Source organism: Photobacterium sp. 53610 (assembly GCF_036409375.1).
GTDB lineage: Bacteria > Pseudomonadota > Gammaproteobacteria > Enterobacterales > Vibrionaceae > Photobacterium.
In genome coordinates, this window is record NZ_JAXOFS010000006.1 from 169606 (window position 1) to 212195 (window position 42590).

Below are 42590 nucleotides of genomic sequence, written 5' to 3' on the forward strand. Positions count from 1 at the left end.
GAGTACAAACAGGCTGCCAAGGGCAAACAGCCAGACCTCAGGGAACTCGACCGTGAACCAGCTTTTGGCATAGTTGATCAGCAGTGCCCCCGCAACGGCACCATACAGTGTGGCGCGTCCGCCCACGGCAACCCAGACGATGATTTCGATTGAATTAAGCGGTGCAAACTCGCCCGGATTGATAATGCCCGCCTGCGGGACATACAGTGCTCCGGCAATGCCGGCCAGCGCGGCCGAGATCACAAACACCGCCAGTTTGGCATGTTCGACCGGGTAGCCCAGAAAACGGGCCCGGGATTCAGCGTCCCGCACGGCGATGATCAGGCTGCCAAGTCGGCTGGTGATGATAGCGCGGCAGAGCAGATAACTCAGGCTCAATGTGAGCACGGACGCAACAAACAGCGCCATCCGGGTTGCGTCGGCCTGTAAATCAAAGCCGAGTAAGTCTTTGAAGTCCGTCAGGCCATTGTTGCCGCCAAAGCCCATTTCATTGCGGAAGAAGGCCAGCATCAGAGCAAACGTCAGGGCCTGTGTCATGATCGACAGATAAACTCCTGAGACCCGCGAGCGAAACGCCAGCCAGCCGAAAACATAGGCCAGCAGGCCGGGTACCAGAACAATCATCAGGCAGGTGAAGCCGAAATGATCGAATCCGTGCCAGAACCAGGGCAGTTCATGCCAGTTGAGAAAGACCATGAAATCAGGCAACTCTGGGTTGCCATACACACCGCGATCGCCAATCTGACGCATCAGGTACATGCCCATGGCGTAGCCGCCCAGTGCAAAGAAAGCACCGTGTCCCAGGCTGAGGATCCCCAGATAACCCCAGATGAGATCGACCGCCAGTGCGAGCAGCGCATAGCAAAGATATTTCCCGAGCAGGGAAACCGTGTAGGTTTCCAGATGAAGCGGATGCCCCTGAGGCACCAGCAGATTGAGGACAGGCACGACCATGGCGGCAGCCAGCAAAATGCTCAGAAGCACCTGCCCGCCACGATCCTGCCGGAGAATTGAAGTCAGCATTATGAATCCTTTTGTTAACTCTCGACAGCGCGTCCCCGTTGCGGAAAGAGGCCGCGCGGACGTTTCTGGATGAAGAGAATGATGAAAATCAGCACCAGGATTTTGGCCAGTACGGCACCGGCCCAGGGCTCAAGGACTTTGTTGAAGATCCCAAGGCTCAGCCCGGCCACCAGGGTGCCCCAAAGGTTCCCCACGCCGCCAAAGACCACCACCATGAAGGAATCAATGATGTAGCTCTGGCCCATGTTCGGTCCCACGTTGGTGAGCTGAGACAGCGCGACGCCGGCAATACCTGCGATACCGGCGCCTAAGCCGAAGGTCATGGCGTCGACCCGTTCAGAGCGAACGCCCATTGCCCGTGCCATGGCGCGGTTTTGCGAAACGGCCCGGACCTGCAAACCCAGCGCAGTTTTTTTCAGCACGAGCAGGAGGAGGGTAAAAATCAGAAGGCTGAACCCGATGATGATCAGACGGTTCCAGGTCAGGCTGAGCATGGGCGTGATTTCCAGCATGCCTTGCATGAAATCAGGCGTTGCGACAGAACGGTTCAGCGGTGAAAAAATACTGCGGACCGCTTGCTGTAAGATCAGGCTGATCCCAAATGTTGCGAGCAGGGTTTCCAGCGGCCGGCCGTACAGAAAACGGATCACACTCCGTTCAATCGCGACGCCGACCAGTCCGGAGACCATGAAAGCAGCCGGAATCGCCAGCAGGAGTGCAGTACCGGGTTGCGATGGCATCAGCTGCTGCATCACATAGGTAGTATAAGCCCCCAGCATGATCAGCTCGCCGTGCGCCATATTGATCACGCCCATGACGCCAAAGGTGATTGCCAGCCCGATCCCGGCCAGCACCAGGACTGATCCCAGACTCAGCCCGAAATACAGGGTTTCGATGCTGCTGTACAATCGCTGGCGCTGCTCATAGTCGCTTAGTGCCTGCCTGATTTGCTGACGGATGTCGGGATCATCTGTTGTCGGCATGGCCTGCTGTAAACTGAGCTGAGCCGCCGGATGTCCCGCATCGTTCAGGACTTGGATCAGCGTCAGAATCTGTGATTTGTTTTCGGCAGTCACCGGCGTCTGAATATGCTGATGAAACTCACCGATAGCAATGGCCGTCTCTAAGGCACTGTGATTTGCCGGGTCCGTTTCTGTCTCAAGCTGATGCTGCAGGGCTGCAATCAGATCAGGCTCCGTTTTTCCTGTCAGTGCTTTCACTGCCTTCAGGCGGACAGACGGATCCGCTGCGCTGATGTCCAGCGTCGACAGCCGTCTTTGAATCAGGGTTCGCAGGCTGTTGTTGATCGTGACTTTTTTGTAATCCTGTTTGTGTGCTGAGTGCGGAGGCACGGCTCCTTCAGTGTTGAAGGTCAGAATGGCGTCACCCTGAAGTAACACTAAAGTGCCTGTCCCTTTCTGATAGGCGAGCTCCCGGTCCAGCAGTCCTTGCAGAATCGGTTTGGTTTGCGGGTGATGTGCGGATATCAGCCATTCAATGGCTGCCGCTTTCTGCGCAAAGTTACGCTGCGCAAAACTGCGCTCAACATCCTCAAAGCTGTTCACCTCACTGGCGTGTGCTGAGGCGAACAGGCAGAGCAGGCACAACAGGGTGAAACATTTCTGAAAGCATGTCCGCAGAGTCAGTTGTCGCCTGTGCTGTTGCTGTCTGATCATCATTGTCGTCCGTAGGAGGGAAAAGTTACTGCTGGTCCTGAGATCAGAACCAGCAGGGGATATCAGGCCGGTTTATTCTTTGCTGCCTGCACATTTACCCGTCACGACATTGAAGCTGCCGCACGACATCGGTTTTTCCCAACTGGCGAACAGATCTTTGGATCCCGGCAGAAAATCTGACCAGGCGTCTCCGGCGACCACGTCTTTGGTTTCCCACACGGTCACAAACTGGCCGTCATCCTGAATTTCGCCAATCAGGACAGGTTTGGTGATGTGGTGGTTTGGCATCATGGTCGCGTAGCCGCCGGTCAGGTTGGGGACCGTCACCCCGATGATGGCATCCTGAACGGCATCAGCATCTGTGGTACCTGCTTTTTCGACGGCTTTGACCCACATGTTGAATCCCAGATAATGGGCTTCCATCGGATCGTTTGTGACGCGTTTGTCATCTTTGATGAATTTGTGCCACTGTTCAACGAAGTGATGATTCTGCTCGGTGTCGACGCTCATGAAGTAATTCCAGGCGGCCAGGTGACCGACCAGCGCTGAAGTATCCATCCCGGACAGTTCTTCTTCACCGACGGAGAAAGCGACGACAGGAATCTCTGAAGCTTTCACGCCCTGAGCCGCCAGCTCTTTATAAAACGGCACGTTCGCATCACCGTTGATCGTTGAAACGACCGCGGTTTTCTTTCCAGCCCCGCCGAATTTCTTGATGTCAGAAACAATGGACTGCCAGTCGGAATAGCCGAACGGGGTGTAGTTCACCATGATGTCAGTATCGGCGACCCCTTTGCTTTTGAGATAAGCCGTCAGAATTTTATTGGTTGTGCGCGGGTAGACGTAATCGGTCCCTGCCAGCACCCAGCGTTTGACGCCCATGTCATTCATCAGATAATCGACGGCAGGAATTGCCTGTTGGTTCGGGGCAGCACCGGTATAAAACACATTTTTCGACGACTCTTCCCCTTCGTACTGCACCGGGTAAAACAGCAGGCTGTCGAGTTCTTCAAATACGGGCAGGACAGATTTACGGGAAACTGACGTCCAGCAGCCAAACACGACATCCACCTTGTCTTTTTCAATCAGTTCTCTTGCTTTTTCTGCAAATAACGGCCAGTTCGACGCAGGATCGACGACAACAGGCTCCAGCTTTTTACCCAGGATGCCTCCTTTTTTGTTTTGCTCGTCGATCAGCATCAGCATGGTGTCTTTTAAGGTGGTTTCGCTGATTGCCATGGTGCCGGAGAGGGAGTGGAGAATGCCGATTTTAATCGTCTCGGCGGCTAAGGCGTTGAATGAAAACATCATTGTGGCTGCGAGGGCCGCCCATTTCAGTGTCACTGCTTTTTGGACCATGAGGTTGCTCCTTATTGTGTTGTTTGTTTTCACAGAAGCAAGGGGCAGGCCAGATGTAAGGTGTGGTTAGATTTTAAATTTATTGATTGAAAAACAATGTGTTATGCGATCGTTCTTTCATGGAGGTGCAGAGAAAACCTGAGTCACGTTCATTTTTAGTGCAGGATGGGTGAAATGCGCGCTGATTTGGTGAGGTCGATCCGAGAAAGCGGGACAGACATTTCAGTGGCATGTCTGCCCCCGTGAGGCGGTTGTCCCGGTCAGACGGTGACGACGCGCTTCACTCCGGTAACGGAATAAACTCCGTTTCATCACCGGGCACCAGGGGAAAACGTTGATGACGCCAGTCTTCTTTGGCCTGTTCAATGCGTTCTTTCCGGCTGGAGACGAAGTTCCATTCAATGAATCGCGGGCCGATATTTTCACCGCCGATGATGGCGATCCGGGAGGGCTCGGTTGCCTCGATTTCAACGCCTTCCTGAGGTGAAAGGATGGCCATGCAGTGTTCGGGTAAATCGGTGTCTTTGGCTTTTAAGTGGCCTTGTGCAACATAGACGGCACGTTCATCGGCCATGGGGAGCGTCAGGCGCTGGCCGGGCTCGAGTGCTGCCTCAACATACAGGGTTTCCGCAAAGGTTTTGACCGGGGAAGTGACGCCGAATGCCGTTCCCATCATGACTCGGACCGGGATGCCTTGAACGTTCAGGGCAGGAATGTTGTCGTCTGGGTAATGATAAAACGCAGGTTCACATTCTTCGGCTTCAACGGGCAGTGCCAGCCAGAGCTGGAGACCATGCTGATTGTGAGCGACCGAAGTGACTTCATACCGTTCCCGTTCGGAATGCACAATGCCCTGACCGCACACCATGAGGTTGATATCGCCGGGTTTGATGGGTTGTAGGTTGCCCAGAGAGTCCCGATGCAGAATTTCGCCTTCAAACAGATAAGTAACGGTGGCGATGCCAATGTGTGGGTGAGGGCGCACGTTAATGCCTTCGCCCGCAGGGAAGTGTGCCGGGCCCATATGATCGAAGAAGATCCAGGGGCCGACCATTTTTTGTCTGGCGGTTGGCAGCAGGCGACGGACTGAAAATCCGCCCAAATCTTTATCTTTGGGGGTCAGAACAAGCTGAATGGCGCCGCAGGCATCTATGGCGTCACAAGGTTGTTCCACGTCTTTCAATGCATTACTCATGAGCTTCTTCCATGTAACGGTTTGTCATTAAGTATGGAAGAACACAAGAATTTCGCGAGGGATACAAATCAGGCGCCAGTGATGGCGCCTCTTGTCTCTTTTGTATTTTACCGGCTGGAAGGGATCAGGCGGCGTACAGTGAATGGTTTTCCGCCTTGTTCAGAAATGTTGATGGCTAAAGTGTGCGCGTGTTCGCGATGCGCGTAGACGAATACACGACCGTCAGCTTTCGTTTTGTAGGCTGATTTCTGACTTGGAACTGTCACATCAATATTAGCCTGTGGGACACCATTTTTCTCAACGAAAACCCAGGCACCACCTCGCATTGGTGTGACTTCAACAGATAAGGTGTTCGTTAAATCTGCAAAGGCTGAAGCGGAAAATGTGAACGTACCAGCTAGTAGTGCAGCGATGAATGTTTTCATGATTCTAACTCCTTCAGGGAAAAATTTTTTGTTCTCGAAAAGCATGTAGAGATATTAATCGTGATCTGAGTCACTATCCATAGCGATTTGTTGCTCATGTCATTCTAAAAAACTGAACAACTGAATTTCAGGTTTTTGTATGCATCTCTGAACGTAAGCTTCTGATATGATTCCGGTTGCGATAGATATCGAAAGGACAGGCAGAAGGACAGGTAAATGATGGATATCAGGGAAGATCATCAGATCGGATTAAGAAAAGCGGGTGAGCAGGATATGCCGTTCTTGCTATTACTGCGTGAACTGACGATGACACGGTACCTTGAGAAAGCGGGAGAACCGACGGATCAAGCGTCTTTTCTCAGTCGTATTCAATATCAATTCGATGCGGCTCAGATCATTGAAGTGAATGGTCAGGATGCCGGGTTGTTTAAGGCGTTTCATCAGCCGGAGCAACGACAGTGGTATCTGAGCCAGATTCAGATTCATCCTCAATTTCAGAATCTCAGTATCGGCAAAAAGCTGATTGGTGATTTGATCACGCGGGCCTTTGCAAATCATGAGTCTGTGGCGCTCAGTGTCCTGAAAGGCAATCCGGCGAAGCGGTTGTATGAAAAACTTGGTTTTCGTTGTATCAGCGAGTCTGAAACGGAGTTCAACATGGTGTGTCAGCCGGAGCGTCAGGGAGATCACGCGTGAAGATTCAAGCAGTGACACGAGAGCAGGCCCCTGAATTACTGCCAATTTTTCAGGAACTGGAGACGTATTATTTTGGTGATGCAGCAGCATCCCGCAATGACATTGAAGCTTATCTGACAGGCTCCCTGTTTGCACCGCATTCTGGTGTCAGGGTGATTGCGGCATATCTGCAGGGAAACGTGGTCGGTTTTGCCACTTACTCTATTTTGTATCCGGCTCCTAAGCTTTCGGGTCAGATGTTTATGAAAGATCTTTTTGTGTCGGCCAGTGCCAGAGGCCAGAAAGTAGGGCAGGCGCTGATGCGGTATTTAGCCCGGGAGGCACTGGAGAAGGGATGTCGTCGGCTGGACTGGACCGCAGAAACTACGAATCCATCTGCTGGGCAGTTTTACCGGGCCATTGGTGCGTCGCTGATTCAGGAAAAAGAATATTACCGGTTTGCTGAAGATGCGCTTGAGGCATTTGCATCAGGCCGTGAATCTGAACGTATTGTTCATCAAGCTGATCAATCAGTTGTTCATCAGGGAAGTGAAGCCAAATGAAGATAATCCGCAGCCATGAATTTCAGGCCGACAGGGCATGGGGAGCGATGGACATCGCCAATATGAATGGGATCACAACCCGGTTGCATTGGACGGATCAGCCCTACAAATGGCACGTTAATGACGGTGAAGAAGTGTTCGTCGTGCTCGATGGACAGGTCGAGATGTATTACCGGGAACACGGGGCAGAGCAGTCGGTTTTGCTGAACGTGGGTGACATTTTCTATGCCTCTGTGGGTACCGAGCACGTTGCACACCCGCTAGGGGAGGCGCGGGTTCTGGTCATTGAAACTGCTGGCAGCGTTTAATGGAAGAATGAAAAAGGCGCCGCAGGTCAGGGGAGTGACCGTGCGGCGCCAAGGTGAAAGCACGAAGATTTTACGGTTTTAGTTCAGGGTGTCAGAACGCGCTTGCCGCACTTGCATAAACCTCAACATTCGCCGTTTCGCCTTCATTGCTCAGCATCAGATGGACATAACCTGCCTGTTCTGCGGTGATTTCAATGAATTCACGGTTTCCGGTGTAAGTTGATGCAACGTCGTACTTCTCTGCGGTAGGCCAGTGAGCGCTGGCCGCGTATAAGCTCACATTGCTGTTGGATGCATCTGTGCCGGTTGCTTCCTGAGTCGGGTTGACCCAGACCCGCAGTGTCTGGCCGGCTTGTGGCACATAAAATGCCAGATAGCGCTGTTCGGAAACACGGACAGCCTGTGGTTTGTCCGCTTCAAGAACGATGGGCGTTAAATCATCCGCAGGTTTGGAATCGTGATGATCATAGCCCTGATCCAGTGCCGCAATGTCTGCTGCAGCCTTCAGCGTGACAGAACGGAATGCTTCACGACCCGTCACACTCAGGTAATAGCGTCCGGGTTTGATGTAGCCGTTGGCTTCCGGCGTAAACGCCAGTGTTTCGTTGCTGCCACGTTGAAAATCGGTGAAGTCGAAATCATAGTAATGGGCGATTCGGCCATAACTGGCGTAGAGGTCGGCATCGCCATCGCCTGTGATTGACAGTGAGAATTCACGGGTATTAGCCGGAATGTCGACATAGTACAAGTGTTCGCTGTAGGCTTCGCCAGCCAGTGTCATCGGTTGATCGAAGGTCAGTGATGTGACTTCATCCGGATTTGGCTGAGGTTCCGGCTGAGGGTCTGGCGTCGGCTCGCCCGGCTCATTCCCGGTGGATTCAACGGTCAGCAGCCAGTCCCGGAATTCTGCTGAATAAGCACTTCCCAGTCTTTTCGCTGTGTCTGTCCATTGTGAATACTGACCTTGCCGTCCATAGGACAAGAGGGTATTCACTTCATCCGGGTGGTTCTCCATCAGAAACCGTACGGCCAGATAACCCCAGCGATAAATGCGGTTCAGATCATGATCATAGGTGGTTGCCAGCACTTCAGACAGGGTGTAGGTCTGCTCGCGGGCCAGTTCAACCGCTGCGGTATAGCCTTGTTTATAATGCATATACTCGGCAAAACCTTCCAGCCACCAGACGGTGTGTCCCGGACTCAGTACGTCGTTAAAATCGCCGTACAGATTGAAGCGGCCATCCAGATAATGCACGTATTCGTGCTCCAGATTTAAAATACTGTAGCCTTCTGCATATTCATTGCGATAGGCCACGAAGCGCGCCTGATTATCCGGGTTTGCCGGATTTCCTTCCAGATACTGACCGCCATTATTGGTGCTATTACCGAACAGGAAGTTAGAGAAACTGACATAGTCGGCATTGTTATCGAAAACCACCACTTCAACGCGGTTGTTGAGATCATCCGCAACGGGCTGGTCACCGCTGTTAACTACCTGATGAAAATCAGCTTCTTTGCCGGAAAGCACGTCACACACGTCAGCCGCCTGCGCCTGAGTCATCTTCTGAGCGCGGACAATCGCCGGGCCGTTACACTCATAACGAAATGGCATGACACGGACTTCGAGCTGAGCTTTGGCATTTTTCAGTCCCAGTGCTTCTGCTTTATCGGGCGCAAAATAATTGATCATTTCTGCAATCCCGACCCACATTTTGTCGCTCTTGCCGCCTAACGGATAGTGTTCCAGCAGGGACTCCAGAATGGAAAGTACTTGTTTGCGGGTCGATTCGTGCGGTGTCACCAGTAACCGGCCCATTTCACGTGCCGTGTTGCTCACGATGAAATCGGCATCGGTGCCCAGCGCCCATTCGTTATCCAGAATAAACTGGTGCAGTTGTTCCAGATATTCAGGGTGCTTTGCCAGATCGTCATAAAACGGGTCGAGGCTGATATGACCGCTCATGGCGCGGAACAGGTTGTTGAGCGCATCGACAAATTGCAGATCCTTCGCGGTTTCTGCGTTGAAGTGATTGAGCAGCTGTAACTGACTGGCCATGGTCAGCGGTAACTGACGGATATTATCGACCATGATGGTCATACTTTTCAGTGCAGCGACCTGCTCGCGGCCGCTTTGCGTGGCGCCGGGGGAGGTGAGAAATGCATTGATTGTATTTGCCAGAGCGACATCAAGCGCATCGGAAAAATCACCATACTGCGCTTTGTGTGCGTAGCGGACGTAGTAGGCCGCACGAACGAATTCACCCAGATTCTCAATGACAACGGCCTGCTGCTTTTCCCCCTGGTATTGGTTGATGTGCAGCATCAGCTGTTGCTGGATTTGGTGAATGCTGTTTTCGCTGAAAAGCGAATTCAGCGTTTCTGCCGGTGCAGAAAACCAGGCGTTTCGGCAATCGATATCAGCTTTCTCGATCTCAGTGACAGGGGAAGGTGAAGCAGAGAGTGCATCGATTTCACAAAACGGTGCAGCTGCCGCGGTATTCGAGTACAAACCCGCAGCAATTAACAGCGTCAGCGCAGATCGCTGAAAACCGGAGTGAATGTGTTTCATTAGATAACCCTTTGATTTTGATGGAACAGGAAATGGCGTTATACCAATCAGATATCAAAATGCATTGGGTTGAATATGAAATTCAGAGGTCAGTTCACAAATAAACAAAAGCGTATATAAGTAATGAAAGAAAGTAGCCCGATGTTTCACCGGGCTATTGTGGCAATAGATCATTATAATTCGTCGATGACGTGCAACATTCGGTATTCATCAAAGGCAAACTGATCCGTCATGCCGCTGATATAGTCCTGAATTAACCGAATGCGGAAATACAGTTCCCAGCATTGAGGGTCACATGCCAGGGGGAGATTTTCCAGGTTCTCTTGCCTTAGAGCAGCCTGATAGGCGCGGATATGTTTATTGGGTAATTTCTTGTAGAGGTGGTGCTGGTAAGCGGTTACATCGGGTTTATCTGCGCCCTCGACCAGTTGCTGAAATTGCCCGGCACTGAGTGTCAGTAGTTCATGATATGTGTCCAGCAGACCGGTGAGGATTTTATAGCCCTGCAATTCCCGGGATTCGACTTCTTTGGTGCCAAAAGCATGTTTGACGGCGATATTTTTTAAGGTTTTAACTAAAGCATGATTTGTTGAACGATCTTCGATGAGATGTGCGTTGTAGCGGCCATCAAAGACGGCCTCAATATGATCGATAAAATTATTCGCGGCATGTTCTGGCAGGCGTTTGCTCAGTTCAACCCGCATGAAAATGAAAAACTGGCTGTCACCGCAAATGCTGGCTCGTCTTGCGCTGTTTTGAGCAATGCCGACGATGGTTTCCATTTCTTTCAGACCCTGACCATCAATGTCAAAATCCCGGGCGATGGTTTGATATTCTTCGACTAGTAACTGACTGAGTTTTTGAATATCCAGAATTCCTTTTTCGACGGCATCTTCGAGATCTGCGAGTCCGTAAGAAATATCATCTGCTGCTTCCATGATGTAAGCAAAAGGTGAACGGCAACCGTCTGTAATACGAAGCGAAGTTTTTAAGTCTTCAATAAACTGATATTCGCTTAAGTAATATCCGACTTTTTTCTTTAAATAGCTCAGGTCATTGCTTTTTTCGGGTTTTGGCTGATCGCCCCGGCGAGTGTATTTCATGATCCCGGAAACCTGAGAATAAGTCAGGTTTAATCCCAGTAAAGTGTGAACCAGCCGGATCGCTTGCGCGTTGCCTTCGAAGTTTTGTAAATCAAGCTGTAATGCATCAGGTAAATGAATCCCGGCTGATTGACCGATAGCTTTAAGATTTTTCCTGAACCAGTCATTGATCGCAGCTTCGCCAAAGTGACCAAATGGCGGATTTCCAATGTCGTGCATCAGGCAGGACATTTCGACAATCGATTCCATTTGTCTTTCAAGCTCATTCAGACCGTATTGATTGATGAGTTCGCGTTTTTTCAAAGTTTCAAAAATTTTCTGGGTGATGTGACGGCCCACTTGCTGAACTTCGAGAGAATGGGTCAGACGGCTTCGGACCGCAGCGTTTCTTTCCAATGGGAAGACCTGGGTTTTTTGCTGTAACCGTCTGACGGCAGCCGAGTTGAGAATACGTCCCCGATCGCTTTCAAAAACTCTCAGTTCAGGGCTTCCGTCGCCTTCACGATAAGGTCGTAAGCCATGTTTTGTACCATCCGTCTTGTAAACCCGGTTGAACCGTATTTTTACTTCAAAATTGACCGCCATATCCATTCTCCCAACATTCAAACGGATTCAATTTACTCGATCGGGCGTTCGTGAAGGAGGAGCTTAATTAAAAATGCGAGATCAATAACAGATGGAAATGCTCAGGCGGGATCTTTCTCATGTGAAATAAGCTGTTGTTTCATTATGAGAAGCCGTATTTATCTGTCATCAATATTTTGGTAATTGATTCATTTGTTTTTTACATAGTATTTATTGATGCCAATCACGCAATGAATCTTTGTATGATGCACGTTAAGCAGATAAATCTTTGTGTCTTGCAGACAAGACTATATTCAACAAAAAACAGTAGAAGTATTCCTGACGGAAATACTCATCGTTGTTCAGTGTCAATTGTGATTTGAATGAAAAGTTTATTGGCTTTGCATTCGCAGACAGGGAACCGTCATGCGTGAAGCTGCGGGTTGTCGTTGAATCTCAGACACATTTTCAGTTGGGCAAGGTTGAACAATATGGATACATTTCATCGCACAGGCGCGGGTCTGTTGTTTTACGTCGTTGGCGTGATGGCGCTGATGATTCTTTCATTTCTTCTGTTCGAACAGGATGTCCAGTCTTTCGTGACCTCTACCATCACTTTCCTGTCTGAAAAAGCCCCAGCCGGTTTTTGGCTGATCTCACTGTTCATCATTGTGTTACTGACGTTTGATATCGTCTTACCGATTCCGTCCAGTCTGGTGGCTATGTTTGCAGTCGCCTCACTGGGTCCGTTGTGGGGGGCATTGAATATCAGTATTGGATTAATCCTGAGTTGCTGCATTGGTTACTGGCTGGGTGTCCGCTCAGATCGCTTGCTGGGTGCACGCTGGCTGAGTCACCGGGAACGCCAGAAAGCCCGTCGTCTGGCAGGTCAGTTAGGCAGCAGTACGCTGGTGGTGATGCGCGGTGTTCCTGTGCTGGCAGAAACTTCGGTGATCGCTGCCGGTATGATTCAGTATCCCTTCGGCAAATTCCTGCTCATGACGTCTCTGGCCAATATCGGGCTGGCCACGGCATATGCCTATGTCGGCACCTATGCCAGCGTTCAGGATCCATTTTTGCTGGTGGTGGCCGGAAGTATTGCGGTGCCGGCGCTGGGATGGATGCTGAAATGGATCTGGCAACAGCTGGCTGACTCAGCGTCAGTTTCTGATGCTGAATCAGATGCTGCGTCGGGGGAGATTCAGACGATTAAAGCGGCATTTAGTGTTCAGCATCAATACCCTGTGTGTTTTACCCGGCATGTATTCGCCCGGAATAATTCTGATTTGCTCACGATATTGTTGCGATCACGGATGAATTCAGGCGAGGACGTCCTGTCACTGGGTTGTGTTTTGATTGTGGATCAGGGGGTTATTGATGGAAATCCTGAAGTACTGGATGAGGCTACACAGTATTTCTCTCAGCATCAGCAATATATCCACATGATGGCTGAGCCCTTCGTCGTTCAGGGTGGAGAAGCCATCAAGCAGCCGGAACAGCTCGATATCCTTTACCGTTACCTGCAGCGGCATCAAGTCGATCGCCACAATATGGTGATCGCGATGGGCGGCGGTGCCTTGCTGGATACCGTCGGATATGTCTGTGCAACCTTCCATCGCGGGATCAAATTGCTGCGGATGCCCAGTACGGTCCTGGCGCAAAATGACGCTGGGGTCGGGGTGAAAAACGGTATCAATGCCTATGGCAGTAAAAACCTGATTGGCACCTTTTGCCCGCCTTTCGCCGTGCTGAATGATCTGGCTTTACTGAATACGCTGCCGCAGCGGGATAAGCGGGCCGGACTGGCTGAGGCGGTGAAAGTGGCCGCGATTCGCAGTGCCGGATTTTTCCAGTGGCTGGAGCAGCATGTACCGGCCCTGAATGCTTTCGACAGCCGGGTGACACAACATGCAATTGCACGTTGTGCCGAACTTCATATCCAGCAGATTACTCAGGGCGGTGACCCTTTTGAAACGGGCAACATACGCCCGCTCGATTATGGGCACTGGGCCGCGCATAAGCTTGAATCACTCACGCAGTATGACGTCCGGCACGGTGAAGCGGTGGCTATAGGGATGGCTTTAGATGCCTACTATGCCAGCGAGGCCGGAATGCTGAGTCGTTATGACCTGAGACGGCTGACCGGTTTGCTGGAAAAGCTGGGTTTTACGTTGTGGCACCCGGCACTCGATCTCTGTGATCAGAACGGACAGCCTCTGATTTTTGAGGGACTGGAAGAATTTCGTCAGCATCTGGGCGGCCAGTTATGTATCACGCTGTTAACTGCGATCGGGACTGATGACGAAGTCCATGATATCGACACCGGCCGGTTATTGTTTGCACTGCGCTCCTTGAAGCAGTTTCATCAGCCTGCCGAGAAGCAGGATGAAGATCAGCCGCGTTGGCAGGAGGTCGGCTGATGCGAATGCACACCTGGCTGACACTCGGGCGGGCCTCCAATCTGCCCAGTGTCTGGAGTAACGTGTTTGCGGCCGCACTGGTGGCACAGGCCAGCCTCGACACTGACTTGATGCGAGCGGGAAGCCCGGGCCTGCAAGTGCTGTTGTGGGGGGGATGTCTGATCTCTCTGTCGCTGATGTATCTGGCGGGCATGTTTCTCAATGATGCTTTTGACGCCAGATGGGACAGACGTCACGGCAATGCCCGTCCAATCCCGGAAGGAAAGGTTTCGGCAGCGATGGTCTGGCTGAATGGCGCCATGATGCTGCTGCTCGGCGTGGTAATTGCGGGGACTTTATATCAGCACGCGTATCCGGAACAAGCATCGCTGGGCTGGTTGATGGTGCTCTGTCTGGCGGCGCTGATCTTGCTCTATAACCTGGTTCACAAACGCTTTCGGCACAGTGCGGTCCTGATGGGCGGCTGCCGGCTGGGCGTTTATCTGATTGCGGCCATGATGCTGGCGGAGATCACTCCGGAGATAGTGCTGGCGGCAGTAGCGCTGTGCCTTTACATCAGTGGGATTACCTACGCTGCCCGGGAAGAACATGCAAACCGGGTCTCGCAATGGTGGTCGGTGGGGCTCCTGTTCCTTCCTGTTTTGCTCCTGACCACGCTGGGGTACGCCTTTCCTTATTTCTGGCTCTTTGCCGGTTTGCTGAGTTTGTATCTGTTGTTCATGTTGAAGCACTGCCTTTTTTCTGCGTCCAGAAATGTGCGGGCGTTGATTGGTGGTTTGCTTGCAGCGGTACCGCTTCTGGACGGGCTGATGCTGGCCAGTATGAATCTGATTCTGCCCAGTCTGTTCTGTGTTGCATTGTTTTTCATTATGCCTCACTTACAAAAGTGGGTTCAGGCAACCTGATTGTGTGAGACCAAATTATGTATTCCCGACGTTTTGATACTCCGCTAAGCCATTTTTCTCCGGATGCACTGCAAAGTGAGTTGTTTGCCATGCTGGATCCTGCATCCAGAACCTGGCTGCAGGTTGCCAGAGACAAAATTCTGGATTGCAGAACACTCGATAACGCAGTGAACGCCCTGATGCTGACCAGTGCCATGACCCGGCGCAAACTGGGGGAAGAGGAACTGAAATACCAGCCCGAAGGGACACACTGGCAGGTTGATCAGGCTGGCCGGCTCTTGCTGCTGCTGACACTGAGAAGTATCGTGCCGAGCGCGCAGTGGGGGGAGTTACTGTTTTCTCTTTACCGGCAATTTGATGAAAACGAAAAAATTGTCACTGTCCGGGCACTGGACTGGCTGGGGGAGAATCATGATCTGAACCCGATTGCGATGGAAACGACGCGGACCAATGATATCAACCTGTTCGCGGCAATTGCGCTCAATAACTCTTATCCGGTGAAGTACTTTAATGAGCGGGCCTTTCATCAGCTGGTACTGAAAGCCTTGTTCCTTGATTTAAATATTCAGCAGATTGAAGGGCTGCCGCTGCGTCAGTCGCCTGAACTGACGCAGCTCTGTGTGGATTTAACAGAAGAGCGGCAGCGTGCAGCGCGGGAGGTGCCGACGTCAATCTGGCTGGGGATGCGCTATCGCTATCTCTCGGACACAGCGAAACAAATGTACATGCAATATGTATTTTCTGAATCAGAGGAACATCAGCACTATACGCTGCTGGCTCTGGTCAATAACGGGGGACAGGACTGCCCGCCGGAGTTCTGGCGAAAACTGTCTCACCTTCAGTCGTCGATGCCGGATGAAACCCGGATGCTTGCTGATCGCCTGCTGTCAGAATTCCCTTTCAAACGCTCGCACTCCCCATTTTCAACAACAGGACATTCTCATCATGAAATTCTTTGATCCGCATATCCATATGGTGTCTCGCACCACAGATGACTATCAGCGTATGTATGCGGCCGGTATCGTCGGCGTGATAGAGCCGGCTTTCTGGCAGGGACAGCCACGGACCTCAGTCGGCAGCTTCGTCGATTATTTTGATTCCCTGCTGGGCTGGGAACGATTCAGAGCCAGCCAGTTCGGGATTCATCACTACTGCACCATGGGGTTGAACCCTAAAGAAGCTAATGATCTGGCACTGGCCAATCAGGTGATGGAGGTGCTGCCCCGTTTTCTGGCCAAGGATGGCGTGGTGGCTGTGGGCGAAATCGGTTATGACGACATCACGCCGGAAGAAGATATTTTTCTGGCTGAGCAGATGCAGCTGGCGATGGAGTTTGAGCTGCCGGTACTGATCCATACACCGCACAGAGACAAGATTGGCGGAACCAAACGAACAATTGCTCTGATTCGTGAAGTGGGAATCCCTGAAGAGATGGTCCTGATCGATCATCTGAACGAACTCACGCTGCCGCTGGTGATGGAAACTGACTGCTGGCGGGGCCATTCCATTTATCCCAACACCAAGATGTCTGAGCAGCGTATGGTCGCACTGCTGAAGGAATACGGTCTGGAAAAAATGGTAGTCAACAGTGCTGCGGACTGGGGATGCAGTGATCCGCTGAAAGTACCGAAGACCGGAGCCGCGATGAAAGATGCCGGTTACAGCGAAGCTGATATTACCCGGGTACTGTTTGAAAATCCGATTGATTTCTTTGCGCAAAGCGGCCGGATCAGCAGAGAGGCAGTCAATACGCCGATTAAAGTTGATCAAACCCGGTTGTGGGAATCCAACTCAGCGCTGCGGGGACAGGAACCGGTTGTTGAGAACTGAACCTGATATCAGCGCTCAGGGGATAAACGGACACAAGGAGATAGGGTGGTATGTGGCATCCGAGTGAACTGGCTTATTGCAGTAACCTTCACCCTGGCGAAACGCTGGCTGACGTGGAAGCGAATCTCAGCCGATTTTTTTCACCGGTGATGGCGAAGCGGGGGCAGACTCAGATGGCGAGTGGCTTGTGGCTGAGCGCAAGCGCTGCATCGGAGTTACAGCATCCTGAAGCCTTGCAGCATTTCCGGCACTGTCTGCAACGCAACGGTGTGTCGCTGACAACGTTAAACGGCTTTCCTTATGGCAACTTTCACCAGAGCGAGGTGAAAGACGATGTGTATCTGCCAGACTGGAGTGATCCGAGACGACTCATCTACAGCTGCCAGCTGGCGGTCATTCTGGCGAACTGTCTCCCACATCACGTGACGATGGGCGCAATTTCAACTCTGCCACTCGGCTACCGGCAACACTGGAATGACGACAAGCACCAGAAAGCGATTGAACATCTGATCTGGCTGAACGAAGAGCTTGCGGTCCTGAAAGATCTGGAGGGACGGCATATTCAGGTCTGTCTGGAAATGGAGCCGGACTGCGTGCTCGAGTCAACCTCACAGATGATTGATTTTTTCGCGGCCTTGTCTGCAGCAAATGGCGGCTATCCTGAGCATCTTGGCGTGTGCTTTGATGTCTGCCATCAGGGGGTCATGTACGAGGATGCCTATGATTCTCTGCGTCGTCTGACGGAAGCCGGGATCTATATTGGGAAGATTCAGATTTCGAATGCTTTTGAAGTCGATACGCAGGCACTGGAGGATCCTTTGTCGGACTTACCGGACGTCCTGGCGCAATTTGCGGAAGCGCGATATTTGCATCAGGTCAAAGCCCGGCATGCCGACGGGCGCCTCAGTACCATGCCGGATCTGTCTGAAGCGCTGTCAGCCATGTATGCACCGGGCTCAGAACTGGCTGAGGCCGAGAACTGGCGGGTCCATTTCCATGTGCCACTGGATATGGCCCAATGTACTCACCCGGCCATGACCCCCCTGCACGACACCCTGAACAGCGTCTTCCAGTTTTTGTCTGATTACCGGTATCAGGTTAAACCCTGGCTGGAAGTAGAGACTTACTCCTGGCTGGTTTTACCGCCCGGATTACAGCCACAAAATGACGATGATTTGATTGGCGGTATCGTCAAAGAACTGAACTGGCTGGAACAGCGTCTGAAAGACAGAGGCTTATTACGCTATGACTAAGCCACTGATTGTGATCAATATTGTCGGGCTGACTCCTGCGTTGCTGGGGGAACATACCCCGCGGCTCAATGCGCTGGCGAATGAAGGCATCATGACGCCCTTGCAGGGTGTGTTTCCAGCTGTCACGGCGACAGCACAGGCATCAATGCTGACCGGGCTGAGCCCTGCGGAACACGGGATTGTCGGGAATGGCTGGTATTTTCGCGAACTGGCGGAAGTGAAGTTCTGGTTGCAGCCGAACCAGCTGGTTCAGGGAGAGAAAATCTGGCACAAACTCAAGCGTACGCGTCCTGATTTTCGCTGCTCGCAATTGTTCTGGTGGTACAACATGTATGCTGATGTGGATCATGCGGTGACGCCACGTCCGCATTACCCGGCAGACGGCCGTAAAATTCTCGGATTATATTCCGAGCCCGCTCAGCTGCATCAGGACATTGAAGCGAAAGTCGGCACATTCCCGTTTTTCAATTTCTGGGGACCCGCGGCGGACATTCGTTCCAGCCGCTGGATTGTCGACTGCGCCATGGTGGAATTCACCCTGAACCGGCCGGATCTTCAGCTTGTCTATTTGCCGCATCTGGATTACAACCTGCAACGTCTGGGCCCGGATTCGCCGGAGATCAACGCCGATCTTGCTCAGATTGATTACGAAGCCGGACGTTTGATTGACTTTGCCCGCGAACAGGGGGCGGATGTCATGGTGGTGTCTGAATACGGAATGACCCCTGTCAGCCAGTCGGTCTCGGTGAACCGGATGTTACGGGAAGCCGGGTTGCTGCAGGTCAGACAGTCGTTGGACTGGGAACTTCTGGATTGCGGCGCGAGCCGTGCTTTTGCCGTTGCCGACCATCAGGTCGCTCATGTGTATATCAAAGATCCGCGGGATATCCAGCCCGTGAAACAGTTCCTTCAGTCCCAGCCCGGCATTGAACAGGTGCTGGATCGCTGCGAACAGCAGGCCGTACAGGTCAATCATGAACGCAGTGGTGAGCTGGTTCTGATTGCAGAGACCGGCTGCTGGTTTGATTACTATTACTGGTTCGACGACAGCAAAGCGCCAGATTTTGCCCGAACCGTAGATATTCACCGTAAACCCGGGTATGACCCGGTTGAACTCTTTGTCGACCCTGCAATTCGTTTCGTCAAACTCAAGATTGCTGCCCGATTATTACAGAAAAAGCTGGGGCAGCGCATGCTGATGGATGTCATACCGTTAGATACGTCGTTAGTGAAAGGCAGTCATGGCCGACTGGCGGAATCCCCCGAGCATGGACCGATTTTCATCACCAATAACAAGCAGATGTTGAATCGGCTGAATCAGCCGGATTGCTTATCCATGCAGCAAGTCTGTGGTCTGTTGCAACAGCACTTTCAATAGCGAGGCAATATGAGCTACTTAAATAACTTGCGGATGGTGTTCTCCGGCAGATTCCAGTCGGATGTGTCTACCGTCAATAATGATGTCCGGCATTTTGATGTCGAGAAATTCAAGCCGGAATATCAGGAATACCAGGACAAGACCGGATACAACGGTTGGTGGAACCCGTGTGGTTCCGGTGCTTTCCGGCTGATCGACTGTCAGGTGACAGAAGTCGGTTATCAGGACGGCACCACCACCAGCGATCCGCAGAAAGATCCGGTGATTGGGATGCTGATTGGCGGTTCCAACGATCTGGTCAGCGCCAAAATGGTGGATCTGGATCCGCAGATGCAGCTGGTTTCCGAGTTGTGGGGCCTGACTATGCGCCTGACTGACGGCAAAATCCCCGGCTTTTTTGAAGGCCAATTCCAGCCTGCGCCGTTTCGCGACATTCTGTTCGGACGCCAGCAGCAAAGCGGCGGCGGGGATCAGACGGCAACGGCCATTTATCAGTCGGTGCTGGAAGACTTGTCCTGGGTGAATGTCAGTCATTCGCCATTCCTGCAGCAACTGAAAGCGATGTCGGAGAAAACGGGCAAGCTGTCGGTTCGCATGATGGTTTACAGCTATAACATGGACCGGACCAGTCCGGAATTTACCATCGGGCGAGTGTCGGGTGTGATTGGCCCGGCATTGGAAGGCGAGCCGGACAGCTTTGTGCTGGGGCGTCGATTTGCGCCGGCAAACGGTGACAGAACGCCGCAGAATATGAACTTTTTTAACGCTCAGGTGGATGCAGAAGGACGCAATATTTGTGTGGACCTGAGTAATGCTTTACCCCTATTGAATGGCAATGGTGATTTTGTCGATATTGGACCGATTCAGCTGGTGATGCTGGGCAGCGAATTTGATGAAGGCACCACACATCTGAGCGAGTCGGTATTCACACCCATTGGCGATCCGATTCCGTATATGAGCACAAACTGGATGCACAATACCGGGGCGTTGTTCAATGCCACGAATCTGACAGACAGGCAGATTCAGGCCATGAGTTCACAGCCACTGGCTTTACTCAATACGAATGACAATTCCATCCTGATTCGTGAAACACAGGACGGGCTGCTGGTCCGGGCCGAGCAGGTGGTTCACCGGCTGAATCCGGATATGCCGGTGGCGGTTGATTTTTATGCTTCGCGCTATGGGGTGCCGTCGAAAGGCGAGCAAATCGAGGTCACGCTTCAGCCGCCGACACCTGGGCAGGGTGGTGGTCCGGGCGATCTGGGCGTCCCGATTCCTGTCATCAATATTCCGGCATCCGCGATCACGATGGGCGAAAATGCCGTCACGAATGCTGACGGAAAAGCCCGCTATGAATATTCGGTGAAAGGGCCCGGCAATCCCAGAAAATATATGGACGGTCAGGTGTATCTGATGAGTTATACACCGGTTGGTGCGCCGAACTATATTCAGCAGTTCATGGATCTCATTGCCAATTTGGTCTTTGACCATTACACCGTGCCGGCACAGCCGACCTGGAATGACGTCAAACCTATCATGAGTCAGTACAACAACTTGTATCCGGTGATGGGACGGATGCTGGTCAACCTCAGCAGCTATGCGTCAATGGTGCGATTCCGCAGTGTGCTGGAACTGGCCTTCTCCCGGGAACATAACGATCCCAACTATATGCCGGTGACACGCGACCTGTCTGAACCCAAACGGCAAATGATCCTGAAGTGGCTCTGTGAGCAGGACAGCAGCGGGAAGTATGTGCTGCGTCGCGGTCAGGATGATGCCCCGCTGCCGATTGAACCCTGTGCGTCCTGTGAAATTTCTGAGCCTCAGGGGCAGGTGAAAGCGCGTCTGCTTGCTGAAGCGCCGGAGGTTTTGAAAGGGTCAAAAGAGCTGGCAGCAGACCTGTATCGACGTCATACCAACAAACAAGATTAAAGGGCGGGCAAGATCATGTTGAAACTCAAAAAGGAAGTTGTTGAAAAGATTCGCAGGATTACTAATGTCGTGGAATTACATTATTACCTGCAAAATGCCATTGAACTGGAGCATGCGACGATTCCGGTTTACCTGACAGGGCTGTTTTCACTGAAGCAGGCCCAGAACGTGGAAGCAGGGAATCTGGTGCGCAGTGTGGTGATTGAAGAAATGCTGCATATGAGCATAGCCTGTAACGTGCTGAATGCGATTGGCGGTCAGCCTCAAATAAACAAGCCCGGGTTCGTGCCGACTTTCCCGGGGCCGTTACCCATGGGCGTTGGCGAAGACCGGGGGTTGGTTGCTACTCTGGCGCCGCTGACCAAAGAACAGGTCAAAACTGTCTTCATGGCGATTGAGGAACCGGCAAATCCGATTGATATCCCGGTTGAGAAACTCATGCTGGCAGCTGACCCGTCCTATACCACGATTGGTGAGTTTTATCAGGCCATTATTGACAAGATTCAACAATTAGGGGACGGCATTTTTACCGGTGATCCCAGTCGTCAGCTGGCCGATACCAAATGGTTCCCATCCAATGAGCTGTGGGCCGTCACGGACGTGGAGAGTGCCTGCAGCGCGCTGCAACTGATTGTGGATCAGGGGGAGGGCAGCAGTAAGTCGCCAGTCGATGAGGAGGGTGAGCTGGCACACTATTATCGTTTTGCTGAGATTTATTACGGCAAACGTCTGGTCAGAGATGCCGGTTCTCCGGTGGGCTGGTCGTTCAGCGGGGCGCCCGTGCCGCTGAATCCGGATGATGTGTATAACTTGAAACCAAATGCCAAAGCGGAAGATTATCCGGCAGGCAGTGTGGCCCGGCGTTATGCAGATCAGACGAATTACACCTATTCCTCACTCCTGAACTCACTGCACCATACCTTCAACGGGGAACCGCAGCAGTTGGATCATGCGATGGGACTGATGTATGAGCTGCGTCTGAGCGTTCAGAAAATGGTAACCATTGACCTGGGCAATGGCGTATATGCTGCGCCGCCGTTCCAGTACGTTGCGACCAACGTGTAAGGAGGACTTATGCGTCATCCGTTTATCTTTCATGAGATTGTCACGCCGTCACCTTCCGAGCTGTGCCGTTTCTATGGCGAAGTGTTTGGCTGGTGCTTTCAGCAGATGGATGATCAGGGCGCGCTGTTTGCCATTCTCCCGGACAGACCCGGCGATGCACCGGCTGGCTTACTGACGCAAACCTCGGCAGAGCCGGGGTTTGCTCAGGCCACTTTGTTTTATGTTCAGGTCGGGGATATTGATAGCTTTCTGCCCGGGGTTGTTGCGCTGGGCGGAGAGATTGTTATGCCTGCTGCGTCATCAATGCTGGGAGAGTGGCAGTACCGTCTGGCGGTGATTTCAGATCCGCAGCAAAACCAGATTGGTGTGATGGAGCCGGTGACTCGGGACGGTCAGATGGTTCCTGTTCCTGTCACGCCTTTCCGGTTCAATGAAATCGTGACGCCTGAGCCAATCACCCTGGCTGATGAATTTTATGCGTCACTGTTCGATTGGCAGATACGGCAGACTGGCACTGCGGAAGCTCCTTTTCTGACCATCAGCACGGGACAGTCGCAAGGCCCGGAAGGCGGAATTGCAAAAATCGCCGACAGGCCGGGATTTAATCAATTCGCCAGCTTTTATATTGAAGTGAACCATCTTGAATCGGCATTGGGGCGAATTGTTCAGTCAGGCGGTCAGGTAGTGATGCCTCAGGTAACGGTCACATTAGGCAAGGACAGCGTCACGATTGCAATGTTTACGGATCCTCAACAGAACCAGCTCGGTTTAATCAGCCGGATGGGAGGCAGCGCATGAAACAACGACAGGGTATTTCTTTGCGCAGACGGTCTGTGTTGACTGCGTCAGCGGTGAGCATGGTGTTGAGTCTGATTTTAGGCAGCTTCAGTCTGAATGTGCAGACGTTCGCTGCAGAAGCACCGTCTGATGTTTACTTCACTATGGGGGTTCACAATAACTTCGGCTGTGAACCTGCGAGTGTTTGCCTGCCAAAACGGCAGGTGGGAGATCCCACTGATCCTCAGTATCCGGAATATTGGGTCAGCGACTGGACCATGTTCAGAGTTTTTCAGAATTATCAGAGTAATCCGCCACCGTATACCAATCCGCCGTCCACGCTGAGTGCACAGGATTATACCGTGTCGTATGGCACGACGTATTACGACAGCACGTATCGCCCGTCTGACGGGGACGGTGAGGGTGCCATGATGGAGCATTACGATAAGTACTGTCTGCCGATTTTTCCGATTCAGAATAACAATTACACCTGCTCCTTCATTTCGCTCGGGAATAAAGCTTACTTCCTGACTTACCCGGAAGACAGGCCCGCAGATATGCCGGAATGCTGTTTGTTTTCACCGGAAAATCATCCGCCACGACGCGATTTCATCAAACATTTGCCTTACAGCGCAAAGCGAAGTGCGCAGCTGAATGATTCGGTTCAGGCTTACGCCCTGACATTACAAGGCTCTGAGCCGATTTTGTTCGGTTATGCTTTCAATAAAAACGCGTCCCCGGATGCGAATAACGGTGTCTGGTACCGGCATCCTCAGTCGTTCTATTTCTCCGGGGATACTACGACTGCTAATGCCCCGATTGTCAGCCAGAATTACACGAGCTTCCGGACTCAGAAACCGAATGCGAAAGACACCTGGGACAGAGTCGGGCAAATGTGCACCGCAACACCCTTGCCGAAATGTCAGCTGTTTAGCGCTCAGCAGGACACGCAGCAGCAACAGGACACGAAAGCGTTGCAAGCTGTCCCACAATCTGTCCCCAGCCAGCGTGGTGCGGGTGTATGGAGTGATTTGAAACCGCCAAGACTGAAAAATTAAGGTGGGCAAAATCAGGGTAATCGATTGAATGCGTCCCTTGACAGCAGCTGCGCTTTTTCAGGGGACGCATCGAAACTTTACTGATTAGTCAGTCGGATAGTAAGCATTGCAGTTGAATGCGTTTTGGCTGGCATAAGCGTTTCTGGGCTGGCCGACATCCGTATTCCGGTCACCCAAGGTATTCGGCCCTGCATGGATGGCTGCCATGGCAACAGAACAGGCATCGTGATGATTGCCCTGGGTACAAAAATTTTCTGCGTAAACAGAATTGATGGGGCCAATAATAACGCCATTGCCTTCCTGCCCGCACTGCCAGTTGAATCCGGCTAAATATTCCCAGTCTTTCCGATGGCCAAATAAGAGCCTCACCATGTCATCTTCGTAGGGGCCGCCCCAATTAAACGTCCACAAAAAGACAGAGTTGATGTGAGACTTGTGCGCAATATCGCCGCTGAGATAGTTTAAATTATTCATATCCCAGGAAGGCCCTGTATGCGTGCCCAGATCCCCTAAAAAGGGATTCCCGGCAGACAAACCACACTGAATCTCCCATGATTTGCACTTCTCCGCGGCAGTATTACTGTCCCGGTTGCTATCGACTTCAATAATCAACGTACTTTCCCGGTGACGTTTAAACCGGGAGATGTCGGCCCTGATCACTTGTGTATAGGCCGTATCGAGCTGACTGACCGGCCATACTCCCCAGAATTTCCGAAGTGAGCCATCACCTGTACCCAGAGCGTGGTCGACGATTTGCGTGAGTGTCTGATATTCTGCGTCTGAGCGCTGTCCTGACTTTATATCGAGCCAGACCGCACCCATGTGATTGATACTTGCCCCGTTGATGCCTGTACCTGTATGGGCTGTGTTTAATACCTCCGATAAATTATAAGCTTTGGCATCTCCCCGGTGATACGCACACCATTCTTCCTGACTGCACCGAATACGGGGTGAAATCTCCGAGGCATGCGTAATATCAATTTCTATCGCATTCAGCCCGTCATCAATTGCATGATTGACGGATGCCGGGCTGTTTGCTCTGTGTGCAAATATCCAGGCGCCGTTGGAAGCAAAACTCTGAGCAGAATAAAAAATTAATAACACAGGGATTAATATTATCATCGGGTGCATTGTTTCCTCCGTGAATACGGTTGTGAACGATATAAAGATTCCATCATCGTTCGAATTGAATGAGGTTAATATTTTTTGATGCGATGGTATTGAGGTGTTGAAGTATTTTCTGTTTTGCCGGTTCGGTTGATTGAACAGCTGATGATCACATGAAAATTTTAAATTGAATCAAACGGTATGATTGTAGGTGAACACGACTAACGGGGACAGGCACTTTTCCGGGGCTTGTGTCCAATCTGCGAGCGGGTGAGCGTTGTGTAACGGGGCGCTTTCTTAACGGTACAGGTACGATTGAGTCAAGGACCTATCCCTGTATGCTTGTCCCTTTCTGCTTGGCTTATTCGCGCTCTATTTATTGCCAGTTACATTTAAGAAATCATCTGATCAGAGCGCCATAAGGAAGGGTATTTTGTTGAATTCATTTTGGAGCCATATGAGCGGGTTAAAAACGGCCTTGAAGAAATCGATCATCTATCTTGCGATGATGATTCTGTTGGCTTTGGTATTTCAGTTTACCTTTGGACGCATTGTTCATGGCACGACGATTGTGGCTGCCCTGATGGTGTCGATTGCTCTGGCGCTCAGGCTGCAATTAAAGCATTTACCCGTTCTGTATGTTCTGGTGGCTGCGTTTCTTGGTCTCGACAGAAAAATGCATTGGTTTCTTTTGGTTACACCTAAAGCAGAGCAGCTGTTTTTCATTGCGACAAACGCGATGTTTTACTGCCTGCCGGTTATCGGGGCGTTGCTCCTGGAAAAGATCTGCCGCAAATGCGAGCGATTGATAAGTTGATAGGTAAAGGGTGATAGGTGATAGCGTTCACCGAAATAGAAAGGCACCTCAGCGATGAGATGCCATGAAGATGCAGGCCGAACCTATTCAGATTACCTGGTGAGGGCGTCCCAGCTTTCCTGGAAGTTGACCGTCCAGAATTTCACTTCATCTTTTTTCTGCGGAAATTTCATCGTCACCCACGTTTCACGGGAAAATGACTCTTTCAGTTGCTGTAGTGCTTTTGGGGATTCAGGTACCGTCGTCATCAGGTGCTCTGAATCACAACTGACCTTCATCTTGACGGTCACATTGTTGACCAGTACATCACTCCGCTCCGGCATTGTGTCAGGGCGGCAATATCCGGGCCATTGAATAGCGATTGAAGGGGTGCCCGTGGTTGTGTGCGTCAGGAATACCGTATAGCGATCTGGCCTCATTTTCGCTGCGGTCGCTTCAGAGTACTGTTCTAAACGTTGCCGATAAAGTGTCCCTTTTTTTTGAGACAGGGTGATCCCTTCCTTAATTTGTGTCTCCGTGACTTTCAGACCCGAGATGAAACGGATGGCCCATTGCAGGCGTTCATTGTATTTGTCTTGATCGATTTTCAGAACATAGTCATCTTCGGATGGCACCAGACTTTGTTCAATGATCGATAAACTATCTAAAGTCTGTTGAAATTCATCATACTTCTTTTTCGAAATCTGAGAATACAGAGTCGTTGCACGATATTCTGACGGTTCATGACTTTGAAAATGACTATAACTCACACGTTTGCCATTTTGTTCTTCAACCAAAGTGCTTTGATGGAGTGAATTGGCAAAAGCCAGTTGCGTTTGAAACGCTAGGAATGGAATCAATGTAAAAGCGAATAACTTCATCATGAAGATCCAAATATGAAAAAACACAGGTGCATATGGCGACCATGTTCAAGAAAAATTTTATGATTGCGCCAATGGTCGTCATTGAGACGGGCACCGTTGTGACTTTCAGGACAGAACAAGACAGCCGCATCGAATGATGCGGCTGTCTGAAGACGATCGTGAAAATGCAGGCGGCTGGTTAGTTCATTCTCATCGATTCGGCAGGTTGGTATTCACTTGCAATCGCTTCCGAGCTTTGGGAATGCCGATGACTGGCAGACGTTTGCCATTCACGGAAATCATGGCCTGTCGGTGCCTGAGAAACACGCAGTCCAAACTCTGGGAGTACCGCATAGAGATGATCGAAGATGTCCGACTGAATGCGTTCGTAATCTACCCATACCGTGGTATTGGTAAAGCAGTAAACTTCCAGTGATATGCCTTCATGTGTTGGTGGCAGCTGGCGGACCATAAGCGTCATATGCTGATGAATACTGGGGTGCTGACGCAGGTATCGCTCCAGATATGCCCGAAAACTACCAATATTTGTCAGCCGTCGACCATTGATACGGCATGCCAGATCAGAGCGGCTTTGCTCGTTATACCGGCTGATTTCTTCTACCTTATCTTTCATATAAGGTTCCAGCAGCTGTGCCTTGCGCAGGTAGCGGGTTTCTTCTTCAGAAAGAAAATGCACGCTGGTGGCATCGATCAACAGGCTGCGTTTAATCCGTCGGCCTCCGGACTGCTGCATCCCTTTCCAGTTTTTGAATGAGTCGGAAATCAGCGCGTAGGTTGGAATCGTGGTAATGGTTTTATCCCAGTTCTGCACTTTCACCGTGGTCAGACTGATATCAATCACGTCTCCATTTGCGCCGTATTTCGGCATTTCCAGCCAGTCACCCACACTCAGCATTTTATTGGCCGAAAGCTGGATACCTGCCACCAGACCTAAAATCGGATCTTTAAACACCAGCATGATTACCGCCGTCATCGCACCCAGACCACTGAGCAGGATCACCGGCGATTTCCCAATCAGAATCGAGGTACCAAGCAGTGCCGCGATAATAAAGAAAATGATCTTCAGGCTCTGGGAAATACCTCTCAGCGGCATGTTGCGGCCAGCCTGAGTATGACCCAGCAGAACTTCAATCACGCCAAGCACGGCAAAGAGTGTCAGGAGACCGTACAGAACAATCCAAAGCGAGGTGAGGGTTTGCAGAATTTCATAGACGGCACTTTCATCGGAAAGCCAGAGCTGTGCCTGAATCGCAATGACAATCCCCTGAATCAGCAGGGCAAACCGGCTGAATAATTTCTGGCCAAATACGGCTTTGTGCCAGAGCGTTTCACTGTGACCTGTAAACCGGTTTAACCACAGAATGACCCCGCGATGCAGAATTAAATGAATCACAATGGAAATCGCGGCGATCAGACCCAGCGCTTCACCAAGGTCGATCAGGCGTTGAACATCTATCTGATGAGAGTTGAACCATTCCGTAAGCATGGAAAATTTTGCTGCCTTCAATCAAAAACCAGCCGCCAATGTAGCACGAATACACGTTTATCTACATGAGGCAAAGGGTTAAAGATTGTGACGATCGATGGAAGTGTTGGAGCAATGGCATCCGTTTTATCTATGCTTGTTAACGTTTGCAGCGTTAGTGTTCTCAATTTATCAATTGTGACTTTCATCTAAGTAGTTGTTTTGTCTCTGTGAAAAAATACCGCATGAAATGTCACCTATGTATGCAGAGGTAAAATGAAAGTTCAAGAAAGGGCTGCTCAAATTTGGCCTTTGCTAAGTTCAGCTGCATCAAGTAGATATATGGTTTCATATGGTATTGTTGGTAAACTTATTGGTGTTTCTCAGTACGCACTGTCACAAATTCTAGAACTAATTCAGTCATATTGCATTCTGAAAGATCTTCTGCCTATAACTGTTATTATTTTTAATAAAACTGGTGAGCCTGGAGTTGGTTTTATTGCGGCATCGGATGTTCCTTTGGCTCAGCAAAAGGTGTTTGAGTATCCTTGGGTAGATTCTAAAACTGCGACTGTTGATGAGTTGCTGGAAGCAGTTCAAAAATATCCATCTTGCGGATTTCCTGTGGCTGTCGAACCAGACAAAGTTAGATAAAACAATGAATCATGATTTAGTTACTACAAAAATTAAGATAAAGGAGTAATCGTGTTTTCAAAATGGTTTGACCCAAATAAAAGCTTTCTGAGCCTTGGTGTTGTATGGATAGTAATTGGTTTATTAACTGGTATTGCTGTGTTGATTTCAGCTGCAATTATCGTAAATTCATTTTTGGTGTGGGATTTCTCATATCTTGGGTTTAACAACTTCATTGTTGTATTCAAGGTGCCACTTGGTGTACTTGCATTGATTATCCCTTTAGTTGCCTTGCTTGCTGCGAATCATCGTTCTGAGCAAACGAAAGAACAAATACGATTAAATGGTATTCAGAATAATTTCTCTAATTACTATAAACACAGAGAAGAATTTGAGAAATGGTTGGAGCAATTTAATTTTAGGAACATGAAAGGTGCAAGAATAATTCATGATCAGATTTTCCCAAACTCAAAATCTGGTGATTATACAATTTCAGATCAACTGATTTTCGACATTGAATCGTTGAAAAATTCGATTGAAGTAATAGCTGAAGATTTTAAACGTGATAATAAGATAAAACTATCCACTATTCAAGGATATGGTCAATCAATGACCACTATTCTTTCATATTATTTGACTGAGTATACATATAGGGAGCTGGAGCTGTTTTATAAAGATGGTAAGTATAATATAATCGATTATACTGAAAATAATAACAGCCTAAATATCATAAAAAAATTAATTATGAATTCTGAAATAATACTAGGTCAGATTAATAAGGTTTGTGAATTTGATGGGGTGAACCTTATTGATTTTAATTTAAAAAAACGTTTTTCACAATTTTATGAGCCAATTGATATTAATAAGGTTTTAGAGAAAGCCTGAATATAATCATTTCCATAAGCTTAGTCGGATTTTCCATTACGCACATACTTGAATATATGAATGGTGCGGCCATTTTTCTGTTGTTCAAAATGGCCTTGTTCCCGCTCATAATTTCCATGTCACCTTCCTGGCCTTCACCGGGGTAGTAGAAAATGCTATCGTCACCGAAGTCGTCTGCATAGCCGAGGGTTTCCTTGAATTCATCAGAGTTTCTTTAATGAATTTACATAAAAGTTCGAATGTTCTTTGATTACTCTTAAAAGAGTTGTCAGATTTTTCTTCAAGCTCACCTAGAAATTGGGTCATGTGTCCATGTAATTGGTCTAATTTCTTTGCCAATAATTTATTCTCTATAAAATCTTCTTTAATATCTTCAAAGAATTGAATTGTGTTGACAAATAATAGATAAATTCTTTGGATATACTTATGGTTTCGGCGCATGTAAATATAGAGTACAGAATTTTTGTGAAAAAGCTCTTACCTGTGCCATTTGGTCAACAAATAACAGTAATGTTTCAAAGATTAGAATGTCATTTTTTAATTTTTCACTAGATTTTCAACTTTAATTTGTGTTTTAAGTTAATTACCTAAACCTTCCCAAAACCTCAATATCCCTTTCATTCAACTGTACTGTAGAGTTGGAGAACTCAATCGCTACCTTGTTGCCAGGCAGCTTTTAAAGAGAGTTGATGGACACATCACCGTCAATTTTGATCAGATATTGGCCTGAAATTGCTTTGTCAAAGCTCTTGTCTACAAATACCAAGTCGCCATTTTGTAGACACTTGGTGATTTTGGGTATGAAAAAGGCCGCTCAAATGCGGCCTTAAACACTTCGGAAAAACCGAGTTATTCTTTCCCGTACACGTTATTTTCTTGCTCACGAACACGGATGAAAGTGGTGCGTTTGGTCAACTCTTTGAGCTTCGCCGCGCCAACGTAGGTGCAGGTTGAGCGCACGCCGCCCATGATATCCTGGATGGTGTTTTCAACCGGGCCACGGTATGGCAATAGTACGGTTTTTCCTTCAGCGGCACGATAGTTGGCAACACCGCCGGAATGCTTGTCCATCGCGCTCTGTGAAGACATCCCATAAAATTTCATGTAGGTTTTGCCGTCTTTTTCAACGATCTCACCGTTACTTTCTTCATGGCCGGCCAGCATGCCGCCGAGCATGACGAAATCGGCGCCGCCACCGAAGGCTTTGGAGACGTCACCGGCGCAGGTGCAGCCGCCGTCGCCGATGATCTGACCGCCCAGACCGTGCGCTGCGTCGGCACATTCGATAATGGCAGACAGTTGCGGGTAGCCGACACCTGTTTTCACGCGGGTGGTGCATACAGAACCCGGACCAATCCCGACTTTGACAATGTCAGCACCGGCCAGAATCAGTTCCTCAACCATATCACCGGTGACGACGTTTCCGGCGCTGATCACTTTATCCGGGAAGGCTGCGCGGACTTTTTCAACGTACTCAACCAGATGTTCAGAATAACCGTTCGCGATGTCGATGCAGATAAATAGCAGATCGTCAGACAGAGCCATGATGTCTTTGGTTTTCTGGAAATCCGCATCTGAAGTGCCGGTGGAAACCATCACATGTTTCAGGACATCAGCACCGTTGCTGTGAACAAAGCCTGCCCAGTCATCCACGGAGTAATGTTTATGAATGGCGGTCATGACATTGTGTTTCGCCAGTGCAGCAGCCATGTCGAAGCTGCCGACAGAATCCATATTGGCCGCGATAATCGGCACGCCAGACCATTGACGGCCACTGTGCTTGAATGTAAAATCGCGGGTTAATTCAACTTGAGATCGGCTTTTCAGCGTTGAACGTTTCGGACGAAACAGTACATCTTTGAATCCCAATTTCAGGTCTTGTTCGATACGCATTGAAGTTTCCTTATCTGTCTTCAGTGTTGCTATCGGATATTGCTCTTCAGAGTATGAACTATTGGTAGATAGCTTCATTGTCTGAAGAGCAGGCACAAAAAAACCGGAGCGTTGGCAGACGCTCCGGTTTTCAGCATTATAGGTGGAGAAAATTTTTCCACAAGTCTGAAATATGCATTTTTTTTCTGGTATCCTCCCGAAGATTACATCCCCGTTATTCCTCCTGAGAATTCGGAAACGAATTGTCAAAATTGTCATTTTTTTGCTTTTTTTTCTTCCAATCTGACCTAATCCTAGGATAATCCGAGGGTCTGATTATCTTTCGTGGTTGTTATTTGTCCGGTATTAAACGTGTTGCGCCGGACCGGATCGGCAGCGTTTCTTTCGACTGCGTGATGCCAGCTGATGACGAAAGGTAAACAGATCCAAGTGTCTCGCTGGCTAAGTGGATAGATTTACCTTGTTAAGCAAAAGAAAAATAAAGCAAATATTCCCGCTGGATTTTTACGGTGAGGATGGCAGCTGGCGCTTTATTCTTCGGGCCTTCAACCCCGGGGAAGTGCTGGATGCAATGTATTGGCGTGCGTATATTTCCTGCCATCGGAAGGAGTTTGATTTGCTCCATCTGGCAACCGACAAATTTAACTATAAGTACAACTACTCGGCATCGGATGACGCAGAATTGCACCTGGGTGCAGTCGGGTCGCCAATGCGGGTGAATATGATGGGGCCGATTGTGCCGGTAAGTCATCTGTTGGCTTACCTGGCAGAGAAGCGGGACGCTAAGGCGGCATCCCCTTCTTCTCAGACATCTGATGAGGGGCTTGATCAGCTTCAGGCGAAACCATCCTGAATCGAAAATGAATCAACCTGAAAAAGGAGCTGTGGCTCCTTTTTTCATGTCTGATTTTGGGAATTACCGGGTGGAGCCATGAGATGAAGTCGGCTATCTTAGGTTTTGCAGCCACAATAAAGAGGGTTAATGGATGATGTCATGGACGCAGGGCGGATGCCTGGCAATGATGCTGCTGGTGACACAGCCTGTTCTTGCAGCGAAATCAGATGTTACAGATTTTGCTTCTATGTCGGAGCTGGTCGGAAAATGGCAATGTTTGCCCGATAAAAAAGCATCAGAAAAGGAAGAAAGCTGGGTAAATTACGACATTCATCGTGATGGCAAAGTGGTTTCAAAAGAATGGATTCGCTATCAGGAGCAGGGGAAAACGGAACTGGAGTTCAACCTCTTCGTTGATTACCTGCTTGAAGCGCACGAAGGCCAGTACCGGCTGAAACCTGTTTCGATGAAACGGGAAATTCTGGTTGATCCGTATAAGGCGGATCCGTTCGGCTACGATGCGCAACGTGATTTAATGGGTTACCGTATCTTCCTTCAGCCTGTGCTGAAAGGAAAAAACACGGCGAAGTTTGAAATGTGGTACCACATTACGCCGCATGACCATTTCTCAATGCAATGCCAGCGTCGTACGGCATAGTTGGAAACTAGTCTTTCCGTAGGTTTTTAGCACTGGAAATCGGGGTCGGGAAACGACTCACAACCCAGTAAGTCGATAAAATGAAGGTGGTCAGGGTGGCCGCCTGAATAAATAACATCCCCTGATCGGAGACCAGTCCGGCGGTCAGCGCAGTATAGGCCAGTAAGAGCGAAAACTCGCTGGCCTGACTTAAGCGGGCCGATAACTCGCGGGTCGCCTTTTCACGGGCCAGTTTTAGTGCAAATGCAAAACCGAACGCCTTCACCACAATTAAAATCACACCAAACAAACATCCCCACAGCAGCACCACATCTCCCCGTGTGAATTCCATTTTTGCTCCGACAGCGAAGAAAAACAGAATCAGGAAAAACTCTCTTAAAGGCTTCAGGTGCAGGGAAATGGCCTGGGCCACCCGGCTGATTGCGATGGAAAGTCCGGCGACAAAGGCGCCGATCTCATAGGAAAGGCCAGCCAGATGTGCTGTTTCTGCCCAGAGCAGGCACCAGGCCAGTGCAGCCACGAAGGTATACTCCTGAATCACATCGAAGCGACGGAACAAGGGCAATACCAGATAGCGCACGCCCAGATAAGCCAGCAAGCAAAGGAGCGCCAGTTTCATCAGAATGAGTCCGAACGCGCTGAGCATGGCATCCGGGGTGCGGACGTTCATAAACAGAATGACGATAATGGCCAGCATATCCTGGATCAGTAAGACGCTTGTCATCACTTCCCCAAGACGCTGATGGTGCAGTGTGGTCGTCGGAATCAGCTTTAAACCGATCACCGTACTGGAAAACATCAGTGCGGCTGCAGCGACCAGTGCGTCAGCCAGAGACAGGTCAATCAACCATCCGAATCCCAGGGTGACCAGAAAAAAAAGGCAGCAGGTGCCCAGTGTGATCAGGGCACTTTCCTGAAACAGGCTGATGAGTTTAAAAGGCTGCAGGTTCAGGCCAAGCAGAAATAACAGCAGAATGACGCCGAACTGTCCGAACTGAATAATCCGGTCATTATCCGACAACATTCCGAGGCCGCTGGGGCCAAGGGCGATGCCAGCGGCAATATAAGCCAGAATAATGGGCTGGCGGGCATAGAGAAAAAGTGTCCCCAATAATGCTGAACTGACCACAATGATTCCGATTTCGAAAATCATGGTTTGCAGCTCATTCAGCATACGGCCCCCGGGCGATCAGAATCAGAAATGACATTTTAAAAGCATAGATGTTTTTAATTCCCGGGGAGTTTTGCTTGCTTTTCAGGTTCAGAATTCTGCGAGAATTGCTGCCAAACGTTCAATTTTGATGTTGGAGAGCTGCCGATAATCGAAATACGGGCAGACAACCAGTCTGTGTTCCCGGTTGATGGCAAATTCGTGATCCAGCCAGGTCAGAGGAATGTTCAGCTGACCTGCGCTGATTAGCTTTTTGGCATATGTTCGCCCCATGATGATGTGGTATTTGAGGGGGAACGCCAAATCAGTCGCCAGATCGGGCGGGCTGAAAAGCAGCGCAGTCTGACAGGATGGCTGGAGTAAAAAATTATCCCGGTAGTGCTGCCAGCTTGGTGCTTGTGAGGCGAAGGGAAATCGCTGGTGATCCAGGGCGCCAATCAGTTTGGCATAAACATTAAACACTTTTCGCCACCCGTTGCCGCAAGCCTGACCAATGCTGTCAATCTCTCCTGGGATTGCAGGTTGCAATTGATCAAGCGTTGCCATTCCGGGCATATCAGGACGGTTCTCGATATAAGCCGCGAAGGTGAAATCCGGGCAGCCCAGCCCGATCAGGTGGTTGTTGTTTTCAGGGGCGATCTTGTCGTTATTTTCAGGCATCTGTGTCGATTGTCTTGAATATGCAGAGTGTTGAATGAATGTTGCGTGATTTTACTTAAGCTTTACCTGATATTGACACTGCTTTACCAAGCTATATGTACGCTGTACATAAATGCAAAAGAACAGGTGGCATTCTATGAAAAATCTATGGATTGGTGCGCTGTGTCTGTCTTTGGTCATGCCAGCAATGAGCTGGGCTCATGGTGGCAGAGATCATGGATACGGCCATGAACATCGAAAGTACTACAAGCACAAACACAGACATAAACATCATTATCATGAACCAAGACACTATCACCATCGGGATGTTGTCGTGGTGCATGAGCGGCCGCGTAGAGAATATCACAGATCGAACTTACCGGAACTGGTGACTTTTGCGGTGATTTCCGGGATAACCTACGCCGTTATCGACAATGCTTTTTATAAGCAATCTGGTGACAAGTACGTTTACACGTCACAACGTCCATAACTTACGATCCTCCAGTCTCTTTGAAATCCTCCAGTTTTAACCTTCCTGACGTTAACCATTTTGGTGTGCGGCAGGGAGGCTTTCTTCATTCGAATATCACGTCATGATTCAATTCGATAACAATATTTTGAATGGGATTTTTATCACAAACAGCATAATAAACTGGTTTTTGATGTGATCTGAGATGGCTTTTGGAATCAGAATCAAAAAGCCAAATCATTTAATATCAATGGCTTACATTACTCCTTAGCAAAGAACTCTGGTTTTTCAAGGGTCCAGTAGAAAAATCTGGTTTAATAGGCCAGTGTTTTTCACTTGGGTAGAGCTATTAACTGAATTATCTCTAGTTGATGAAGTTTATCACTGCAAGGTGTTGGCAAAAACGAATTTTTCTTTATCCTCTTGTGTAATGAAATTGTTAATCGATGTTTGCATTGTCGTGCAGGCTGAGACGTACGCCTTGCTGGATGCAGGGTGTTGCTATGGATATGGCGCTTGCTAAGAGGAGCAGATGCAATGAGTGTTTCAGTGGATCGTACCCTTCAACTCACCCAACTAAGTGGACAGGCTATCAGCGATCTGTCTCCTTCGTTTAATCATCTTCCCAAAACAGGTCATGCCGACGGTGAATACCGTTTGCGTCGCTATTCGATTGTGAAAGCGACCGCTAATGGTATTGAGCATCTGCCGCAAAGAGCATTTATGCAGTCGGATGAAATCAATCATTTTCAGGGTAATGTCGCCCGGACATTTGAACCGCTGGAAGACAAGATTGTTTACAGTACGGGTATGCGCGAGATGTGTGAAGTATTCAAGCGTGCCAATGCACTGTCAGACGATCAGGAAATTGAAATTCATCAGATTCGTATCGCTGCGCTGGACGGAGAAACTCAGGTTGCGCCGGAAGGTGTCCATCAGGATGGCTTTGATCATATCGCCGTAATCGGCTTTGGTCGCGAGAACATCGAAGGTGGTGAGTTCCTGGTCTACAAAACGAAAGATGATTTGCCCATTCTGAGCATGGAGTTGGAGCAGGGTGAGGTTGCTATTCTGGCGGATAATCAGCTCTGGCATAACGCGCGTCCGATCAAAGCGGTGAAACAAGATCAGCAAGGTTATATGGACCTGTTTGTTCTGACGGCCCGGGAGACAAATTATGCACTTTGATGTGGCGAAGGTTCGTCAGCAATTTCCCGCACTGAATCAGCGGGTGAATAACGAACCTGTATATTTCTTTGATGGCCCGGGTGGTTCGCAGGTGCCTTCGACAGTGCTTCAGGCGATGACGGATTATCTGGGCCGCTATAACTCAAACCTGGGTGGCGCTTTTTTCTCGAGTGAGGTGACGGTGTCACTGATGGCGTCCGCCCGTCAGGCTGTACAAGCGCTGCTGAATGCCCCTTCACCAGACAACATTGTTTTTGGTCCGAACATGACGTCGCTGACCTTCCAGCTCAGCCGTGCGATTTCGCGTGACTGGCAGCAGGGTGATGAAGTGATTGTGACTTCACTGGATCATTATTCCAATGTGTCCAGCTGGCAGCAGGCTGCGGATGATAAAGGCGTGCTGGTTCGCCAGGTTCGGGTCAACGAAGATGACTGTACGCTGGACTATGCACATTTTGAGTCGCTGCTGAATGAGAAAACACGACTGGTTGCGGTGACTTATGCATCGAACACAACCGGCTCTGTGGTGGATGTAGCCCGAATTGTTGAAGCGGCGCATCGTGTCGGAGCGAAGGTTTATGTGGATGCGGTTCATTATGCACCGCATAAACTGGTAGATGTTCAGGCACTTGGCTGCGACTTCCTCGCTTGTTCAGCATATAAATTTTTCGGACCCCACGTTGGCATTGCTTATGTGGCTCCGCAGTGGCTGCAAACGCTGAAACCATACAAAGTAGAACCGGCGACGGACATTGGTCCGGGGCGTTTTGAAACCGGCACGCAGAACTTTGAAGGTTTGGCCGGCGTGATTGCGGCAATTGACTATCTAGCTCAGTGGGGAACACCGGAGCAGAATCTGCGGCAGCGTCTGGAAACGAGCTATGCACAGTATCAGACTCATGAAGAAGCGCTGAGTCAGCATTTCCTGAATTGGGTCAAAAAGTTCAGCAATGTGTCATTGTTTGGAATTGAGGATGAGACGCAACTCGCAGAACGTACGCCAACTTTCGCGATTCGTGTTGAAGATGTCCCGCCGTCGGATATAGCATTCCGGCTCGGTCAGCAGAACATGTGTGTCTGGAATGGCCATTTCTACGCATTAGGCCTGTGTCGCCAGCTGGGTATTCTTGAGAGTGGTGGCGTCATTCGTATCGGTTTTATGCACTACAATACCAAAGAAGAAATTGACAAACTGTTTGAAGCTTTGTCTCCATTCTTAAAAACAAAATAATTATTACAGCGTATTGCTGAACATCCTGTCACAGGCTTTATTACAAGCCATATATATCAAAGCCCACGTACGCGTGGGCTTTGTCGTTGTTTGCCGGCCAGACTTCAAATCTTACGGCTTCCGGGTCAGCTGCACTTGCATGTTCTTGGCATTACTTCACAGGAAGGGGCCTGAGTCATCAGATTTCGAAAGTATCCGGTCACTGTGGTTGTCCCTCGTCTTCTTTCTGAGGAAGGTGAGAGAGCTTGAGCATTCTTTTGTACCATTCGGTCAGTACAAATCCGGAATACGAATCTGGAAGCAAGCTTGCACGTTTCTCATCTATGATATCGTTATAATGCTTGTGAAAAATTTTCAGGGTTGGATGACCCTTCATAACAGCGAGACAGAAAATGTTGAAATATATTGTGATTGCTCTGGTGGGCCTGGGGATTTATATCGGCGTGACCTATAAAGATCAGATTGAAGATATGCTTGATTCACGTCCGATGGAAGAAGCGCATGATCTGCTGGAGGATATGGGTGACCAGGCAGCAGATGCCAAAGATGCTCTGAACAAGCAGCTGGGATCTCTGCAAAACTAATCGCATCGCTCATCGGTGATGGGCTGGTACAGATGTCAAAACGGCGACCCTGGGGTCGCCGTTTCATTTGACTGTCAGCTGTCTCAGACAGTGTATTACAGTTGCTTAAGCTTTGGCTGTTTGACCGTTTGCTTCAGCTTCAGCTGCGCGGCATGCAGCAGCGGTAAAGATAACATCAGTTGAGCTGTTCAGCGCAGTCTCGGCAGAGTCCTGAATCACACCGATGATGAAACCGATCGCAACGACCTGCATCGCAACTTCGTTCGATACACCGAACAGGCTGCAAGCCAGTGGAATCAGCAGCAGAGAGCCACCTGCAACACCAGAAGCACCGCATGCAGAAACTGCAGCGACAACACTCAGCAGCAGGGCAGTGAGCAGATCAACCTGAATACCCAGTGTATTCACGGCAGCCAGTGTCAGTACAGTGATTGTGATTGCTGCACCAGCCATGTTGATGGTGGCACCCAGTGGGATAGAGACAGAGTAAGTATCTTCATGCAGATCCAGTTCTTTACACAGTTGCATGTTCACTGGAATGTTTGCAGCAGAACTACGGGTAAAGAAGGCAGTGATACCACTTTCACGAACACACTTCAGAACCAGCGGGTATGGATTCTGTTTCGTTTTGTAGAAAACGATCGCAGGGTTCACAATGAACGCGATGATAGCCATAGAACCCAGCAGTACAGCCAGCAGGTGAGCGTAGTCACCCAGAGCGCTAAAGCCGGTTTCTGCAAAAGTTTTCGCAACCAGACCGAAAATACCGATCGGTGCCAGACGAATGACGAAACGAACAATCAGCGTAACGCCGTTCGACATGTCCTGGAATACTTGTTTCGTTGCATCAGATGCTGAGTGCAGGGCAAAACCCAGACCGACAGCCCATGCCAGAATACCGATGTAATTGCCGGACAGCAGTGCATTGATCGGGTTATCAACCACTTTGAACAGCAGCGTGTTCAGAACTTCCGCGATCCCTTCAGGTGCAGCCTGATTCGCGGTACCAGCATCCAGAGTCAGAGTTGTCGGGAAAAGGAAACTCAGGGTTACTGCAGTAAGCGCGGCCATCAGTGTACCGAACAGGTACAGCATGATGATTGGTTTCATGTTGGTGTTTGCACCTTTCTTCTGATTTGCAATTGAAGATGCAACCAGAATAAATACCAGTACAGGGGCAACAGCTTTCAGGGCACTGACGAACAGACTGCCAAGGAAACCGACTTTCATAGCAGCATCTGTAGATACAGCAGCAAGGACGATACCTGCCACGATACCAATAAGAATCTGGATAACCAGACTGCCATTGGCAATTTTTGCAAGGAATGGTTGTGGTTGACTCATACTACATCCTGAATGTTTTGAGTTGGTTCGGAAGCGTTTTATGTTGTTTGCGGGTGGTTTTGTAACAGGATAATCGATGGATTTCCACACTTCTTTTTATAAACTTTTAGATTACACATCATTAACCTTCCTGGAATCTGTGTTTTGTGAGCAACTTATCAATAATAAATTACTGCTTTTAGAGCAATCTGCCTGTTTTCCTGCCTTTGACAGTATGCTATGTGGAATGCTTCGCAAAACACCGAATGTTAAATGTTAAAAAAAATCCTGCCATAAAGGCAGGATTAGAATGCAACGGATGTAACAAACAAGCTGCATAATCCGTTAGATCTCAAACGAATTGGGCAGTAAACCGCTCATTAGCCTTTACTTCTGACCGGGGGTAAATCCGGTACCAGTGGCGCCAGCGCTTCTGACTGACCAGCTTTGTGTTGGGCAGTGGTTTCCTGTTTCAGTAATGCCAGTAATTGGCGGTTATCCCAATTGGTCGGAGATTTTCCATAGCAGGCACGCATCATTCTGGCGATTTCTGTTTCAAGATCCTGTTGGTAGGTTTCAGTCAGATGCGTTTTATCCCAGCGCTGATAGCAGGTCTGAATCAGCATCGGCTGATTTGATTGCACCGCAGAGATCAGTTCGGCTTTGGCGGATTGGTCAGAATGGCTGGCGGCGCTTGAGACCTTTGGCTCTTTGACCGTGAATTTGCGTGCGCGCAGCCAGAGTACCAGTGTGATGATCCAGAGCATGGTGACAATAAGTGTCAGCCACGGCCAGAATGGTGCAACGCCCTGTTGCTGAGGCGTATCGCCAGACAACGAGTTCAGCGATTGACGGGACAGGTTTTGCGAGGATTGATCGCTGTCCTGACTGCTTGCTGACGGTGTCTGTGGATTGGATGCATTGGCTGTACTGTCTGGTTTCACCTGAAGTGTCTTGCCGTCTGCAAGACTTTGCTGCTGCTGGCCTTTCTCAGTATTCCACCAGTTGACTTTTAATGCCGGAAGAGAAATGGCGCCGCTCTGGCGCGGAATAATCACCTGCTTCAATGTCATAACGCTGTAGTCACTTTCCTGACTATAGACCGGTTTTTCACTGTAAACGCGGACAGAGTCCGGGTAGCTCAGAGATAGATCAGGCAGCTGACTTTGCGGTGTCCCTTTCATTTTCAGCGTCAGGACACGGGTCACCGGTTCGCCGACTTTCAGTTCAGCACTGTCATTCTGCCATTGCTGTGACAGCTGAAGGTCAGCGGTAGGCAACCAGAGTCCCTGATAGGTGTCCGGTTTTCCCTTCACCGCTAAAGACTTTGGTTCCGCCTGGATATTGACCGGAATTCGCAAGCCGACGCTGCGGCCTCTGCCGCTTTTAAATGCCGTGCCTGTCAGCTTGGCACCTTGCAGGGTGATATTGCCCGGTTTGGTGGCCGTAATCCGGTATTTCCGGTTGATGATAGTATATTGCCGTCCGTTTAAGACGGTATCAGCCTGATGATCTTTACCAACCTGAACAACATCAATGCCGTCGCCCTGAGGGGAGGCCAGACTGGCCTGCTCAATTTGCTCACCAATTTTTATCTGAACCTGATAAATCTGGCTTTCACCGACATACAGGGTGTCCTTATCCATCCGGCCGGTGACTTCAATGGCAAGATCGGTCGCCGGACTGGTTTGACCCGGCTGGTTACTGACGGTGATGACAATGGGGTCAGAGCGGGTTGCGCCAATCCGAAAAGCCGGAATGGTCAGCTTGCCGGTTGATTTTGCGGCCAGTGCCACCCGCCATTCGGTCCGCCGGGTTACTGAACCATTGACAAAGCTGCTGAACGAGCTGGTACTTGGCGTGCCGACGGTGAAGTCTTTCTTCAGCGGAGACAGATCTAGGGCATTGTTGCTGACGCTGTCATCAATACTGACCTTCAGCTCAAAGATTTCATTGATGCCAACCTGATTGGACGAGACTGTTGCCACGACCTGTGCAGCGTTGGCTGAGTAAGAGAGCAAACTTGCGATAAGAAGTATCACGCCTGCCCAGACCCGGTTTTGGACGAGTTGATAAATAAAGGTGAAATGCTTGGCGTTCATAGTGAGTCCTTGCTGCTGTAGACGCATTACCAGCGGTTTTCCGGTGCATCAGGCGAGTCTTTTTCTCTGGCCTGAAGCAGGATCTGCGCCTGGATTAATTCGCTGGTACTGTCTGGTATTTGCTCTAGTTTTTTTAATGTTGGGTTGCTGGCCGTCAGGCCGCCGACGTCATCGCCAGTGGCATTGTCTTGATTTCCGATTGCGAGTTGATCATCTTTTTGTTGATCACTGTTGTCTTCTTTCGTTTTGCTTGTCTGAATTTGCTTTTCTGTCTGAGCAGACTGAGAGTCTTCTGAAGAAGCATCAGATTCTGATCGGGCATGGCGCTGCTGTTCAGTCGCTGATGAATCCGGCTGAGATACTTGTTGCTGTTCATCACCCTGATTCGGTGAACCCGGTTGTTGCTCAAACTGAGCCGATTTCCCAGATTCAGCTTGCGCTGACTGATCATCTGTACCGGATGAAGGATCAGACGGTTGCCTTTGTTGTTGGGCGTTTCTCTCTCCGGAGGATTGCTGTCCGGTAGCGCCCTGGTTGTTTTGCGAACCGGACTGTTTACCTGCAGCTTGATTTGACTGAGAATTCTGGCCTTGTTGGCCTTGTTGGCCTTGTTGGCCTTGTTGGCCTTGTTGGCCTTGTTGGCCTTGTT

At 49.8% G+C, this 42590-nt stretch carries 37 protein-coding genes and 1 pseudogene (1 of these 38 running past the window's edge); 22 read left to right on the top strand and 16 right to left on the bottom strand.

Features of this window, described 5'->3' with window-relative positions; all coding sequences use genetic code 11:
* The 5 genes from urtC to SPK40_RS16210 all read right to left on the bottom strand — a co-directional run.
* Positions 1 to 954, bottom strand: the 5' portion of a protein-coding gene (urtC, locus tag SPK40_RS16190; protein WP_442957586.1) for an urea ABC transporter permease subunit UrtC. It extends 63 nt beyond the left edge of the window; the window shows 954 of its 1017 coding nt (coding positions 1-954); its start codon is at positions 952 to 954; its stop codon lies beyond the left edge, outside the window.
* Positions 955 to 1037: 83 nt separating this feature from the next.
* A complete protein-coding gene (urtB, locus tag SPK40_RS16195) occupies positions 1038 to 2702 on the bottom strand; it encodes an urea ABC transporter permease subunit UrtB (RefSeq protein ID WP_330961161.1) in 1665 nt (554 codons plus the stop codon).
* A 69-nt stretch (positions 2703 to 2771) separates the two neighbouring features.
* Positions 2772 to 4058 (bottom strand): urea ABC transporter substrate-binding protein, encoded by a 1287-nt coding sequence (gene urtA, locus SPK40_RS16200; protein ID WP_442957584.1) that lies wholly within the window; start codon positions 4056 to 4058, stop codon positions 2772 to 2774.
* 280 nt (positions 4059 to 4338) lie between these two features.
* Positions 4339 to 5253: a pirin family protein gene (locus SPK40_RS16205; RefSeq protein WP_330961162.1), complete on the bottom strand. Its 915-nt coding sequence runs from the start codon at positions 5251 to 5253 to the stop codon at positions 4339 to 4341.
* Between the two features lie 107 nt (positions 5254 to 5360).
* Positions 5361 to 5678: a hypothetical protein gene (locus SPK40_RS16210; RefSeq protein WP_330961163.1), complete on the bottom strand. Its 318-nt coding sequence runs from the start codon at positions 5676 to 5678 to the stop codon at positions 5361 to 5363.
* Positions 5679 to 5894: 216 nt separating this feature from the next.
* Here SPK40_RS16210 and SPK40_RS16215 point away from each other — a divergent pair, with 216 nt between their 5' ends.
* From SPK40_RS16215 to SPK40_RS16225, 3 genes are read left to right on the top strand one after another with little or no spacing between them, the layout of a single operon-like run.
* Positions 5895 to 6374, top strand: a complete 480-nt coding sequence (locus SPK40_RS16215; RefSeq protein WP_248142617.1) for a GNAT family N-acetyltransferase — start codon at positions 5895 to 5897, stop codon at positions 6372 to 6374.
* Positions 6371 to 6916: a GNAT family N-acetyltransferase gene (locus tag SPK40_RS16220; RefSeq protein ID WP_330961164.1), complete on the top strand. Its 546-nt coding sequence runs from the start codon at positions 6371 to 6373 to the stop codon at positions 6914 to 6916. Before SPK40_RS16215 ends, SPK40_RS16220 begins: the two co-directional genes overlap by 4 nt.
* Positions 6913 to 7224, top strand: a complete 312-nt coding sequence (locus SPK40_RS16225) for a cupin domain-containing protein (RefSeq protein ID WP_330961165.1) — start codon at positions 6913 to 6915, stop codon at positions 7222 to 7224. The genes SPK40_RS16220 and SPK40_RS16225 overlap by 4 nt, the downstream gene beginning before the upstream one ends.
* A 91-nt stretch (positions 7225 to 7315) precedes the next feature.
* On the opposite strand, the gene SPK40_RS16230 is transcribed toward SPK40_RS16225, so the two are convergent.
* On the bottom strand, positions 7316 to 9793 hold the full coding sequence (locus SPK40_RS16230; protein WP_330961166.1) for a M9 family metallopeptidase: 2478 nt from the start codon (positions 9791 to 9793) through the stop codon (positions 7316 to 7318).
* Between the two features lie 173 nt (positions 9794 to 9966).
* On the bottom strand, positions 9967 to 11481 hold the full coding sequence (gene dgt, locus SPK40_RS16235; RefSeq protein WP_330961167.1) for a dGTPase: 1515 nt from the start codon (positions 11479 to 11481) through the stop codon (positions 9967 to 9969).
* A 470-nt stretch (positions 11482 to 11951) separates the two neighbouring features.
* On the opposite strand from dgt, the gene SPK40_RS16240 reads away from it, so the two are divergent.
* From SPK40_RS16240 to SPK40_RS16285, 10 genes are read left to right on the top strand one after another with little or no spacing between them, the layout of a single operon-like run.
* Positions 11952 to 13880 (top strand): 3-dehydroquinate synthase, encoded by a 1929-nt coding sequence (locus tag SPK40_RS16240; protein ID WP_330961168.1) that lies wholly within the window; start codon positions 11952 to 11954, stop codon positions 13878 to 13880.
* Positions 13880 to 14785 (top strand): UbiA family prenyltransferase, encoded by a 906-nt coding sequence (locus tag SPK40_RS16245; RefSeq protein WP_330961169.1) that lies wholly within the window; start codon positions 13880 to 13882, stop codon positions 14783 to 14785. The genes SPK40_RS16240 and SPK40_RS16245 overlap by 1 nt, the downstream gene beginning before the upstream one ends.
* Before the next feature lie 17 nt (positions 14786 to 14802).
* Complete coding sequence (locus SPK40_RS16250; RefSeq protein ID WP_330961170.1) at positions 14803 to 15744, top strand: EboA domain-containing protein; 942 nt, start codon at positions 14803 to 14805, stop codon at positions 15742 to 15744.
* Positions 15731 to 16615, top strand: a complete 885-nt coding sequence (locus SPK40_RS16255; RefSeq protein ID WP_248142609.1) for a TatD family hydrolase — start codon at positions 15731 to 15733, stop codon at positions 16613 to 16615. Before SPK40_RS16250 ends, SPK40_RS16255 begins: the two co-directional genes overlap by 14 nt.
* 50 nt (positions 16616 to 16665) lie before the next feature.
* Complete coding sequence (eboE, locus tag SPK40_RS16260) at positions 16666 to 17868, top strand: metabolite traffic protein EboE (protein ID WP_330961171.1); 1203 nt, start codon at positions 16666 to 16668, stop codon at positions 17866 to 17868.
* Positions 17861 to 19246, top strand: coding sequence for an alkaline phosphatase family protein (locus SPK40_RS16265; RefSeq protein WP_330961172.1), 1386 nt, complete (start codon positions 17861 to 17863; stop codon positions 19244 to 19246). Before eboE ends, SPK40_RS16265 begins: the two co-directional genes overlap by 8 nt.
* Positions 19247 to 19255: 9 nt before the next feature.
* Positions 19256 to 21178 carry a hypothetical protein gene (locus SPK40_RS16270; RefSeq protein WP_330961173.1) on the top strand — a complete coding sequence of 641 codons (1923 nt, stop codon included), beginning with the start codon at positions 19256 to 19258 and terminating at the stop codon, positions 21176 to 21178.
* 15 nt (positions 21179 to 21193) lie between these two features.
* Positions 21194 to 22243, top strand: a complete 1050-nt coding sequence (locus SPK40_RS16275; protein ID WP_330961174.1) for a ferritin-like domain-containing protein — start codon at positions 21194 to 21196, stop codon at positions 22241 to 22243.
* Positions 22244 to 22252: 9 nt separating this feature from the next.
* Complete coding sequence (locus tag SPK40_RS16280) at positions 22253 to 23041, top strand: VOC family protein (RefSeq protein ID WP_330961175.1); 789 nt, start codon at positions 22253 to 22255, stop codon at positions 23039 to 23041.
* The gene (locus SPK40_RS16285) at positions 23038 to 24078 is read left to right on the top strand and encodes a hypothetical protein (protein WP_330961176.1); all 1041 of its coding nucleotides are present in this window, start codon (positions 23038 to 23040) and stop codon (positions 24076 to 24078) included. Before SPK40_RS16280 ends, SPK40_RS16285 begins: the two co-directional genes overlap by 4 nt.
* Before the next feature lie 84 nt (positions 24079 to 24162).
* Here the strand turns inward: SPK40_RS16285 and SPK40_RS16290 are convergent, their stop codons facing one another.
* On the bottom strand, positions 24163 to 25209 hold the full coding sequence (locus tag SPK40_RS16290) for a hypothetical protein (protein WP_330961177.1): 1047 nt from the start codon (positions 25207 to 25209) through the stop codon (positions 24163 to 24165).
* A gap of 433 nt (positions 25210 to 25642) precedes the next feature.
* Here SPK40_RS16290 and SPK40_RS16295 point away from each other — a divergent pair, with 433 nt between their 5' ends.
* Positions 25643 to 26002, top strand: a complete 360-nt coding sequence (locus SPK40_RS16295; protein ID WP_330961178.1) for a hypothetical protein — start codon at positions 25643 to 25645, stop codon at positions 26000 to 26002.
* Positions 26003 to 26094: 92 nt separating this feature from the next.
* On the opposite strand, the gene SPK40_RS16300 is transcribed toward SPK40_RS16295, so the two are convergent.
* Both SPK40_RS16300 and SPK40_RS16305 read right to left on the bottom strand, forming a co-directional pair.
* The gene (locus SPK40_RS16300; protein ID WP_330961179.1) at positions 26095 to 26865 is read right to left on the bottom strand and encodes a hypothetical protein; all 771 of its coding nucleotides are present in this window, start codon (positions 26863 to 26865) and stop codon (positions 26095 to 26097) included.
* Between the two features lie 178 nt (positions 26866 to 27043).
* The gene (locus SPK40_RS16305; RefSeq protein ID WP_248142599.1) at positions 27044 to 28351 is read right to left on the bottom strand and encodes a mechanosensitive ion channel family protein; all 1308 of its coding nucleotides are present in this window, start codon (positions 28349 to 28351) and stop codon (positions 27044 to 27046) included.
* A gap of 255 nt (positions 28352 to 28606) precedes the next feature.
* Between SPK40_RS16305 and SPK40_RS16310 the strand changes: the two genes are divergently transcribed.
* On the top strand, positions 28607 to 28984 hold the full coding sequence (locus SPK40_RS16310) for a hypothetical protein (RefSeq protein ID WP_330961180.1): 378 nt from the start codon (positions 28607 to 28609) through the stop codon (positions 28982 to 28984).
* Positions 28985 to 29035: 51 nt separating this feature from the next.
* Positions 29036 to 29848: a hypothetical protein gene (locus tag SPK40_RS16315; protein ID WP_330961181.1), complete on the top strand. Its 813-nt coding sequence runs from the start codon at positions 29036 to 29038 to the stop codon at positions 29846 to 29848.
* Positions 29849 to 30697: 849 nt separating this feature from the next.
* Here SPK40_RS16315 and SPK40_RS16320 read toward each other — a convergent pair.
* On the bottom strand, positions 30698 to 31741 hold the full coding sequence (locus tag SPK40_RS16320) for a GMP reductase (RefSeq protein ID WP_330961182.1): 1044 nt from the start codon (positions 31739 to 31741) through the stop codon (positions 30698 to 30700).
* Positions 31742 to 32201: 460 nt separating this feature from the next.
* On the opposite strand from SPK40_RS16320, the gene SPK40_RS16325 reads away from it, so the two are divergent.
* Both SPK40_RS16325 and SPK40_RS16330 read left to right on the top strand, forming a co-directional pair.
* Positions 32202 to 32594: a hypothetical protein gene (locus tag SPK40_RS16325; RefSeq protein ID WP_248142595.1), complete on the top strand. Its 393-nt coding sequence runs from the start codon at positions 32202 to 32204 to the stop codon at positions 32592 to 32594.
* 133 nt (positions 32595 to 32727) lie between these two features.
* Positions 32728 to 33234, top strand: coding sequence for a hypothetical protein (locus SPK40_RS16330; protein ID WP_330961183.1), 507 nt, complete (start codon positions 32728 to 32730; stop codon positions 33232 to 33234).
* A 7-nt stretch (positions 33235 to 33241) separates the two neighbouring features.
* Here the strand turns inward: SPK40_RS16330 and SPK40_RS16335 are convergent, their stop codons facing one another.
* On the bottom strand, positions 33242 to 34387 hold the full coding sequence (locus tag SPK40_RS16335; RefSeq protein WP_330961184.1) for a cation:proton antiporter domain-containing protein: 1146 nt from the start codon (positions 34385 to 34387) through the stop codon (positions 33242 to 33244).
* 108 nt (positions 34388 to 34495) lie between these two features.
* Positions 34496 to 35065, bottom strand: coding sequence for a DUF6942 family protein (locus SPK40_RS16340; protein WP_330961185.1), 570 nt, complete (start codon positions 35063 to 35065; stop codon positions 34496 to 34498).
* A gap of 136 nt (positions 35066 to 35201) precedes the next feature.
* Between SPK40_RS16340 and SPK40_RS16345 the strand changes: the two genes are divergently transcribed.
* The 4 genes from SPK40_RS16345 (at position 35202) to SPK40_RS16360 (ending at position 38516) form a co-directional block, all read left to right on the top strand.
* Positions 35202 to 35534 carry a hypothetical protein gene (locus SPK40_RS16345; protein WP_330961186.1) on the top strand — a complete coding sequence of 111 codons (333 nt, stop codon included), beginning with the start codon at positions 35202 to 35204 and terminating at the stop codon, positions 35532 to 35534.
* Between the two features lie 516 nt (positions 35535 to 36050).
* Positions 36051 to 36701, top strand: coding sequence for a 2OG-Fe dioxygenase family protein (locus tag SPK40_RS16350; protein ID WP_330961187.1), 651 nt, complete (start codon positions 36051 to 36053; stop codon positions 36699 to 36701).
* Positions 36691 to 37932, top strand: coding sequence for a cysteine desulfurase-like protein (locus SPK40_RS16355; RefSeq protein WP_330961188.1), 1242 nt, complete (start codon positions 36691 to 36693; stop codon positions 37930 to 37932). The genes SPK40_RS16350 and SPK40_RS16355 overlap by 11 nt, the downstream gene beginning before the upstream one ends.
* A 392-nt stretch (positions 37933 to 38324) precedes the next feature.
* The gene (locus SPK40_RS16360) at positions 38325 to 38516 is read left to right on the top strand and encodes a YtxH domain-containing protein (protein WP_248142588.1); all 192 of its coding nucleotides are present in this window, start codon (positions 38325 to 38327) and stop codon (positions 38514 to 38516) included.
* Between the two features lie 105 nt (positions 38517 to 38621).
* Here SPK40_RS16360 and sstT read toward each other — a convergent pair whose 3' ends face one another.
* The 3 genes and pseudogenes from sstT to SPK40_RS16375 all read right to left on the bottom strand — a co-directional run.
* On the bottom strand, positions 38622 to 39860 hold the full coding sequence (gene sstT, locus SPK40_RS16365; RefSeq protein ID WP_248142587.1) for a serine/threonine transporter SstT: 1239 nt from the start codon (positions 39858 to 39860) through the stop codon (positions 38622 to 38624).
* 359 nt (positions 39861 to 40219) lie between these two features.
* Positions 40220 to 41941 (bottom strand): BatD family protein, encoded by a 1722-nt coding sequence (locus SPK40_RS16370; RefSeq protein WP_330961189.1) that lies wholly within the window; start codon positions 41939 to 41941, stop codon positions 40220 to 40222.
* A gap of 26 nt (positions 41942 to 41967) precedes the next feature.
* Positions 41968 to 42590 (bottom strand): annotated as a pseudogene (locus tag SPK40_RS16375) (hypothetical protein); the annotation flags it as partial.

Coding starts and splice junctions, on each gene's coding strand:
- SPK40_RS16310 (WP_330961180.1), top strand. CDS start 28,607: ATGAAAGTTCAAGAAAGGGCTGCTCAAATTTGGCCTTTGCTAAGTTCA.
- SPK40_RS16355 (WP_330961188.1), top strand. CDS start 36,691: ATGCACTTTGATGTGGCGAAGGTTCGTCAGCAATTTCCCGCACTGAAT.
- SPK40_RS16230 (WP_330961166.1), bottom strand. CDS start 9,793: ATGAAACACATTCACTCCGGTTTTCAGCGATCTGCGCTGACGCTGTTA.
- SPK40_RS16250 (WP_330961170.1), top strand. CDS start 14,803: ATGTATTCCCGACGTTTTGATACTCCGCTAAGCCATTTTTCTCCGGAT.
- SPK40_RS16370 (WP_330961189.1), bottom strand. CDS start 41,941: ATGAACGCCAAGCATTTCACCTTTATTTATCAACTCGTCCAAAACCGG.
- SPK40_RS16270 (WP_330961173.1), top strand. CDS start 19,256: ATGAGCTACTTAAATAACTTGCGGATGGTGTTCTCCGGCAGATTCCAG.
- dgt (WP_330961167.1), bottom strand. CDS start 11,481: ATGGCGGTCAATTTTGAAGTAAAAATACGGTTCAACCGGGTTTACAAG.
- SPK40_RS16285 (WP_330961176.1), top strand. CDS start 23,038: ATGAAACAACGACAGGGTATTTCTTTGCGCAGACGGTCTGTGTTGACT.
- SPK40_RS16330 (WP_330961183.1), top strand. CDS start 32,728: ATGATGTCATGGACGCAGGGCGGATGCCTGGCAATGATGCTGCTGGTG.
- SPK40_RS16360 (WP_248142588.1), top strand. CDS start 38,325: ATGTTGAAATATATTGTGATTGCTCTGGTGGGCCTGGGGATTTATATC.
- SPK40_RS16245 (WP_330961169.1), top strand. CDS start 13,880: ATGCGAATGCACACCTGGCTGACACTCGGGCGGGCCTCCAATCTGCCC.
- SPK40_RS16320 (WP_330961182.1), bottom strand. CDS start 31,741: ATGCGTATCGAACAAGACCTGAAATTGGGATTCAAAGATGTACTGTTT.
- SPK40_RS16295 (WP_330961178.1), top strand. CDS start 25,643: ATGAGCGGGTTAAAAACGGCCTTGAAGAAATCGATCATCTATCTTGCG.
- SPK40_RS16305 (WP_248142599.1), bottom strand. CDS start 28,351: ATGCTTACGGAATGGTTCAACTCTCATCAGATAGATGTTCAACGCCTG.
- SPK40_RS16210 (WP_330961163.1), bottom strand. CDS start 5,678: ATGAAAACATTCATCGCTGCACTACTAGCTGGTACGTTCACATTTTCC.
- eboE (WP_330961171.1), top strand. CDS start 16,666: ATGTGGCATCCGAGTGAACTGGCTTATTGCAGTAACCTTCACCCTGGC.
- SPK40_RS16300 (WP_330961179.1), bottom strand. CDS start 26,865: ATGATGAAGTTATTCGCTTTTACATTGATTCCATTCCTAGCGTTTCAA.
- SPK40_RS16340 (WP_330961185.1), bottom strand. CDS start 35,065: ATGCCTGAAAATAACGACAAGATCGCCCCTGAAAACAACAACCACCTG.
- SPK40_RS16280 (WP_330961175.1), top strand. CDS start 22,253: ATGCGTCATCCGTTTATCTTTCATGAGATTGTCACGCCGTCACCTTCC.
- SPK40_RS16205 (WP_330961162.1), bottom strand. CDS start 5,253: ATGAGTAATGCATTGAAAGACGTGGAACAACCTTGTGACGCCATAGAT.
- SPK40_RS16215 (WP_248142617.1), top strand. CDS start 5,895: ATGATGGATATCAGGGAAGATCATCAGATCGGATTAAGAAAAGCGGGT.
- SPK40_RS16290 (WP_330961177.1), bottom strand. CDS start 25,209: ATGCACCCGATGATAATATTAATCCCTGTGTTATTAATTTTTTATTCT.
- SPK40_RS16255 (WP_248142609.1), top strand. CDS start 15,731: ATGAAATTCTTTGATCCGCATATCCATATGGTGTCTCGCACCACAGAT.
- SPK40_RS16225 (WP_330961165.1), top strand. CDS start 6,913: ATGAAGATAATCCGCAGCCATGAATTTCAGGCCGACAGGGCATGGGGA.
- urtA (WP_442957584.1), bottom strand. CDS start 4,058: ATGGTCCAAAAAGCAGTGACACTGAAATGGGCGGCCCTCGCAGCCACA.
- SPK40_RS16275 (WP_330961174.1), top strand. CDS start 21,194: ATGTTGAAACTCAAAAAGGAAGTTGTTGAAAAGATTCGCAGGATTACT.
- SPK40_RS16335 (WP_330961184.1), bottom strand. CDS start 34,387: ATGATTTTCGAAATCGGAATCATTGTGGTCAGTTCAGCATTATTGGGG.
- sstT (WP_248142587.1), bottom strand. CDS start 39,860: ATGAGTCAACCACAACCATTCCTTGCAAAAATTGCCAATGGCAGTCTG.
- SPK40_RS16350 (WP_330961187.1), top strand. CDS start 36,051: ATGAGTGTTTCAGTGGATCGTACCCTTCAACTCACCCAACTAAGTGGA.
- SPK40_RS16265 (WP_330961172.1), top strand. CDS start 17,861: ATGACTAAGCCACTGATTGTGATCAATATTGTCGGGCTGACTCCTGCG.
- urtB (WP_330961161.1), bottom strand. CDS start 2,702: ATGATGATCAGACAGCAACAGCACAGGCGACAACTGACTCTGCGGACA.
- SPK40_RS16240 (WP_330961168.1), top strand. CDS start 11,952: ATGGATACATTTCATCGCACAGGCGCGGGTCTGTTGTTTTACGTCGTT.
- SPK40_RS16345 (WP_330961186.1), top strand. CDS start 35,202: ATGAAAAATCTATGGATTGGTGCGCTGTGTCTGTCTTTGGTCATGCCA.